The sequence below is a fragment of the Acinetobacter sp. GW821-FHT01C12 genome, from assembly GCF_059422625.1.
Map to the genome: position 1 here is coordinate 57672 of NZ_JBWKXD010000001.1, position 57671 is coordinate 115342.

Genomic DNA, 57671 nt, shown 5'->3' on the forward strand with positions numbered 1-57671 from the left:
TTGATTCTCCCCAGTTTGAGCTTGCTGAGCTTCAAGTTTCTCGAAGTGATATTTACCTGTATGTAAAGAACTTGGTCCTAAGCGTGAGAATTTGATCATTAAATACATTTCGATAATCAATAACACCGTATAGAACGCGGCTAATGCAATGATTGATCCCCATACATCACCAGTGCTTAAACTTGAGGCAGAAAGATGTGTAGGTAAAACTTCACCAATAGTCCACGGTTGACGACCACCTTCTGCTACATACCAACCAGTTTGTGCTGCAATCCAAGGTAATGGTAGTGCAAACAATGCAAATTTAAGTAACCATGGTTTATTTTCTGCATTACGTTTTGCTACAGCAAATGTTGCAAGGATAAACAGGAGTAGCATCAAGAAACCAGAAGCGACCATTGCACGGAAAGAGAAGAACAATGCAGTTACATTTGGAATGGTATCTTTTGTTGCTGCTTGAATATGTGCTTCAGAAGCATCTGTTACATTTTCAGTATATTTTTTAAGAAGTAAGCCATAACCTAAATCTTTTTGGTTTTCTTTGAACGATGCCATCAGTTCAGGCGAACGGTCACCAGCACGAAGTTTTTCGAGTTCGCTATATGCCACCATACCATTACGGATACGTGCCTCATGTTGAACCATCAAATCTTTAAGCCCTGTGACTTCTTTATCGAGTGAACGTGTGGCAATAATACCCATTGCATACGGGATTTTTATGGCATAGTCAGTACGTTGTTCTTCCTGATTTGGAATACCAAATAAAGTAAATGGCGCAGGTGCTGGATGTGTTTCCCACTCAGACTCAATTGCAGCCAACTTGGTTTTTTGAACATCACCAAGCTCATAACCAGATTCATCACCCAATAAGATGACTGAAAGTGTAGACGCTAAACCAAAGATTGCAGCGATGGCGAAAGAGCGACGCGCAAATGGTAAATCACGTTTTTTCAATAAGTAATAACTTGAAATGGCAAGAACAAAGATTGCACCAGTCACATAACCTGCAGACACCGTGTGAACAAATTTCACTTGAGCTACTGGGTTAAAAATCAAAGCACCAAAATCGACAAGTTCCATACGCATGGTTTCAAAATTAAATTCTGAACCGACAGGATTTTGCATCCAACCATTGGCAACTAAAATCCATAATGCGGATAAATTCGAACCCAGCGCAACTAACCATGTCACACTTAAATGTTGAACTTTTGAAAGGCGATCCCAGCCAAAGAAGAATAAACCAATAAAAGTTGATTCTAGAAAGAATGCCATCAATCCTTCAATGGCAAGTGGCGCACCAAAAATATCACCCACATAGTGAGAGTAGTACGCCCAGTTTGTACCGAACTGGAATTCCATGGTCAGACCAGTGGTTACACCTAAAGCAAAGTTAATACCGAAAAGTTTGCCCCAGAATTTGGTCATGTCTTTATAAATTTCTTTACCAGAAATCACATAAGTGGTTTCCATAATGGCAAGAATAAAAGCCAGACCTAGAGTAAGTGGTACAAATATAAAGTGATACATCGCGGTCATTGCAAATTGGAACCGCGAAAGATCGACCACGCTTTCAGAAATCATCAACGTGTCTCCTTGATTTGGGAAGGACTGCCAGCAATACGCTCAGCAACTTGGTTATCAAAATCTTTAGGAATAGTCGGCGCATCAAACCAGATATGTTTGATCGTCATTAAAAGGGCAATCTTAATTATTAATATGACTGCAATTTCTCTGACAAGCCGACGGTTTAAATCGTTAGGTTTTAAGCTCATGCGTTAAGCCTATTATTTAAATATGCTTATATTATTAAACAAAACGCAACAAGAAATAAATAGATAAAACAGTTAAAATAAAAATATATTATTAAACTGATATTAAACAATAGTTTAAAAATTTGTATTGTTAAAAAATATACTAATTTATATTGTTTTTAAAGTTGATTAAAACACTTGTAATTAATAAAAATAAAACCTAGTAAAATGGTATTGTTTAGATTTTATTAAACCAACTAAATTAGTTTGAATTAAGTTTGGTGAAAAATTATTCCGATTAAAATGGTTGGTTTAAATTCTTTTTGAGTTTATTGTTTTAGAAAAAATCCAATTGTGTAACAAATATGGGGGGAACAATAATCGTAATTTATGCTTAAATTTTAGTCATAATTAAAAGTTAAAAGATGTTTCTATTTTGATAGTTGGGTATTTATTTGATTATGTACAACTTCATCTATATTTGGATTTTTGCTGAAGTTCAATGATTTAAATTCTTGTTCATTTTATCTAATAAGTTATAACTGATTGAGCTGAAAGGAAATCACCATGAAATGTTGAGTTGTTATTGCTCACCCTGTAACTGATAGTCTTTGTCAAAGCTTGGCGAAGACCGCAATAGCGACTTTAATTGCCAATGGTCATGAAGTTGTGATTGAAGATCTGTACGCCTATGGTTTTTCACCCGCACTGACAGATGAGGAACGTCAAAGTTATTACAGTCCTACATTTGATCAAACAGCTGTCAAAGAGAATATAGATGATTTACTTTTCGCAGAAGCTTTAATACTGGTCTTTCCGACTCGGTGGTTTGGTTTTCCTGCAATACTGAAAGGCTGGTTTGATCGTTTTTGGGCTCCTGGAGTTGCTTATGATCATGTAAACGATTTGGGTGCAATTCAACCTAAACTCGATAACCTCAAATACACATTGGCGATTACTTCATTGGGTTCAGCTTGGTGGGTAGCTCGTTTGGTACTTTGGCAACCAGTAAAACACATATTGAAAATCGCATTATTGAGTACCTGTGCACCAAAATGCCATTTTCAAATGTTGTCACTGTATAAAGCTGAATCGCTTACTCAAGCTCAAATTGCGTCATTTTGTGCACGGATTGAAGCTAAAATTACACGTTGGCCAAAATGAGGGCAAGTTATGATTAGATTCAGCTGGAGACGTAATAAAGGTATTGGATGTACTAAACCGAGTCAGACTTTTAATACTGATCTGAACTAAATAGATGATTTGAGATCGAAATTTTCTTGGCAATATAATGTGATTTTCTAAAACGTATTAAGATGATTTGCGATTGAAATTCTAATTCACCAAATTCTGGTTCGACTTGGATATAGTGCAGTTGTCCATTTTCATCACGAACCCGTGCTTGAGCTGAAAACCCAGGTCGTGCATTACCACTAGAGACTGTGGCCAATCGTCCAAGCAAGTCAACTTGATTCAACGTAACTTTAGGTTTTATCACCTGATCCAAACAATGAATCATAAATACGGTGAAGAAGATTGCAATCACCAATGCGGGTAAAACTACATAATACCAAGCGGCAAATACTTGTTTGCTTGCAAAGATAGAGAGCTGTAAAAAATAGCCTGCAAAACTAAAATTCAATAATAAAAAAACGAAAATAAGTACTTTGGAAAATTTAACTTGTAACAGGGGCGACTCAATGAGCCAATCTGGTGAAATTTTTTTCAGAAAGGTACTTGGCCGTAAGCCGATATAGTAGCCAAAAGTTTCTGCCATACTCAGCAGAATTAAAGCCAAGACACTGAGGTGAAAGGGCATTAATTCATGTTCAAATAAGAATCCAAGCATGGCAGTTTCCAACCTTATTCGTCCTCGATGTAAATACCACCATCTGAATGGACTGAAATATTTACTTTTTCAAGTTTATCACCCAGACATGGTCCTGAAATACATTCACCTGTTTCAACTTCAAACAAAGCACCATGCGTCGAGCATTGAATATATTCGCCGTCTTGGTCTAAAAACTGATTTTCCAGAAATTCCAGTTCAGTTTGTAGATGAGGGCAGACATTTTGGTAGGCATAAAATGCACCATCACGTTGAGTGATAAAAATGGTATCGCCAGTCATTGTGTCAAACGCACGTGCCTTACGCTCTTCAATTTCATCGGTCATTGCAATTTTTTCAGACATTTATGCACATTCCTTTTTGAACGTTTCGAGTAGATTTGCGTATTCTGCAACGTCTAGGCGTGGTCCAAACTTAGACACTACTTCGCTTGAAATAAGGATAGCAAGTTGTGCCGCGGTTTGTAAATTTTCACCATTGTTTAAAGCATATAAGAAAGCACCTGAGAATGCATCACCAGCACCATTTGCATCGACTGCATTCACTTTACGACCTTGAACATAAAAATGCTGTTTTTGATCTGCGACTAATGCACCTTTTTCACTGAGTGTAATCACCACATCAGTACTTAGTGTTTTTAATTGATTCAGTGCAGCTTCTACAGAGTCAGTTTCTGTATACATCATGGCTTCTTGTTCATTACAGAAAATCAGATCTACACCATCATCGATTAACTCATTTAGACCTTGGCGTGCATATTGCACCATTGCCGGGTCAGATAGGGTTAATGCGATTTTAACCTTGTGATCACGAGCAATTTGACGTGCTTGTTTTACGGCTGCGCGCGCTGAATCACTTGTAGACAAGTAACCTTCGATATATAACCATTGCGCTGTTTTTAAAGGTTCAAAATCCATTTGTAGATCTGAAAGTTCTGCAGTAATGCCAAGATAAGTTTGCATCGTACGTTCTGAGTCTTCACTGACCAGAACCATACATGTACCCGTAACACCTTCACTGATCGATTTTTTCGAAGTTTTGATGCCTGCTTCATTTAAACCATCGAGATAAATTGTGCCTAGATCATCATTTCCAACACGGCATGCATAAAATGCTGAAGAACCTAATGCACTGAATGCCACTGTGGTATTGGCAGCTGAACCGCCAGATGCTTGACCTTTATAATTTTGGCTGGCTTTTAAATTATTATATAGCCGAGTTTGAGATTCACCATCTGCGAGTTGCATGGTGCCTTTTTGCAAATTTTGTTCAGCTAAAAAGAGATCTGATACTTTAAATTCTTGGTCAATGAGCGCGTTACCAATTGCAAAAAGGTCAACTGTAGCCATGTTCTTCATCACATCAATGTTAAAAACATAAAGTTTACACGAATGCTCAGCTTTACAGTAGTTTGTTGAAAAAATTTCAATTACATTTGTTAAATATGGTTTGTTGGAATTTTACAACTTGCTGGTGTGCTGAATAAAACCTGTTTTTGAGATGATTGTTGCGTAGTTTAAGCCATTGTGTTGATCAGTGGGCGTGATTAAATTAGATTGTTTCACGGTTATTGATTGAGATCGCTCGGCTAGGTTTTGTTGAGAAATAAACATAGGCATCAAGCTAAAACTGTCTACAAACCCTAAAACATATTGGAGGTTGAGTGAATATTTTAATTCAACAGGTAGATCAATTGCCTGCGCAAATTCAAGATTTAGCCGTAGTTGCTGAAAAAGAAGGGTTTCATTTTATTCAACGTTTGGTTGATGAGTTTCAGCAAGGCAGCAATAAATTTAATCGACATGGTGAATTTTTATTGGTTGCGTTTGATGGAGATAAACTGGTTGCATGCGGTGGTTTAAATATTCAAATCAGTGAGGATGGTGATACAAAGCAGAACTCAGAAACTCAGCATAAAATTGGTCGGGTACGCCGTTTCTATGTATTGCCTGAATATCGCAAAACGGGATTGGGTAAAAGTTTATTGCTCGAACTTGAAAAAAGAGCAAAATCTAATTTTTCTGCCTTGTGCTTAAGTAGTGAAAAAGATGCAGCGCCATTTTATCAAAAGCAAAATTATGTTTTTGTCTCAAATCACCCAAATTATAATTACTTTAAATATTTAATTTAGTGAATTTGGAAATCCTTTGGTCTATACCTCTAACTCTGAGCAACAGCATCATTTGAAAATGGTGCTGTTGGTTTACAGCTATAGGCTTTAAGATACTTTTTATTTTTGGAAATGAATCCGTGTTGATCTGCAAAAATAGTTTTCGTGGTAAAATACTAAAAATAGCCTAAGCAATTCTTTTCTATAAAAACTTCTCAAGCTCGATAAGACATATATCCGCTTTGGTGAAGTATTGATAAGCGCTAAATACAAATGATGACTCAGTCTTTAACAGGGTAAAGTGACTTTTATCACATTTTTAATTCTATTTTAAGTCGAAGCATAGACTATAGCTTTTAACGCATAATTGCTGAATAAATCAAATGAAGCAAAATGATTTAGATGTACTGATTTCTAAAGTTCCGCAAGTCACATTACTGTTTTGGATCACCAAAATCTTTGCAACCACTTTTGGTGAAACGGCTGGCGATGCTGTTTCAATGTCACTTAATTTAGGGTATTTGGTCGGTACCTTTATCTTTGCTTTTATCTTTATCGCTTTTGTCTATTTTCAAATTCGAGCTAAAGCTTTTCACCCCTATTTATATTGGTTTACCATTATTGCAAGTACGACAGTGGGGACGACACTGGCAGACTTTGTTGATCGTTCACTGGGTATTGGTTATTTAGGTGGAAGTACGTTATTACTCAGTTTGGTATTGTTGACTTTATATGCTTGGTACAAAGTCGAAGGAACAATTTCACCACATATCAATCAGCCTCGTGCAGAACTGTTCTATTGGTTAACCATTACTTTTTCACAAACTTTAGGTACTGCATTGGGGGATTGGTCATCAGATACAGCAGGACTGGGTTATAGCGGTGGGATTGTGCTGTATGTGGTTTTGATTCTCATCGTCATCGCCTTGTATTTATTTACAAAAACTTCAAGGGTTATTTTGTTCTGGAGCGCATTTGTGCTTACTCGACCTTTAGGCGCTGTGGTTGGTGATTTTCTGGATAAACCGATTGATCATGGTGGATTAGCCTTAAGTCGCTTTACAGCCTCGGCTGTATTATTGATTGCAATTTTTATCTGTATTTTTATTGCTCAGCGTTGGGATACAGAAAAACATAGGTATTACTAATTTAAAAATATTGATTAAAAAAGTGAAGTTTTACAGTGATGATCGAATCCTTTGATCATCACTTTTTTTATTTATCGCATTGCGCATTCTTGATATTTCAATAGCAAGTCACGGTTAATCCTGATTGATTTACTAAGAATTAGTGTTAGGAATGAATCGCATTTATTTAAGTTTCGGTTATACTTGAAGGTATAGATAAACATTTAATATTGGAGATCGCATGACTGTAGATGTCACTGAAACCTTATCTCAAACTGTTCATCCTGCGTTTCAGCTGGTACGTCAACACCATGTAGAAGCTTTAGACATTTTAGTGTCTGAATATAAACATAAAGTGACTGGTGCAATGCACTACCATTTAGCAACTGATCACGACGAAAATGTGTTCCTTGTTGCTTTCCGTACTCAACCGATGGATTCCAAAGGTGAGGCACATATTCTTGAACATACAGCATTGTGTGGTTCAGAGAAATTTCCAGTACGTGATCCATTCTTTTTGATGATTCGTCGTTCATTAAATACTTTTATGAATGCGTTTACAGCAGCTGATTGGACTGCTTATCCATTTGCAACCCAAAATAAAAAAGATTTCCAAAACCTTCTGGAAGTCTATTTGGATGCGGCTTTTGCGGCCAATTTAAATCCATTGGATTTTGCTCAAGAAGGTATTCGTATTGAGCTGGAAAATGGTGAGCCTGTTTATAAAGGCGTGGTATTTAATGAAATGAAAGGGGCAATGAGTTCACCTTCAGATCAGCTTTACCATCAGCTTGCGCATCATTTGTTCCCGAAAACGACTTATCATTATAATTCTGGTGGTGATCCGAAGGATATTCCTGACCTAACTTATGATGAGTTAGTGGCGTTCTATAAATCACATTATCATCCAAGTAATGCAGTATTTATGACCTTTGGTGATGAACCAGCTTATAAATTGCAAGAACAATTTGAAAAGTTGGCGCTGTCTAAATTCAGCAAAGGTGAAACGATTTACTCTAAAGAGGAGCAAAGACTAACAGCTCCGATTGAGGTACAAGAAACCTATGCTGTTGATGCAGAAGATTTAACAGACAAGACTTATCATATTTTGTCTTGGTTATTACCAAAAACCAGTGATGTTAAACTTCGTCTGGGTATGCGTTTGGTTGAAGGGATTCTTTTAGAAAACTCTGCTTCGCCGTTGCGCCATTATTTAGAAACATGTGGTTATGCACAGTCTACAGGTCCAATCATGGGCGTAGATGATTCTAACTATGAAATGACGTTCTATTGTGGTGTTCAAGGTTCAAATCCTGAGCATACTGAAGAATTTAAAAATGGTGTGCTCAATATTCTTCAAGACGTTGCTTCAAAGCCTATTGATAAAGACATGGTCGATGCGATTTTGCATCAAATTGAATTACATCAACGTGAAATCAGTGGTGATGGTACGCCGTATGGTTTAACACTGATTCTCAATGGTTTGGGCAATGCAATTCATCATAATGATCCAATCCATGCTTGGGATGTGGATACTGCCATTGCAGAAGTAAAAGAAGAACTCAAAGATCCGATGTGGTTATCCAACTTGATTCAAGTTCATTTATTGGATAATCCGCATCGTGTACAAATGACTTTAGTTCCAGATGCAAATAAATCTGCTCAAGAAGCAGAAGATGAAAAAGCACGTTTAGCGAAAATTGGTGAGGCTTTGTCAGAAGCAGATAAAGCTGAAATTATCGCACAAACTGAAGCTTTAAAAATTCGTCAAGAAACTCCAGATGATTTGAGCTTATTGCCTAAAGTCGGTTTGGAAGACATTCCAGCTGAATTGGCCATTGTTCAAGGTCAATTGCGTGAAGTGATTTGCAACGGGGTAGATACACCATTAAATCTGTACCATGCAGGTACAAATGGAATTTACTACCAACAAGTATTGATTCAAATTCCAGATCAAATTGTAAAATCGCCTTATTTTAACTTACTGTCTGTTCTCATGGGAGAAGTGGGTGCGGGCGAATATGATTATCTTGAACTTCAACAGTTACAGACGGCTGTTAGTGGCGGTTTGGGAATGGGTGCTTCGCTTCGTTCTAAAACCGATGACAAAGGTCAAATCAGTGCATGGTTGACTTTAACAACCAAATCTTTAACGGATAAGTTTGATGCGATTCAGTTGCTTAAACTGGCTTTTGAGCAATTACGTTTTGATGAAAAAGATCGCATTATCGAACTTTTACAACAACGTAAAACACGTTGGGCTTCTCGCTTGTCAGGTTCTGGACATAGTTATGCCATGCAAATTGCCTCACGTCATATGAGTGCGTTGGCAAAACGCGATTATGACAATACAGGTTTAGGCGCATTGAATTGGCTAGGTGATTTGATCGCAAAAATAGAAAAAGATGAAGCTGCATATGATGCGTTTATAGATGAGTTAAAATCAATTCATAAAGGCTTAATGCTTGCACCAAAACAATTTTTATTGGTGTGTGAAGAGCATCACTCAGAGCGTTTAGTTGAAGAAGTGCAAACGGTTTGGGATAAACTTGCAGTTGATCAATCTCCTGTCTATTTAACGCAAGTGGCTATGGATGAGAGCGATGCAGATCAAGCATGGTTAATTCAAGCCAATGTTCAATTTTGTGCTTCTGCTTACCAAGCTGTAGATGTTGCCCATCCAGATGCGGCGCCGTTGATGGTGCTTGCAGGCTATTTACGCAATGGTTTCCTGCATAGTGCTATTCGTGAAAAGGGTGGTGCATATGGTGGGGGCGCAAGTTATGATGGCAATGCTTGCTCGTTCCGATTCTATAGTTATCGTGATCCACGCCTTGCAGAAACTTTCCAAGACTTTGAAGCAAGTTTAGATTGGTTGTTAAACAAAGAGCAGCATGATTATCAGCTTGAAGAAGCCATTCTTGGTCTGGTTTCTAGTATGGATAAACCTGGTTCACCCGCAGGTGAAGCCATTACTGCATGTTATGCATTGCTTCATGGACGTACACCTGCGTTTAGAAAGCAATTACGCGAGCGCTTATTAAACGTTACTATTGACGATCTTAAGCGTGTCACACAAACTTATTTACTTGAGCAAAAGCCTGTAAGAGCTGTAGTCGCTCCAGTTGCCAAAAAAGAAGTGTTGGAACAATTAGGTTTTGAAATTAAGAAAGTAAATTAACCCTATAAATTCTTTCTGGAGAATTCTATGTCGTTCAAAAATTTTGAACGTACACCATTGAATCTGAGCATCTTAATGATGCTCAGTTTTGGTTTGGTGACTATTGCTCATGCAGATGATACTGCACAAGTGAATCCTGCAAGCACGCAAGCCTGTGTTGCGCTCGAATCTAATGCTGACCGTTTGGCTTGTTACGATAAAATATTTAAAACACCTACCGTTGCTCCGCAAGTCTTGGTGTCAGAGCAACGTGCTGCTTTAGATATTCAAAAAGCCAATGTAGAACCTGAAACACTCAAAGATAAAATCACCCAGAAAGCAGAAAATTTATTTGCCATTCATGGTGATAAAATTGATCCAAATACCTCATTACTTGATCGACGTTGGGAGCTTTCTCAAGACAGTAAATTAGGTACATGGAATATTCGCGCGAATCAACCTGTTTATTTGCTTCCTGCATTTTGGACCAGCAAGAAAAATGAATTTCCGCAGAGTCCAAATCCTCAAAACACCGTGGATGAAGATCAAAATTTAAAGTCAATGGAAGCTAAATTTCAGATTTCTTTAAAAACCAAAGCTGCCGAAAATATTTTTGGAAACAATGGTGATGTTTGGGTTGGTTATACCCAATCGTCTCGCTGGCAAGTTTATAACAGTGAAGAGTCTCGTCCATTTCGTGAAACAAATTACGAACCTGAAGCAAGTTTGATTTTTAGAACCAATTATAATTTATTGGGCTTAAATGGTCGCTTGCTGGGTTTGACTTTGAATCATCAGTCAAACGGACGTTCTGATCCGCTATCACGTAGTTGGAATCGGGTTATTTTAAATCTTGGTTTTGAAAAAGATAATTTTGCCTTGATGGTGCGTCCGTGGTATCGCATCGAAGAAGATTTTAAGGATGACAATAACCCTGACATTAAAAATTATATCGGTCGTGGTGATTTGACTGCATTCTATCGCTGGAATGACAATGATTTTTCTTTGATGCTACGTCACTCTTTAAAAGGTGGGGATGATTCGCACGGCGCAATGCAATTTGATTGGGCGTTTCCAATTAAAGGCAAGTTACGTGGGCATTTTCAATTGTTTGATGGTTATGGCGAAAGCTTGATTGATTATAATCACCGTGCGACTTATGTAGGTCTAGGTGTTTCATTAATGAATTGGTATTAATCATTTAAAATAGTGTTGATTGGCTAGATTTAAATAACAAGCTGTCTTTATATAAGACAGCTTTTTTGTTTTTGATTATTGATTTATAAAGAAGAGTTGTTGTTTTATTTGGATAAGTAAGCGGAAAGCTCAAGTGTGCTATTTGCAGTATAAGATGTGGCATAGCCTACGCAAAGTGATTAAAATATTAAAAGTAAATTTTGGCATTGCTAACTTTTTATAATCAAATAATTTTTTACATATAATTGATTTAATTTAAAATATTAATTATGAAAATATATTCTTGAGTCTGAGTTTTTGACTGGTTGACTATATAATAAAAAACCACGCTATTTTTAACGTGGTTTTTTATAATCTGGCTATTTAAACACTTTATTTACGAAGTGCTGACTGTTGAATCTTCATCTTCTGTGGCGGCTTTTGGTTCAGGTTCAACTAAGAAACCACCAGTCTGTCTATGCCATAAATGTGCATAAATACCATTTTGTGCGATCAGTTCCTCGTGAGTACCTTGTTCTGCAATTTGACCTTGATCTAACACAATCAAACGATCCATTTGTGCAATGGTTGAAAGACGATGAGCAATCGCGATCACAGTTTTATTTTGCATTAACTCATCTAAGCTCGATTGAATTGCAGCTTCAACTTCGGAGTCTAAAGCACTGGTTGCTTCATCCAAGATTAAAATAGGCGCATCTTTTAAAAATACACGTGCAATGGCAATACGTTGACGTTGACCACCCGAAAGTTTTACTCCACGCTCTCCGACATAAGCATCATAGCCAGTACGGCCTCTTAAATCTGAAAGTTGCGGAATAAACTCATCTGCTTTGGCTTTTCTTACTGCTTCATACATTTCTTCATCAGTCGCATCAGGGCGGCCATATTTGATATTTTCCGCAACTGTACGATGTAATAAAGAAGTATCTTGGGTCACAAGCGCAATATTTTTTCTTAAGCTGTCTTGAGTGACTTCTTCAATATTTTGACCATCAATGGTAATTTTTCCATTATTGATGGTGTAAAAATGTAAAAGTAATTGAATTAATGTGGATTTTCCAGCGCCTGAACGTCCTACAATACCAATTTTTTCACCTGGTTGAATGTTTAAATTAAAGTGATCAATGACTTTTTTGCTGTTATAAGCAAATGTGACATCGCTAAATTTAATATTACCTTGAGTCACAACAAGTGGTTTGGCATCTTCTTTGTCTTGGATATTGATCTGACGACCTAAAGTTTGCATACCATCTTGAATTGTGCCGACATTTTCAAATAGGGCAGAGGTTTGCCACATCATAAACTCAGCCATACTATTGAGTTTAAGAATCATGGCTGTTGTTGCTGCAATCACACCAATCGCTGCTTGCCCCTGTAACCATAACCAAACGGCAGTACCTAAAACACCAAAGAATAAAACGGCTGTCAGCAAATTGATGCAAAGTTCATATGCAGTGCCTAAACGCATTTGTTTGAACACTGTACGCATAAACTCTTTCATTGACTCTTTTGCATACTGGCTTTCACGGCCTGCATGTGCAAAAAGTTTTACTGTCTGAATGTTGGTATAGGCATCTGTTACACGTCCAGTCATCACCGCACGCGCATCGGCTTGTTCTTTGGAAATTCGTCCTAATCTTGGAATGTAATATAATGCCGCACTGACAAACAACGCCAACCATAATAAAAGTGGAATCAATAGAATAGGAGAAATTGATCCCAATACGATACTGATGGTGATGAAATAGATGACAACATAAGTCACCATGTCGCCCAAAATCACCCAAAACTCACGTACCGCTAGTGCCGTCTGCATGACTTTGGCAGATAAACGTCCAGCAAAGTCATTATGGAAGAAGTCTAAGCCTTGGCGTAGCATTAGATTATGAAATCTCCAACGCAAACGCATTGGAAAACTACTGTATAAAATCTGATGTCTGATAATGGATTGCATACTGGCAAAAAAGATATTTGCCAACAGAATACAGCTTAAAAAGATCAAATTGTCACGATGATTTACTAAAAAGTCTTGAGGTTTTGACTGTGTCAACCAATCGACTAAATGTCCGATTTGTGAAAAAAATAAAGCTTCAAAACTTGCTGTTGCAGCAGTGAATAATATTAAAATCAATAAATAACGCTTAACACCAGTCGCAGCTTGCCAAACAAATGGAAAGAACTTGGTGGGTAATGGTTCGTTTAAACCTTTCGACGGATATGGATCTACTAACTTTTCAAACCATTGCAGCAACATAAAATCCTCGTGGAAATTTTATAGATTGATTAAATTGTAAAATATTGAAATGAAGTTACAACCTGAACAGCTTAAATTATTTTAAGGCAAATTCAGCAGAAATTGGGAGAATAGTGGGGTAATGTAGATTGTATAGTTTTCGCGGAAATTACACCAGTTATTTATATCGAATAAAAACGATTTATACTGTACCTAAAGCTTGTTAAAAAAACTTATCGATTCAATCAGGATTCCCCAATGAATATAGATTAGCCATTGAGCATCCTAAAAAACTGATCAAATTTACTTAGCACAGTGTTAAAACGCTAGATGTCTACTTTTTTATTTTAGGTTTTAAATCATTTACAAAGAGTATCAATCCAAACAGTATTGGGCTACTCAGTATGCATAAGGCCACAAAAGAGATGCTATTGCCATAATTTACACTGAATAAAAATAAAGCCGAGATGATCAACGCAAACGCGATAACTTTTACCAGTTTCACATGTTGCGCTAAAACAGACAATTTACTTTTCTGAGTCTTGGTGATCTGCTTTGAGCTGACCAAATACAAGCTATAACTGGCAATCAGGATCAGGAGAAATGCAAATGCCAATATCATGACACAGACTCCTGCGCTTGTTTTTGTTCCAGCTTTTTCTTGATCTTCGCCACAGCTTTGTTTTGAATCGGTGTGATTCTTTGATGTAAAAAAATTGCTAAAATGGCAAATATCCAGATCATTAAGTCCACACGTAAGAATAACCAATAGTCCTGTAATGAATGAATATATTGATTAGAAATCAGATAATAGACATTTAAAATAGGCAAGGCTAATGTCATGGCAATCAGCAACTTGAGCTGAGTTTTCCAGAGAAATTGTTGTTTTGTGCAGAGCGCAATTATAAAACTGAATAACCATAAAGTGAAAAATGTATAGACTTCATAATTCGGTGTATCTGCTTGAAGTTGCACAAAACGATTGGCATATAAATAACCCAACATCGCAATGGGTAAACCAATAATCATCGTGGTATTGAGTCGGTTTACCAGATAATGCCCAAAGTGAAAATGCTCATTTTTCTTTTGTAATTGTCGTTTTAAACTCCAGAGCAATAAGCCCGAAGCAATCATTGCACAACCTAAGAGGCCAGAGAAAAATAAGCCTAAACGCAATAAAGGTTGGGCAAAATTCGCCATATGCAGCCCGTACATACTGGCATTTAATGTTGCAATTGCACTGTTATTACGGGTATTCCCAATTAAAGTACCAGTAGCGCCATTAAAGCTAAGTTGTGCTTGATTACGTGTAATCGAATGATCTTCTAAGGCAGTAATCGTGAGCTTGGCAAGCTGTGTATTGGGCTGATCAACGGTAATATTATCAATATTCGTTTTTCCCCATTGCTGTTGGGTTTGTTGCAGGAAATGTTGAATAGATAACATATTCTTCGGCTGTGCTTGTTGAGCCTTGTTTGCAGTTGAAACATGACGAATTTCATCAAAATACTGATATGGATTATCTGGATAGGCTTTTTTCATCCCTGCAGGGAAAAGCAGATAGAAAAAGATCGCCAAGCCGGTAAATGTAATGGTTAAGAAAAAGGGCAATGCGATTACCGAACTTACATTATGAAAATCTAAATATGAACGCTGACCTTTAAATGCTCTTAAAGTAAAGAAATCGGTAAATATCTTTTTATGGGTAATAATGCCTGAAATCAAGGCTATAAACATAATTAACGCTGCAAAGGTGACAATCAAACGCCCAATAGAATAAGGCATTCCATAAAGCTGATAATGAAACCCATAGAAGAAATCACCGCCTTGTGTGGCAGAAAGACTCAATTCTTTACCTGTATTGGCATCTAAAGTTTTACTTTCATAACCACCATCGGCTTTTTGCCAATAAACTTTATTTGCAGGGGTATTCTGGTTTGCAACGCCGATATACCAACTTTTTGCATCTGGGGCATTTTTTTGCAAATAAGCATACGCGGACTGTATAGCCGATTCCTGTTTGATTTGCATACTTGCGAACTGTGGTTGCATCCATATACTAATTTCATGGCGATAATATGTTGCAGAACCCGTCAAAAAAATTGCAAATAACAGCCAGCCGAAAGTAAGCCCAATCCAAGAATGTAACCATGCCATAGATTGACGAACAGATTTATGCATGAGTTAACCTATAAACTTGGAAAATAGGAAAAAAGTAGTGACCAACACCAGGCTGATCAGGGTAAGTTTCTTTAAAGAATGAATACAAAAGCTTAGAATCACAAAAATAATGTAAAAAATAAGTGCACTAAATGCCGCCAAATAAATAGATTCAGCTTTGGCAAAATAAGGATAAAACACATCAATTAAAGCTAAGGATACTAAATAACTGCACACATAGCCCATACCAAAAGCCAGTATAAAACGATAGAGCACTGATAAAGGGTAGAGCACAATCTGCATAACGATCACTTTCTTGCAATTGAAAACGCCTTAATCTTAAAAGATTAAGGCGAATTCAGATTAGTATTTAAATTTCACTGCAACATTATAGTTTGTAGATGGGCCATAAAATGCCTGACCATCTGGAAAGCTATATAAATATTTTTTGTCTGTTACATTGTTTGCATTTGCTTGAAGCGAAATATGCTTATTCAAGTCATAGCTGGTCATCAAATTTACTAAAGCATAAGCATCTTGGGTAATTGTACTCTTTACAGTAGAGTCATACAGCTTGGTTGCATCTTGCCATTGTAAGGCTGCGCCAATTTTCAGTTTAGGTATAGCTGGAATGGTATAGGTGGTTAAAAGATTAATGGTTTGGTTGGGGTTGTAAGTACGTGCCTCTCCACCATTTTTTAAATCTTTTAAGCTAAATTGGCTATAGCCAAATGCCAGATTTAAATGATCTGTTAATTGTCCAGCCAGTCCAACTTCTACCCCTTGAGAGCGTAAGTCACTGGTTTCAACTTTTCGATTGAGAATATTTCCATCTGAATTGCGCAAAGGGTAATTACTTTGTTCTGTTCGAAACACCGCCAAAGTTCCAGTGAGTTTGTCATCTAGCCATGAACTTTTAATACCAGCCTCATAGCTTTCACCTTCAACTGGTTTGAGTGCTTTATTATCAGTACCCACTCCAGATTGTGGGCGGAAAATAGAGGTATAGCTTAGATAACCTGTGTATTCAGGGCTAAAGTTATAGGTAATGCCAGCATAAGGAGATACTTTGTTTTCATCATAGGCCATTGATGAACCGTAACTTTCACCTTCACTTTTAGCTTGAACATAATTTAAACCGAGTAAAAGTTTCAAATCATCGTTTAAGTGTAGTCGTGTTGCCGCATATACAGAATTGAGCTTTTGGGTATAGTTTGCCGCATCGCTAAACGCTGACCAAGTGACTGAGTGAGGTGTCCAGCTTGCCCAGTCTGTAGTTTTATTATTATTGATATTGCTATCATTAATTGTGCCTGAGGTCTGTTGATCATACTGTTTATTTTGTAGATAACTATAACCCAGTGTCGCTTCGTGCTCACGGCCAAATAATGAATATGAGCCTTGTAGATTTAAGTCGGCAAAATGACTTTTTAGACTTTCTTTTCCGCCCCAAGCGGTAAGGGCTACACCCGCTCCATTTTGATCAGGATAACCGAAATAATAGAGTAAGTTACTGTTATGGTCAGTTTGGGTGTAGTTATAACTCAGCTTAGCTGTCCACTTGTCATTAATTTTTTGCTTTAATTCAGCAAAAGCATTTTGTGACTTATTATCCCAATATGCCCAATCTGGATTGGGATTATAATTACGCTCATAGGAAAGTTGTTTCCCATCTGCACCGAGAAGTGGTAAGGCACCCCAATTATTTGCATTAGGTTTGTTCTGTTGTTGGCTATAACCGACAGTTAATAACGTGCTATCACTTAAATCCGCATCAATGATGCCAGAAAATCCATTTTTCTCAGATGAATAACGATCTAGATAAGAATCCCCAGTTTGCTCATAACCCATCAAACGTCCGCGGATGCTACCTTCTTTGTTTAATGCACCTGAAACATCTGCTTCATAACGTTGGGTATTCCAAGAGCCATAACTTAGTCCAGCATTGGCTTGAAATTCTTGGGTAGGGCGTTTACGGATATAATCGATTGTTGCGCTTGGATCACCAAAAGCATTGGTTAAAGCATCTGCACCTTTAATTACGTCAATACGATCATAAAAATACGTATCAGGATTGGTATTATTATAATTGTAGCTGCTAGAAGGAAAGCCGACGCCATCAGTTAAAATATTTGAGATTTCAAAACCACGAGCGGTGTAGGTTGAACGTTCGGTTTCCTGATTGCTAACAGTAATACCGGGAGTATTACTTAAAGCCTCACGTGCACTGTTGAGCGCAAAATCATTTAATTGCTGACGTGTCACCACATTCACTGTTTGTGGGGTTTCTTTGACAGGAATATTTAGCTTGGCAGCACTTGCTGATTTTTTAACGATATAAGATTTTGATTGTTCAGAGCTTAATTCAGTTTGATCCGCTGTGGCTTGAACTGAAATTGTGGGTAGATTTTCAATATCTTCAGCAAAACTCTGCTGAGCACTGAGTACCGCTAAACTAAGAATAGAGAACTTAAAGCTGTGTGGGAGAGAATTCAACATTGTTTATCTTAAATGATAATAATTATCGCTTAGTTTATTGTTTGTAAGAAGTGCTTACAAGCGTCGTGCAATTGAAAATATAAATAGAAAATAAAATAACGATAGAAAATTAGATGAATTGTTTTATAAATTCACGTATTTGCCATAGCAGTATCCTGTTTTGAGTATTCACAATTAAATCTGATGAATATGCTATCATGCAGTTATAGTGCTGATCAGGAAGAATATCTTGCAAAATCGAAAGCTTAAAATTGGAATTGTCGTAGGTGAGGTATCAGGGGATACTTTAGGCGCAAAACTTATTCGTCGCTTTCGTGAACAGGGTATTGATGCTGAATTTGAGGGGATTGGTGGTCCTCAAATGATTGCAGAAGGATTTAACAGTTTTTATTCAATGGATATTTTATCTGTGATGGGAATTGTTGAAGTGCTTAAAGATTTAAAAAAATTATTTGCTGTACGTGATGGTCTAGTCGAAAAATGGACTGCCAATCCTGTAGATGTTTTTATCGGTATTGATGCGCCAGACTTTAACTTACGTCTTTCAAAAAGTATAAAACAGAAAAACTTGCCGATTAAAACAGTGCAATATGTCAGTCCATCTGTATGGGCTTGGCGACAAGGACGGGTACATGGTATCAAAGCCAGTATAGATTTAGTGCTTTGTCTATTTCCTTTTGAAAAAGGCTTTTATCAACGATATGATGTACCAGCAGCCTTTGTTGGGCATCCACTGGCAAGTCAATTGCCATTACAAAATCCAATTTTGGATGCAAAGCAAGAGCTTGGTTTAGATATTAGTCAAAAGCATATTGCCTTGTTACCGGGAAGTCGGCGTGGTGAGATTGAACGACTTGGGCCGTTGGTTTTAGATGCTGCAAAAATTCTTCATCAAAAATATCCAGATTATCAGTTCCTGATTCCTGCCATTAATGATTTACGCAAACAGCAAATTCAGGAATTATTAAAGCATTATCCAAGTGACTTGGTCGCAAAAATTCATTTACTGGAAAATACCGATAAAGAATCAAAAATTGGTCGTCAGGTTATGAATGCTGCCAATATTGTGGCTTTGGCATCGGGGACAGCGACACTTGAAGCATTATTGTTACATCGTCCAATGGTGACTTTTTATAAGTTGAATTGGTTAACCTATGTGATTGCGAAATTTTTAGTGAAAATTCCGTATTATTCATTGCCGAATATTATTGCGGGTAAAAAAGTGATTCAAGAGCTCATTCAACAAGATGCCACAGCAGAAAATTTAGCCAATCAAATTGAAAAATTAATGAATATTGAAGCTGCACAAATTCAGGTGATGCAATTAATCACCATGCATAAGCAACTTTTGGCTGGAAATAGTGAAGATCCGGTTCAGGCGATTTTAGCAATTTTAACAGCTTGATTTTTAATGCTAACAACTGATTAAGCAAATATTCGTTTGCTTATCGAGCTGCTGAAAAACTTTGTAATCAGTTTAGAAAACCTTTAACCAATAAAAACTCCTCTAAATCTAAGATAAAGAGGAGTATGTATAAATCAATTTCTGGGTTTGGGTGTGAAAAATTATTCCGCCCGAACTTTAAGTTCATAACCTGTATATTTACGAATATTGATGACACCCGTATCCATAATCAGATATTGACCTTTGATTCCTTGTAGCTTGCCGCGAATGATTGGAGTTTTATCTAAATTGTGCGATTTAACTTTTTCAGGATAAATATCGACAGGGTAGATAAATTCACGGGGTAATTCATTTTCTAACAATTCAACCGTTTCATTGAACTCAAGATTTTGCGCAAACTCATCGCGAATGCTTTGAATCTTTGGGGAAAACTCTTGAACCAATTCATTACGAATTTCAATCAGATCAATCGGTTCAGCTTCACCTTTAAGTAGTTTCCGCCAATCCGTTTTATCCGCAACCTGTGTACCAAACATGACTTCAAGTTGACCTGAAAGACGGCGCGAACCGACTTTTAAAATAGGCAATGCTTGGGTCGCACCTTGGTCTAACCAGCGTGTTGGCATTTGGCCTAGACGGGTAATCCCCACTTTTAAAGCACTTGAATTTGCTAGATAGACAATATGCGGTTGAAAGCAAACCTCATGAGCAAAATCATCTTCACGGCAAGTACCTAAATGATAATGGCAAGTTTCAGGCTTCATGATACACATGTCGCAAGACGCCTTGGTTTTCATGCATTTAAAGCAGTGGCCTTGTGAATAAGACTTCGGTGTTTTTGCGCCACAAGAAACACAATAAATATTTCCTGTCGCTTCAATCTCAATTTCCTGGCCTAAACTAAATGGTAGCTCGGTTTCTGAGCGATCTAATATAAATTTATATTCAACATTTGCCTTATGTGTTTGTTGATCAGTTACACTAAGGTCTTTAAGACCTGCATGCATTTTATGACAAATGCCTTGTAGTTCCATGTTTAATTACTCGCTTCAAAAAAGGTGCAGTTATGGCTGAGCAAAATGTCATCACTTCAATGCTAGACGATTTATCGCAAGAACAGCCAATTCAAACTGCATTGTGTATTGGGCAAAATTTGGCGCAATACCCTACAAATTATTCAATTCAATGGTCCTATTTTAACGTATCTGAGTTTTTAAGTCTGCCTTTTACGCAGCGATATGATTTAGGATTTGTACTTTTAGATACAGATGAAATGTCAGGGATCACCGATTTACAAAAATCGCAGTTATTGGTCAAGTTGCGTGATTTATTGGCAAAACGAATTGTCGTGGCATGTCAGCTAAAAGATGAGCAGTTACTCAGATCGCTAGGTTTTACCCAACTTATTGATAAAACTTTACATCAAAATGATTTTGCACTTTGGCAGTTTAATATTTTGACCTATAAACATGTACCAGATTGGTTTAATTCTAAGTTTTGGGCCAATCCAGAAAACTGGAATAAATTTCGTTGGTAGTGATTTTATTTTGGTTATAAAATCAGTCTTAAGCTATTGCAAAATTTAACAATTCCAATTTTGGTGAATAGGATAAAGCCAAGTATGCTGTACTTGTCTCATAAAACTTAAAAAAGGAAAACTCATGACAGATTTAACCAATATTGTGGAAATTCTGGCAAAACAAGCACTTGGCGGACAACAACAATCACAAGGCGGGCTAGGTGGTGGATTGGGCGGGGTACTTGGTTCAGTACTCGGTGGCTTGGGTGGGCAGCAGCAACAATCACAAGGTGGATTGGGTGGCGTGCTTGGTTCAGTTTTAGGTGGTTTGACAGGTGGACAACAACAACAAGCACCGCAAGCGGGTGGTTTTAATGCCTCTTCTTTATTGATTGCAGTTGTGCCATTGGTCTTGGGTTGGATTCAACAAAATGGTGGTCTACAAGGTGCTTTAGCTAAATTGCAAGGCGCAGGTTTAGGTGGGCAGGTTCAAAGTTGGGTCGATCCGTCACAAGGTAATGGTGCTGTAAATGTAGAGCAAATCCAGAGTTTATTTGGTGGTCAGCAAGTTGAACAAGTTGCTCAACAAGCCAATGTTCCGACTACTGAAGTATATGGTGCAATCTCTACAGTATTACCGCAAATTATTGATTCACTCACACCACAAGGTGATGCAACAGATCACACTGAAGCCAATGGTGATATTCAAAATGTCATGAATTTGGTATCAGGCTTTTTAAAGTAAAATCGAATATAAAAATGATCAAAGCCAGTCAATAGCTGTTGACTGGCTGATTTAAATTAAGGCTGTGGGTCATCGCCAATTGCTTCGCTACTTTTTACGTCGCCATTCTGTTTCTTTTTAACATATTTAATTTGTCCATATCCTTCAGCATACCATTCATCCAATGTTTCATCTCCGATTTGAGAAATGAAATGACATGCATTATCAAACTTTAAGGTATTGTCATCATTGTCAATTAAAGTCAGATCTTCAAATCCTACAAATACTAAGTCAATCGTCTTATTGTTTTCAGACTTATCATTGTTATCCATTTGCGATTCAATGACCGCGTTATACGTCATTTGGAACTTTTGCTGTGGTTTAAGATTGGATGGGAATGTTGGAAGCGGAGCTTGATAAGTGGTTTTTACCAGCACATCATTTGGATTTGATCCCAGTGCAGCAATACCATAATCCAAATTTGCAAGCATGGTACGACCAGTTAAATCGTAGATATAATCTGTACGCACACCTGCGCCTTGTCTAACGATTGCTATCGCATTCTGATTGTTAAAGGTTGTGGGAACAATCTGTATTTGTGTTTCTTCATTATTGTTCAGGGTAAACTGTTTGTTCGGTTCTAACTTAAAACAATCATCTGAATTGGCTGCTTTATATGCTTTTTTAACTGCTGGGGCTTCTGCTTGATGTTCAGAACTGTCATGCGGTTTATTTTTAGAGCAAGCAACACTAAAAATAGAGAGTAAGCTAATTACAACAACAGTTTTCTTCATTTTTACCCTAGACGATAAAGTTTAAATTTCACGAGGCTATTTTTCACTATGGACCAATAAAAAACAACCATATTCTTACGAAATATGGTTGGAGTAAACTTTATATTTATGAGTTGCTTGTTATTCAGCTAATACAGTTTTGTCTTCCTCTTCATCATCTTCAGCAGAATCCATACCTAATTCTTTGAGTTTGCGGGTTAAAGTATTACGCCCCCAACCTAAGAGTTCAGCAGCATGACGTTTACGACCACGGGTTTGTTGAAGTGCTGCGATGATCAAAGTACGTTCAAACATTGGAGTGGCAATGTCTAAAATTTTCATTTCACCATTTTTCAGCTTTTGAATTGCCCATTGCGCTAATAACTCATCCCAATGGTGTAATGCTATACGATCAATACCAGCTTGCGCTTGACCTTGATCATCAGATTTATTGATTGGAATTTGTTTTAATTCTGACGGTAAGTCTTCTGGATAAATTTCACGGCCTGTGATCATCACAGTTAACCAGCGGCAGGTATTTTCTAGTTGACGTACGTTGCCTGGCCAAGGCAGTTTTTGAATATACTCTTGCGTTTCTGGGCGTAAAATTTTTGGACTAACCCCGAGCTCTTTACCCGCGCGTGCCAAGAAGTGTTGTGCCAACATCGGAATATCTTCAGAACGATGAGCAAGTTTAGGAATATGAATACGAATGACATTTAAACGATGATATAAGTCTTCACGGAAACGCCCATCATTGACCAACTTTTCTAAATCTTGATGTGTTGCTGCCACGATACGAACATCAACACGGACTGGAATATGACCACCAACACGATAAAATTCACCATCTGCCAAAACACGGAGTAGACGTGTTTGGGTTTCAAATGGCATATCACCAATTTCATCTAAGAATAAGGTTCCACCATTGGCTTGTTCAAAACGACCTTGGCGTTGAGTATTGGCGCCAGTAAATGCGCCTTTTTCATGACCAAATAATTCAGTTTCAATCAAATCTTTTGGAATAGCGGCCATGTTTAAAGCAATAAATGGTTTACTGCTTCTTGGTGAGTGGCGATGTAAAGCATGCGCAACTAACTCTTTACCTGTTCCAGATTCACCGTTGATCAATACAGTAATATGCGATTGAGATAGACGTCCAATGGCGCGGAAAACTTCCTGCATTGCAGGGGATTCACCAATAATCTCAGTAGATTGAATCGGGGTAACTTTTGCGGATTCTTGTTGTTGCAGTTTGTTGATATGCAAAATCGCACGATTTACCAACGCAAGTGCTTCATCAATATCAAAAGGTTTTGGTAGATATTCAAAAGCACCTGTTTGATAGCTCGATACTGCAGATTCTAAATCTGAATGTGCTGTCATAATAATCACAGGCAGATCAGGATAACTTCCTTTGACTTTTCCTAGGAAGGTTAAACCATCAATGCCGGGCATACGAATATCAGTGAGAATGACATCTGGAGCATTGCTTGGAAGTTGATCTAAAGCAGATTGTGCTTCTTCAAAACTGGTGACATCGAAGCCTTCTTCTTTAAATGTTTTTTCCAAGACCCAACGCATAGCACGGTCGTCATCGATCACCCAAATTTTATTATGCGACATGGTTAGACTCCCAAGGTAGATATAAGCTAAATACTGTTTTTCCAGGAACGGATTGGCATTCAATCATTCCGTTGTGTTGATGCATGATATTTTGTGCGATGCTTAAGCCAAGACCTGTTCCTTTGGCACGACCAGTCACAAGTGGATAAAACACGGATTCTAAAATTTCTTCAGGAACACCGGGGCCATTGTCTTCAATATCAATACGAATGGCTGATTTATTCAGTACGCCATTAATCGTCACCAAACGTTGGATGCGTGTACGCAACATCAGTTCAGGTTGATGATCAATAAAAAACTCACGATTCTCAGTCATCGCCTGTACCGCATTGACACTGATGTTGAGCATCACTTGAATTAGTTGATCGCGATCTGCTTTAACATCAGGCAATGAAAGGTCATAGTCTCGTGTGATTTTAATTTTTTTCTTGGTCTGATTTACAATTAATGAGCGAACACGTTCAAGCGGTTCATGTACGTTGACCAATTCGTAGCTTGGGAGTTGACGTGAACCCAGCATAGTGTCAGCAAGGTTTCTTAAACGATCGACTTCACTGATAATAATATCGGTGAACTCTGCGTACTGTGGATCATTTAAACTACGAGCAAGCAGTTGAGTCGCGCCACGAATTCCACCTAATGGGTTTTTGATTTCATGTGCAACACCTCGAATCAATTGCCGTGCGACTTGGTGTTGTTGAATCAGGTTTTCTTCTTTAGAAATTTTAAGCATCCGATCAATCGGATTTAATTCAATTAATAGTAATGGGTGATAGGGTCTTCCTGTATTTAACTGCGATACGGAATAATCAACATGCATGTCTTTAAAGTTAACATTGATAATCGCTTCACGGCGTGTATAGGCTTGACCTGTTTTTATTGAGTTGTTTAATGCTTCCAAGGTATTAAAGCTATCATTTGGTGCATGTAAAATATTAATCACTGGCTGACCTGCCGCACGAAGCAAGCTAATATCAAACAATGCTTCGCATGATGAATTAAGATAAAAAATATTTAAATTACAATCGACCAAAAGAATTGCAGTGGTTAAATTATCCACAAGCAATCTATAATCAATTGTTGGGTATTGATCCATTAGCAGAGCTTTCCTGTCTTTAAATAGCGCAATGGCATCTGCACCTCGTTTTCTATTTTCCCGAACATGGGTGATTGAATCGGTTAAATCGTCCTGATATAAAGCAAGATGCACGCCAACTTTTATATACTGCGCAGTTTTCTTACATGAATGATAAAAATTGCGCATTTACTGCGCTTTATTCAAGTGTAAAAACAAGCATTCATATTACGCTATCATTATATTGTTCCAAAATGGTGCATTGTAGTAATTTAATTATTTGATTGGATGTATTTTGGTGCATTATACAAAGAGTGCAGTTTCCACCTGTTTTTATCTCTTGAAAAGTCATACAATACGCGGATTATAGTGGAGCGCAGATTCATGAAGTCCCCCAAAGTCGGTTTTGTATCTTTAGGTTGTCCTAAGGCATTGGTAGATTCTGAACGCATTTTAACGCAGTTAAAGACTGAAGGTTATGATGTTGCATCAGATTATGAAGGTGCTGATTTAGTTGTTGTGAACACCTGTGGTTTTATTGAATCTGCAGTACAAGAGTCTTTAGACGCAATTGGTGAAGCCATGAGCGCCAATGGTCGTGTGATCGTCACAGGCTGTTTGGGTAAAGATGAAGATAAAATTCGCCAGATGCATCCAAATGTCTTAAAAGTGACAGGTGCGGCGGCGTATCAAGATGTGATGGAAGCTGTCCATCAGTATGTTCCAGAACCACCAAAACACAATCCTTTTGTAGATCTTGTACCTGAACAAGGTATTCGTTTAACACCTAAACATTATGCTTATTTAAAAATATCAGAAGGCTGTAACCATCGTTGCACATTCTGCATTATTCCAAGCATGCGTGGTGATCTTGTGTCACGTCCTGTTGGCTCTGTATTAAATGAAGCACAGGCGTTAAAGAAAGCGGGTGTAAAAGAAGTCTTGGTGATTTCTCAAGACACTTCCGCTTATGGTGTAGATACCAAATATAAGCTTGATTTCTGGAATGGTCAGCCTGTTAAAACCAAATTCTATGACATGTGCGAAGCGCTCGGTCAGTTAGGGATTTGGGTGCGATTACATTATGTTTATCCATATCCACATGTGGATGCGGTGATTGACTTAATGGCACAGGGTAAAATTCTTCCGTATTTAGACATTCCTTTTCAACACGCCAGTCCGCGCATCTTAAAATTGATGAAGCGACCAGCTCATAGTGAAAACACCTTGGAACGTCTAAAATTATGGCGTGAAAAATGTCCTGAATTGGTTATTCGTTCAACATTTGTGGTGGGTTTCCCTGGTGAAACTGAAGAAGATTTTCAAATGTTATTGGACTGGTTACAAGAGGCGAAACTTGATCGTGTGGGTTGCTTTACCTACTCACCTGTAGAGGGTGCAACAGCCAACGATTTGCCTGATCATGTTCCTGAAGAAATTAAGCAACAACGCTATGAACGTTTTATGGAAGTTCAACAAGCGATTTCTGCTGAAAAACTGCAAAGTCGTATTGGTCAAACCATGACGGTTTTAGTGGATGATCTTGAAGAAGAATTCCCAGTCGCAGTTGCACGCTCTTATGCAGATGCACCTGAGATTGATGGTAATGTTTTTGTTGAAGATATTGATAAGTCAGTGATTAAAGCTGGTGATTTACTTGAAGTCGAAATTACAGATGCAGATGAATACGATTTGTTTGCCAAGTTGATTCGCGTTAAATCAGCTTAAGTGTTGCCGATTTCGATTTGATTAAATACGAATAAAATTGTAGATATAAGTATTGGAGTTTTGTGATGTTAGATTCTAAAAAGCCGCGCTATGAGCGAATTTTGCTGAAACTTTCAGGTGAAGCGCTTGCGGGTAATAAAGACATGGGGATTGATGCCCAAGTCTTAGATCAAATGTCTTTATCTATTGCTCACTTGGTTGGTTTGGGTGTGCAAGTGGGTATTGTAGTTGGTGGTGGTAACTTATACCGTGGTAGTCAATTACAAAAAGATGGTTTGGTTGGCCGTGTAACGGGTGATCAAATGGGTATGCTTGCTACGGTAATGAATGGTTTGGCATTACGTGATGCTTTGGTTCGCCGTAACATCAAAACCCGTTTAATGTCTGCATTGCCAATTGGTGCAGTAGTTGAAGCATATTCAAGCCGTGATGCAATTCGCCACTTAACTCAAGGTGAAGTGTGCGTATTTGTTGCTGGAACAGGTAATCCGTTCTTTACAACGGATACAGCAGCATGCTTACGTGGTATTGAAATTGAAGCAAACCTTATTTTAAAAGCCACTAAAGTTGATGGTGTCTACAATAAAGACCCAAGCAAATATGATGATGCTGTTAAATATGACCATTTAAGCTTTGATGAAGTTTTAGATGAGAAACTTGGTGTCATGGATTTAACTGCAATTTGCTTATGCCGCGATCACAATGTGCCACTTCAAGTATTTGATATGAACAAGTCTGGTGCTTTGCTTTCTGTGGTAATGGGCGAAAAAGAGGGCACTCACGTTACAAACTAATGTACGTGGGTAGTAAAGCTCTTTATACTACTGCAATTTTAGATTAGGGTGTATTGACACTTCGTCTGTTTATGAAATGTCACTAGACCCCATACACATTTAGATAAATAAGTAAGGAAGATCATATGATTAACGATCTTAAAAAAGACGCAGAAGACCGTATGAATAAGTCATTGGAGTCTTTGGAACATGGTTTTGCAAAGGTTCGTACAGGTCGTGCGCATCCATCCATCCTAAATGGAGTTATGGTTCCTTACTATGGTTCTGACGTGCCATTAAATCAAGTGGCTAACGTGGGTGTTGAAGATTCACGTACTTTGTTAGTTCAACCATTTGAACGTTCAATGGTTTCTGCAATTGATAAAGCAATCCGTGAATCAGATTTGGGCTTAAACCCAGTAACTGCTGATGCGATTCGTGTGCCAATGGCAGCTTTGACAGAAGAAACACGTAAAGATATGCAGAAAGTTGCACGTAACGAAGCAGAAAATGCCAAAGTTGCGATTCGTAATATCCGTCGTGATGTTTTAGGCGATATCAAATCATTATTAAAAGATAAAGAAATTTCTGAAGATGATGAGCGTCGTGCAGGCGATGATATCCAAAAAATTACCGATAAATTTGTTGCTGAAGTGGACAAACGTCTTGCTGCGAAAGAAGCTGAATTGATGAAGGTCTAAGATTTAAATGACCACATCTGAAGACAACCATCTTCCAAAACATGTTGCCATCATCATGGATGGCAACAATCGTTTTGCAAAAAAGAAACAACTGCAAAAAGGTGATGGACACCGTGAAGGTAAAAATGTCCTTGATCCAATTGTAGAGCATTGCCGTAAAGTTGGTGTTCAGGCGCTTACTGTGTTTGCTTTCTCAAGTGAAAACTGGAACCGACCGCAGTATGAAGTTGATTTGTTAATGAAATTGTTAGAAGACACAATTCATGAGCAAATTCCACGGATGGAAAAATTCGAAATTTCGTTGAGATTTATTGGTGATCGTAGTCGGCTTTCTCCAGAGCTACGTGAATTAATGTTGCATGCTGAACAAAGGACTGCTAAGTTCAGTAACATGACTTTAACAATTGCGATTAGTTATGGTGGTATGTGGGATATCGCAGATACTGCACGTAAACTTGCGCAACAAGTTAAAGATCAACAAATTGATGTGAATCAAATCAATACTGAGTTATTTGCACAACAAATAAGTTTGGGGGATTTGCCACCCGTGGATTTATTGATTCGTACAGGCGGTGATTACCGACTGTCTAATTTCTTACTGTGGCAGGCTGCATACGCTGAGTTATATTTTACTGAGACATTATGGCCAGAATTTACAGTGCAAGAGTTGGATCATGCGTTCAATATTTTTTCAGGGCGTGAAAGACGTTTCGGAAAAACCTCTGAACAAATTCAACAAGAACATATAGAGAATTTATAATGTTAGAGCGGATTATAACCGCATTGGTATTGGTGGCAGTTGTACTGAGTTGTATGTTTGCAACAAAATCTCAATATCCAATGTTAGTGTTAATGATTATCGCAGCTGGGGCAGCAGGTTATGAGTGGTTTAAACTCATGCCACATGAATCTGACCATGTGAAGAAAATTAAAGCTGCTGGATTCGGTGTATTGACCGCTTTTTTTTCAGGGTTAGCATTATATTTTAATGATTTGGCGCTTATTCTTTGGAGTGCCTCTATTCTCACTTGGTTGTGTAGTCTGTATTGGGTAAAACATTATCCTGAATATGATGGCTGGTACAATATCACTTTAAATATTGTTGGCTTGGTTTTAATCAGTGCCGCAGTTACCGCTATTTTTGAAGTTTGGAAAAGTTCACCTTGGTGGTTGATGTACCTGTTCCTGTTGGTTTGGGGTGCGGACAGTGGTGCATATTTTGTTGGGCGTAAATTTGGTAAGCGTAAACTTGCGCCAGATGTGAGTCCAAACAAATCAATCGAAGGCTTAATTGGTGGGATTGTCACTGTTGCGATTGTGATCATCGTGGTTCAATCGATTTACCTACATTTAACGCTTCCACAACATATTCTTTTCCTAGTTTTGTCTATTGTGACTGTGTTTAGCTCTGTGCTTGGCGACTTGTTTGAATCTATGATCAAACGTCGTGCAGGAATTAAAGACTCAGGTCGTATCCTTCCAGGACATGGTGGGGTGCTTGATCGTATAGATTCATTGCTTGCTGCGGCTCCGTTTTTTGCGGCTGGCATGTATGTTTTAAAACTTATTGGTGTAGATTTATAGATGTCACAATCTGTTTGTATATTAGGTGTTACAGGTTCTATTGGGCGCAGTACTTTAAAAATTTTACAACAGCATTCGGACCAGTATTCAGTTTTTGCAGTGACTGGATTTAGTCGAATCAAAGAACTCAGTGAAATATGCAAACAATATCGACCGAAATGTGTTGTTGTACCATCGGATAAAGTAGATGAGTTACAACAGCTACTTGCTATACATCATATTTTTGATATCGAAATCCTCACAGATGAAGCAGGGCTTATCACCGTATCGGAACATCCTGATGTAGATGTGGTGATGGCTGCAATTGTTGGTGCAGCAGGATTGTTGCCAACTTTAGCCGCAGTGAAAGCAGGTAAGCGCGTTTTACTTGCCAACAAAGAAGCCTTGGTGATGTCTGGCGATATTATGCTTCAAGCAGCTAAAGATCATCATGCTTTGTTACTGCCTGTTGACTCTGAACATAATGCTATTTTTCAATGTCTTCCGCAAAATTATTTACAGATTCAACCCAATGGTGAGCCTCAATTGGGGGTCAAGCAAGTTTTGTTGACTGCTTCAGGCGGCCCATTTTTAAACTTTAGCTTAGAACAATTAAAAACCGTAACACCTGCACAAGCCTGTAAACATCCAAATTGGTCGATGGGACAAAAAATCTCGGTAGATTCTGCAACCCTGATGAATAAAGGTTTAGAATTGATCGAAGCATGTCATTTATTTTCAATTAAAGAACAATTTGTTACAGTTGTTGTTCATCCACAAAGTATCATTCATTCAATGGTTCAATATGTGGATGGTTCAACTTTGGCTCAAATGGGTAATCCTGATATGTGTACGCCGATTGCGCATGCACTTGCGTGGCCTGAGCGGATTCAAACGCATGTCCCGCCTCTGGATTTATTTGTCCATTCACAACTCGATTTTCAAGCACCAGATATTACGCGGTTTCCATCGCTTAAACTGGCTCGACATGCTATGCAGGCGGGCGGATTGGCACCGTCTATTCTCAATGCTGCCAATGAAATTGCTGTGAGTGCTTTTTTACAGCAAAAAATTGCATTTTTAGAAATTTCACAAGTGGTTGAACATACTTTAAATCACGTTCAAAATGGTTTGGCAGATTCGATTGACACGATTTTGCAGACAGATCAACTTGCGCGCCAAGTTGCTTCACAACGCATTACACAATTGGGAAGCTGATCATGAGTGTTTTATTTATCATTGTTGCTGCCATCTTCTTACTTGGTCCGCTGATTGCGATTCATGAATTTGGGCATTATTGGGTTGCACGTAAACTCGGTGTAAAAGTATTGGTCTATTCGATTGGTTTTGGTCCAACTTTGTTGAAGTGGACATCGAAAAAATCAGGCATCCAATATCAACTTTCTGCATTACCACTGGGTGGTTATGTCAAAATGTTGGATGAGCGTGAGGGGAATGTTAGTGCGGAAGATTTGCCGTTAGCATTTAACCGTCAGCCACCATGGAAGCGTATTGCGATTGTTGCTGCAGGCCCATTGATCAATTTGATTTTTGCAATAGTCCTATTTTGGATCCTATTTCTACCTGCACAAGAGCAATTAAATACTCGTGTTGGTGCAATTCTACCGAATACACCTGCTGCAACAGCTCAAATGCAGATTGGCGATAAAATTGTTGCTGTAGATGGAACAGATGTCAGCACTTGGGAAAAACTTAACTATGCCATCGTTGATCGTGTTGGTGAAACAGGTCATATCGATGTTCAGGTTGAGCGCAATGGTCAGCCGCAGAGTTTTGCTTTACCGATCAAGAATTTCTTAAAAGACCAAAGCCAGTCACCATTTGATGTGCTAGGTTTTACCCCATATCGTCCACAGATTCCTGCAACTGTTTATAAGTTAAGTAGTGATGGCGCTGCGATTCGTCAAGGGATGAAGGAAGGTGACCAAATCATTTCAATCAATCAAGTGAAAATGAAAGATTGGTTTGATGTGGTAGATGTGGTACAAAAATCACCTGAAAAGTTACTTAAAGTTGATGTGTTGCGCCAAGGGCAGATTGTACATTTACAGGTAATGCCGCAAGGTAAACGCGACAATATGGGAAATGTAACAGGTATGTTGGGTGTGCAAGCACAGACTGATAAACTGACAATTCCTACTGAATATAAACAAACAATTCAATATAATCCTGCTGAAGCTTTTGTTGTTGCTGTTGAAAAGACTGGGCAACTTTCAGCAATGATTTTGAATTCGATGGTGAAGATGGTGCGTGGTTTAATTGGCTTAGATAATTTGTCGGGTCCAATTACCATTGCAAAAGTCGCCGGTCAAAGTGCTGAAATGGGGTGGCAGACGTTCATTTCATTTATGGCTTTGATGAGTGTGAGTTTGGGGATTTTAAATTTATTGCCTATCCCGATGTTAGATGGCGGTCATTTGGTTTATTACATTATTGAAGCAATTCGTGGTAAGCCTGTTTCTGAACAAATACAATTGGTTGGGTTAAAAATTGGTATGGTACTGCTTGGTAGCATGATGCTTCTTGCAATATTTAATGATTTTATGCGTTTATAACGCAATTGTGGATTAACTTACTGGAAAATAATAGGCATGCAGCACTCACATTTATTTATGCCATTAGCGCTCGTTAGTGCGATGGCAGCTGTACAGCAAGTACAAGCGGCAGATGAGTTCATTGCACGTGATATCCGTGTGGATGGCTTGGTTCGTTTAACGCAACAAAATGTTCTTGCACTTTTACCAATAAATAGTGGTGACCGTGTCAATGATCCTGCAATTGCGGATTCAATTCGTGCTTTGTACGCTTCAAATCTTTTTGATGATATCCAAGCATCTAACCAAGACGGTGTCTTGGTGTTTAAAGTGATTGAACGTCCAGTAATTTCAAAAATTAATTTTAAAGGCAATAAACTAATTCCAAAAGAAGCTTTGGCGGATGGTTTAAAGAAAATGGGCTTGGCCGAAGGCGAAGTGCTTAAAAAATCTGCCTTACAAACCTTAGAAACTGAGTTAGAGCAACAATATGCTCAACAAGGTCGTTATGATGCAGATATTAAAGTTGAACAAGTTGCTCAACCTAATAACCGCGTTGAATTGAATATCAATTTTAATGAAGGTAAGCCTGCAAAAGTCTTTGATATCAATATTATTGGTAATACCGTATTTAAAGAAGACGACATTAAACAGGCGTTTGCGGTAAAAGAGAGTGGCTGGTTATCGGTTATTTCTCGAAATGACCGTTATGCACGTGAAAAAATGTCAGCAAGTCTAGAGTCATTGCGTGCGCTATATCTCAATAAAGGTTATATCAATTTTGATATTAACAGTTCAAATTTAAATCTTAGTGAAGATAAAAAACATATCTTTATTGAAGTTTCAGTGAATGAAGGCGAGCAGTTTAAATTTGGCGAAACTAAATTTTTAGGCGATGCCCTTTATAAAACTGAAGATCTACAAGCGCTACAAATCTATAAAGATGGTACAACTTATTCTCAAGAAAAAGTCAATGCTGTAAAGCAGTTACTGCTACGTAAATACGGTAATGCGGGTTACTACTATGCAGAAGTGAATGTGGTCCCTGAAATCAATAATGAAACCCATATTGTTGATTTAAATTACTATATTAACCCTGGTCAACAAGTGACTGTGCGTCGCATTAACTTTACCGGTAATACCAAAACTGCGGACGAAGTATTACGTCGTGAAATGCGTCAAATGGAAGGTGCTTTAGCAAGTAACGAAAAAATTGACTTGTCTAAAGTCCGTTTAGAACGTACTGGTTTCTTTAGTAAAGTTGATGTTAAACCTGTTCGTGTACCGAACTTGCCAGATCAAATGGACTTGAATATTGATGTTGAAGAACAGCATTCTGGTACCAGTACATTGGCAGTCGGTTACTCTCAGAATGGTGGTATCACATTCCAAGCAGGTTTAAGCCAAACCAACTTTATGGGGACAGGTAATCGTGTTTCTATCGATTTATCTCGTTCAGAAACCCAAGATTATTATAACTTAAGTGTGACTGATCCATACTTTACCATTGATGGTGTTAGCCGTGGTTATAACATGTACTACCGCAAAACCAAGTTAAATGATGATTATAACGTTAACAACTATGTGACGGACAGTATCGGTGGTGGTGTTACATTTGGTTATCCAATTGATGAAAACCAAAATATTAGTGCGGGTCTAAATATTGATCAAACTAAAGTAACAACAGGTGCTTATGTTTCTACTTATGTACGTGACTACTTAAAAGCACATGGCGGTAAAACTATTGGCACAAGTACATATTGTGATGGTGAATGGAAAGCACTTGATAAGGATAAACCAGATGACCTGTCATGTGTTGATACAGCAGGAAATGTTAAAGATTTAACAGCATTTGATTCTGAGTTTGAGGGTAAATTCTTAACTTATAATTTAAATTTGGGTTGGTCATATAATACATTGAACCGTCCAATTTTCCCTACTAACGGCACATCACATCGTGTCAATGCCGAAATTGCATTGCCAGGTAGTGATGTTGAATATCAAAAAGTTACTTACGATGCACAGACTTATTTCCCATTAGGTCGTGATTTCGTATTACGTGGCTATGGTAAGTTAGGTTATGGTAATGATTTACCATTCTATAAAAACTTCTATGCGGGTGGTTTTGGTTCAGTCCGTGGTTATGACAACAGTACATTGGGTCCAAAATACCCAGGCGTAACCTATAACGAAAGAAAAACCAAAGACTATGACCCTGAAGAAGTTGGTGGTAATGCTTTAGTGCAATTCGGTACAGAATTGGCTTTACCTGTTCCATTCAAGGGTGATTGGGCACGTCAGATCCGTCCTGTGATCTTTGCTGAAGGTGCGCAAGTCTTTGATACAGACTGTAGCACAGCGACTGGTGATCTTTATCTAGATGGTTCAAAAACACCAATTAATGCAAAACAGTACTGTAAAGACAATAATGATTTTGACTTTGGTAACATGCGTTATAGTGTTGGTGTAGGTTTTACTTGGATTACCATGATTGGCCCACTTTCGTTGAGTTATGCATTCCCATTGAATGACAAACCGGGTGATGAAACTAAAAATATTCAATTCGAGATTGGTCGTACTTTCTAAGTGCGATCTTTTTACGAGATTTAACTTAATATAAGGAACAATGATGAAAACAATGAAAATGGCCATTATGGGCTTAGGCTTGGGTTTTGCTGGATTGGTTCAAGCGGCTGGTTTTGGTGTAGTTGATCTAGAAAAAGTTGTAGAAAGTAGCACCTACTTAAAGCAACAGAATGCAAGTTTAGAACAATCGGTTAAACCGCAAACAACAAAGCTTGAACAAATCACCAAAGATATTGAAGCGTTGAAACAAAAAGCACAGGCTCAAGGTGCAAATGTTCAGCAAATTAATGCGCAATACCAAGCAAAAGTGAATGAATTCCAAACGATTCAGCAAGGTGTTCAGGCGAAAGTGCAGAGCACAATTCAAAACACCAATGCAACTTTTGAGGCTCGTGTAAAGCAAGCTGCTGAACAATTGCGCCAAGAAGCTGGATTAGACTTTGTTTTGAATAAAAATTCAGCACTTGCTTATGACGCAAAGAGTGATTTAACTGCTAAAATAATCCAAAAGGTTAATGCAATTAAATAATCAATGAAATCAAATCGTTTTCATCTCGATGAATTAGCTCAGCTTGTACAAGGTGAGCTAATTGGTCAAGCCAATTTTGTTTTAGATGGGCTTGCAAGTTTAGAACACGCGCAATCCAATCATATTTCTTTTGTAAATAACGACAAATATTTGAATGAAGCTCAAAACTCTAAAGCTGGCGCTTTGATTGTCACGGCAGAGTTAAAAGAACAGCTTACAAATTGCCAGAATTTTATTGTTGTTGCCAATCCCTATCTTGCTTTTGCGATTTTAACCCATCAATTTGAAGTTAAAGTAACTCAACGGGGTATCGAAAGTACTGCGCAAATCTCTCCCTCAGCAATTATTGCAGATGATGCTTATATTGGTCATTATGTTGTGATTGGTGATGATTGTGTGGTGGGTGCAAATACAGTTATCCAATCGCACAGCAAAATTGATGATGGTGTTGAAATTGGCAAAGACGGTTTTGTCGATTCTCATGTGACCATTACAGGCCAAACAAAAATTGCAGATCGTGTTCGGATTCATTCCAATACTGCAATTGGTGGAGAGGGCTTCGGTTTTGCACCTTATCAAGGAAAGTGGAATCGTATTGCTCAATTGGGTTCTGTACGTATCGGAAATGATGTACGTATAGGTTCAAATTGTAGTATTGATCGTGGTGCTTTGGACGATACAATCATTCATGATGGTGTCATTATTGATAACCTTGTGCAAATCGCCCATAACGTGCAAATTGGCGAGAATACTGCCATTGCAGCCAAGTGTGGTATCGCGGGTAGTACGATTATTGGCAAAAACTGTGTTCTTGCAGGTGCTGTTGGCATCGTTGGGCATATAAAAATCACGGATAATGTCACAATTACTGGAATGTCAATAGTCACAAAAAGTATTTCTGAAGCAGGTTCTTATTCTTCAGGTACTGGACAGTTTGAAACAAATCATTGGAAAAGAACGGTTGTGCGCTTAAGACAATTAGCAGATGTGCCATTGACCAAACTGGTGAAACAAATAGATCATATGCAGGCTCAAATTGAGTCCATTGAATCAACTTTAAAGTCGCGTAAATAATTATGACTGAGTCTAAATCTCTACCTTTTACGGTTCCTGAATTACCAATGCAAACCCAAACGATTCGCGAGTATTTGCCACATCGTTATCCATTTTTGCTTGTCGATCGTGTAACTGAAGTTACAGAGAATGGGATTGTAGGATACAAAAACGTTTCAATTAATGAAGAATTTATGCAGGGTCATTTCCCTGGCTATCCAATTATGCCGGGTGTTTTGATCGTTGAGGCGATGGCACAAGTTTCTGGTGTGCTTGGTTTTATCATGAATAATGAAAAGCCAAGACCAGGTTCTTTGTTCTTATTCGCTGGTGCTGAAAAAATACGATTTAAAAAACAAGTCGTACCAGGTGACCAACTCGTGCTAAAATCTGAATTACTCATGCAAAAACGTGGCATTTACAAGTATTTATGTACTGCCAGTGTTGACGGCGTGGTAGCAGCAACCGCTGAAATTATCATTTCTCATCAGAAATTAGAGCAGGCATGAGCAGTAACGACTTAATCCACCCAACCGCTATTATTGACTCTTCTGCAGTGATAGCACCAGATGTCCAAATAGGGCCATATTGTATTATTGGTCCACAAGTGACGATTGGTGCTGGTACCAAACTTCACTCACATGTTGTGATTGGAGGCTATACACGTATTGGTGAAAATAACGATATTTTCCAATTCGCAAGTGTAGGTGAAATTTGTCAAGATTTAAAATACCAAGGTGAAGAAACTTGGTTAGAAATTGGCGACAACAACAAAATCCGTGAACATTGCAGCTTACATCGTGGCACTGTTCAAGATCGAGGCCTAACCAAAATAGGAAGTAATAACCTATTGATGGTGAATACGCATATTGCACATGATTGTTTGATTGGAAATAACAATATTTTTGCAAATAATGTCGGCATCGCTGGCCATGTTCACATTGGCGATTTCGTCATTGTGGGCGGGAACTCAGGTATCCATCAATTCTGTAAGATTGATTCTTATAGTATGATTGGTGGTGCATCACTGATTCTTAAAGATGTTCCTGCTTATGTCATGGTTTCAGGCAACCCTGCGCATGCCTATGGTATGAACGTTGAAGGGATGCGTCGTAAAGGTTGGTCTAAGAATGTGATTCAAGGCTTAAGAGAGTCGTTTAAATTGATCTATAAAGAGAATTTAACCACTGAACAAGCGATTGAAAAAATTCGTCAAGAGATCCTTCCAGAAGTTGAAGAAGTCCAGTTATTGATTGATTCAGTATTAGAATCTAAGCGCGGTATCGTGCGTTAATTGTTAAAAATATCAATAAAAAATGCCTCTATTGAGGCATTTTTTTGGTCTAAATTGTGAATAAGCGGATTAACCTTTTTTGAAAAAACCTGCTTCTTCTGATTTAGGGTAGGTGCTTAACAGTTTACTTTTATAGACATTTGCAGTTTGTGTATTCTTATTGACATCTTTGGCAATACTATAAAGTTGGTATAAAGCACGCGGTGCTTTAGACGAGTTTGGAAATTTAGCTGCCACGATTTCATAGTTTTTCTTGGCTTCATTATAATTTGGTGGATCAATTGCCAATTGGAACTCTGCTAACCAAAAATAAGCATTTCCAGTATAAATGCTGTTTGGGTAGTTTTTAATAAAGTTTTGCATAGGGGCGATGGCTTGTTTTGCACCGCCTTTTTTATAGGCATCTAAAGCAATGGTATAAGCTGCTTTTTCCAGTGCAACAGGATCACTGGTATTGTTGCTACTGTTAGCTGTTGTTGCTGGATTTTGAGCTGTTGTTGCTGCCGGGCTATTCGTTGTAGCTTTGCTTGCAGTGGTTGTTTGATCGGTTGCGGTTGAACTATCGACAGGTGCATTTTCAGCAGGTGCTTGTTCTGGTTGATTGTTTTCAGGTTCAAGTTTCTGATTGAGCAATTCAAGACGCTGATCTAAATCGGTATAGCGGTTGGTGAGTTCTTTGTTTAGTTGATCAATGGCATGATCTTGTTCTTCAATCTTGCCACGTAATTCACGAATTTGATTTTCTAATTGTTGATTCTTTTGTATTAAATCCCAATTCATATTTCCAGCAATGGGTGCTGGTGAATTCGCTACATCATTTCGAGATGATGCAGTATCACTTAATCCACGAGATTCTATAGGGATTGCATATAAAGATGCTGAACTGAGTAAGGCAATAGAAAACAGGGCATGCTTTTTTAGCATAATTTAAAATCCATCAAAGTCAAAATTTCTCAAATAGACTGATATGGGCTATTTGAAAATCAATAATTGTTATCATTAAAAACGGCTAGGGGCGGAATTGCAAGATGCTTTTACAATCTTCAGCTAATTCTAATGCAATATGAAGCTTTTTTGTATTTTAACGCCTGCAATCTATAAAGTTGCGCTGAGGTAAATTCAGTAAAATATTGACTGATGCTTGATAAGTTTAATGAGCTATTGAAAAGAAAAGTTAGAATTACTGTTAAAAATTAACCATATTGATGATGAAATAAGCAAACGAATGAATAACTTGAGAAAATCACAATGTTAGGCTTGAAAGAAAATTAAAAATCTCTATACTCTGTTCTTGCAATGGTAGCCCTGCTGGTGGTTTCGCAATTGTACTCTGAAAACCCCGCCAGGACCGGAAGGTAGCAACGGTATCAGAAATATGATGTGCCGAGATTTTGCTAGTAGGGCTGCCACCAGATATCTAAATCTACCAATAATAACTCAATATATCCATTCGATTTATATCCTGCATTTTAAAACCATCTCTGCTATTTAATTCCTAAAAAATTTATATTCTCAATCTTTAGACTATCTTATTTAATTCAACCATCATTTTTTAGTCGTGACTAAAGATCTATCACCCTTATTGAGCTTATATTGAAAATACGCGTATAGTTTTATGGATGAATGAAATGATAGTTTGCACAGTGCTAAAAGATATTGGATCTGCTTAGAATTTATAAGAAATCAAAAGTGAGAAGGGAATTCTATCAATAGATTTTCAGCCTACCTTTTTAATGAAAAGTTGATTTTGAATTGTATCGACTGATCATTATCAATCATCACTTGGCTTTTTTGAAATTGCTTTCATAATCGCATCCATTTCAAAACCACGATATTGTAAAAAGCGAATTTGTTTGGCTTTAATTTTTGGATCTTTACTGACCTCTGTACCATATTTTTTAACTTTCAATTGATAGGCTTGTTCATACCAATCAATTTCTGCAATATCCTCTTGTACTAAGGCTCTATCCAGTTGTTTTGCGCGTAAAGCCAGTTTGATTCGATTCGGGCCTTTACCTCTACGGACTTGGCTACGCACAGTCATTTCTGCCACACGTTGGTCACTTTGGTAGTTATTCGCTGACAACTCATCAACTAAAGTTAAAACCTCCTCTCGGCTCTGCGCATAGGTCATCAGCTTTTCAGTTAGATCAGCTTTGGAATATTCTTTTCGAGTCAACACCGCAAAAGCATAAGAACGCAAACGTGTACCGGTTAAGCCCTGCGGTTTGGGTGCAAGATCCTGTTCCGCATTAAAGGCGTGTTCATCATTTACAATGCCAGATTCATGTCCTGCAGGTTGAGATGTAGAATGTTGATACGCTGTTGTTTCCTGTTCACCAAATTGCTGTTTGAGTTTTTGGTAATCTAACAATTTGGGAAATTTTGCTTGGCTCATAACTATTGATAACAATCTATTTATTTCAGAGATAAACACTAGTTTAGCTTTAATTCATTTTTTTAACAGTGCAAATGCTATACGGATGAATTTTCCTCCGCCTAAATAGTAAAGAATCTAAACCAGTATAAGAGGGAAAGATAAACAGATATCAGGATTTAAATTTTTACTTAAAATGCTTCATGTCGAAGCTTAATAACGTCTAAACAGGTTTACCGATACTGTCCGTTTCTATTCGATCAATGATTCGAATTAATTTAGGGCGAAGGTTGCGAGGAGTTTGGCTGCTAATCCATAATTGTAATTCTTCAATATTGAGTACCTGATTGAGAATAATATCTACGGCCAAGCATTGTCCAAGATCAGCATCATCTATAGCATAAGCGCGTGCAAATTTGATTGCGCTATGGGTATATAAAATATTTTCCAAATCAATCGGGTAAACATTTACTCCACCGCAAATTAACATATCATCAGAGCGACCTTTTAAATAATAATAACCTTCAGCATCTTGTACGGCTAAATCACCGCACTGTAGCCATTGATTTGGTGTAATTGACCAAGCACATTTGCTCCATAAAATACCGATATTGCCATTTTCTAAAGGCTGACCTGTAGAATCGGCAATTTTAATTTGTACACCTTGAATTGCTTTTCCAATGCTTTCAGGATTTCGTTTTAAATCAGCTGTTGTTGCCAAGAGGTTAATTCCACTTTCAGAGCTGCCATAGAGATTGAACAGTTGTATCTGAGGATAGTGCTGTAGGGCGTGTTTGACTAAATTCGCACTTAAAGGCGCGCTACCTGTAATGATGTATTGTACTGAGCACAGAGGAGCGTTCAGTTCAATTAAACGGTATAAAATAGTGGGCACTAAGTTTAAACAATCAATTTGATAGTGTTTAATCAGTTGTTTGGCTGATTGCGGATCAAAACGTTTTTGCAAAATCACAGTTTTATGAAAGCTCAGCGCCATCAAACTCGCAGTTAAACCTGCCGCATGGCAGAGCGGTGTCATCACAAAAATTTGCTTAATTTTAAAAAAATTTAGTTTTCTGAGCATGAGGTCTAACAAAGGTAAACTTTGTAGTGGTTTAGATTGCCTTGTCGCAACTTTAGGAATTCCTGTTGAACCAGAAGAACAGACACTTATTTTATTAAAATAAGTCGGTTTTATACGAAATTTCTGCTGGGTACTTGGTGCAGGAATAAGCGTAAAATTTTGGATATTGAGTGGAGTAAATACGTCTAAACTGCCAATAAGATGTAGTTGTCTCTGCTCAATTAAAGCTTGAAGTTTATGCTGTACGAGGCTGGGGTTAACGATAATGATATCTTTACCTAAACGGCTTAGTGCAAACAAGGCCGCCAAGCTATCTAGGTCTTGTTGCATCATTAAACCAATTTGTTGCGGAAGTTGCTTTGGATTATGGGGGTTTTGCCATTCACAAATAAGTTGGTCAGTTCTACATTTTAATTCTAAAAAGCTAATTTGATGAGCATCAATAATAAATGCTGTTTTATCTTTTTGAATACGTGTCTGTGCATCTAAAATACTATATAAATGAATACCATGTTGAATAGTGCTATAACATAAACTTATGCACCATCTTAACCAAAAGATCCATTTCATCTTATAACTTTCGCTTGAGTAAATGTTTATAGAAATAATAAATCGGTGTGATCAACAATATTGAACCAATCTGTGCAAGCCCTAACCACCACGGTTGCCATTGTCGTTTACGATAAATTAGGCATGTAAGAATCGCTTGAGCAGCGTCTTTTGCTTGCATCGCTGGCATTTGCTGATATTGTTTGGTGGGTAAAATCATTCGTGTACGAACTAAGGGCAAGTAGACTAAGCCTGCGTGTACTTCATGAACCACCAATTCTGGTTGAATGGCAAGAATCCACTGTTGCATTGCGGTTTTCGAAGCTTGATAGGTTGACCAAAATGGCGGGGCAAATAGTTTGGCATTGATGGTTGAAACCACAATAATTTGTCCTTGCTTGTGTTTTAAATCAGCTAACAATAAACGGGTAAGTTGGGCTGGGTTGATATAGTTAATCGCAATGGTTCGATTGATATCCTGTGGGCGATCCAAGCTATCCCAAACAGAGCGCTGAATTGATTTTCCTGCATTATGGACCAATACATCAATCTGAATATTGCGTGCTTTTAGGCTTTGAAAAATATCTTCTGCGACATCGGATTGATATAAATCTGCGCAGATGATTTCAATATGGCATGAATAAGATTCTAATTCACTTTTGAGTTGTATAAGTTTATCTGTGCTACGTGCAATCAGCACAAGCGTGCATTGTGTATTAGATAACAGCCTTGCACATGCTTCACCAATCCCAAAACTTGCCCCTGTAATTAAAATGGTTTTATTTTGAAAGTGTCGTTGAATGGTATTGTTATGCAGAGAAGGCGATTGAAAGAATAATTTTTCAGATATTATTTTAAGAATTTGCGACATGAGGTTAAATTTTTAAGTAATTTGCTATGATTTATAACCTAAAAGACAGAAAAATGACAATGTAAGTAATAAACAGTGATTGCAGAATCGTTATGCTGTTGTTAGGATGTTTTTTTAATCGATTTAAAAATAAATAAAAATATACTTTATTTAGAAGTGCTTAGAAAAAATTAATGAGCAAACTTAGACGATATTAAAGGAATATAGCTTGAAAAAACTTTCATTTTGGCATGTGGGTTTAGCTCGCTTAATCACTGGATTTTATTTTTCCAAGATCCATGTGATTGGAGAACATGCTTCAAAGCCGACTTTATATATCGCAAGTCATCGTAATGGTGCAACTGATGGGCAGGTCTATACATGGGCAATTGATAAAACCCCTTCATTAATTTCGATTCAAATGTTACGAAAATGGTTTCTAAGACTCATCTTTGATGGGATTGCTGTGGTGCGTCCACAAGATACACAGCGATATAAAATTTCACATGATTCGGTTGCTTCGCCTATACAAATTGCAATTCAACAGCTAAGTTCAGGTGGTTCACTGTGTATCATGCCAGAGGGCTCGAGTGAGTGGCGAGAAAAACCCGAAGCTTATAAAGAAGGTATGGCGCGTATTGTAAAGCAGCTTAAGCTGAGTCAAATTGATTTTGTTGTGCAATCTATGGGGGTATTTTATACCAAGCCTGATGGATTTCGTAGTCAAGTGAGTATTGTTTTTGGCTCAGCATTTATGCCACAAGAAAGTACAGTTGATGGTATTTTTATGGAAATGTCTGAGCGATTGAATGATGTATCTGTAAACTGTCAAAGCGTTCAACAGTTTAATCAGATTCAGGCAATGGCTTGGAATCGCATTAAACATCTCGGACCATCCATACAGTTAGAATCACAACAACATCAAACACAGGATTATGGGGAATTATTTTTAGCGTTGCAGTCCAAAGCAAAACACAATGATTTATCCGTCAACTCCGCTGTAAACCTTGAAATCAAAAAGTTGCTAAATCCTACAAGAAAAATTCTAAACCCTATGATTAAAATCCTATTTTTTATTGGCTTTTTCCCTACAGTACTCTTTGCACTACTGGCTCAAAAAGGGGCTGATGGTCGTAATAATGTCACTTTTTTTAGATTACTGGGCGGTTTTTATGGTTCAATTTTGACCTGTATTTTATGGATAGTTGGATTATTTACTGTTCCTGTTTATAGCATCATGATCATTTTATTGGGTTGGATAGGTTGGTATTTTTACCCAGAACCAGAACCTATTACATTAACTACGAGATGCTTAAATAAAGATATGATCAATTAAAATTCTATAAATATATTTTAACTACAAGGAAAATAAATGAAAAAAACAATCTCAGCGGCATATTTAATAATTTTATTCATATTAATTTCATTGGCTGCAGTCGGTATGATCCGTTCAGCACAATATCAAAGTTTAGCTTTGTTTTTTATTGTGAGTGTCTTGTGGTTGGTGAGTGTCTATTTATATTTCAAAAAAACCAATTGGCCTTGGTATGGATTATTGCTTTTTTTATTATCATGGGGAGTATTCCCACTCATGACACTGATCTCAAAATTTGTATTGCCATGGTCTGCCGATGCTTTATTGCATAATATCGATCAGCATATTTTTTTCGGAAAAATCCTTGTTGATTATTTTCATTATGAAAGTTATCCATTACTCGCAGATATCATTTCATCTTGCTATTTTTTCTTTTATTTTCTGGTATTGGGGAGTGTCATTTTATATACCGTTAAAAGACAGTCTATAGCAGGTCAGGTATTTTTCAACTCAATCATTTTGCTCTATAGTATTGGTTTTGTTGGTTATATTTTATTTCCTGCGAGCGGGCCAGCATTTACAGTTGCACCGCAAATTGGTGGTGGTGGCCCGATTACACAGATGGTGACTAAAAGTGTAAATCAGGGGGTGACAGGAATGGATGTCTTTCCAAGTCTACATACCGCAATTTCAATTTTTATTGTTGGCTATTTACACCAAACGGGTTTTAAAAGGATCAGTTTGATTCTATCTCCGATTATTCTTGGAACCATCTTTGCAACTATTTTATTACGTTATCACTATGGTATAGATGTCATATTTGGCATTATTTTAGCAGTAATCGTATTGAAGCTTAGTCAAAAATGGCTCAATCATACGGCGTATACAGTATGAATTGCAGTAGCGGAGGGGGATGTGAATTTAAAGTAAATTGAATCGTGATCATTTTTGATTGAATTTAAATTTTTTATATAACCAGAAGATGATGAACAAAAGTTAAAATTTAAAAGGGTGCATTAAAATGAAAAATACCAGAGCGGAATATCAGCGAGAGCAGAAAGCAATATTGCTACCGTTACAACAATTTGAAGATATTGATGTTACCCAAGTTGGAGGCAAAGGCGCAGGATTAATTCGCTGTCAGCAAGCGGGCTTGCCTGTACCAGAGGCTTATATTATTCCAGCATCAGTGTATACAGAATGGTTTAGCCCTTTTAAACAAAATATTCAACACCTCCTCGTTGATACACATACTGCACAGGAAAAAAGTAGCGCTGTACGTGAATTCCTAGCAAAACAAATATTGCCACAAGCTTTAATAGAAAATCTTATTGATTTACAAAGCCGTTTGACGGATACCTTTTTTGCTGTCCGTTCATCAGGCAGTGCAGAAGATTTGCCAGGTGCAGCCTTCGCAGGTTTACACGATACGATTCTAAATGTTCATGGAATTGATCGCTTACAGCAAGCAGTTTTACAATGTTGGTTATCGTTGTGGAATACTGAAGTGATTGTCTATCGTGAGCGTTTGGGAATCGCTGATGACACGATTAGTATGGCTGTAGTTGTACAGAAGATGGTAAATGTTCAGATCAATGATGCAGCAGGTGTGGCATTTTCTATAGACCCTGTAGGTGAAAATATAGAACATGTTTTGATTAATTCTGCTTTTGGTTTAGGTGAAACCGTGGTGGCAGGAGAGTACGAAGTTGATGAGTTTAGAGTGGACCATGAGGGTCAAATCAGTGCTGAATTTATTGCGACGAAGTCACATGCGTTGGTTCGGCAATTAGGCCAATCTACTACAGTTTTATTATCAGCTGAACAACAAAATCAACGTTCTTTAAGTGCTGAACATGCAAAGCGAGTTGCAGCGCTGGCGAGACAAGCAGAGCAATTCTCAACATTTCCACAGGATATTGAGTGGGCTTTTGAAGGTGAAACACTTTATATTCTACAGTCACGACCTGTGACGCGTTTTGCACCTAAATGGACTCGAGATGAGTCTGCAGAACGGTTCCCAAATCCTGTTACTCCTCTGACTTGGCAGTTGTGTGAGACAGGTTTTCATACCTCATTGAATTATTCATTTCGCTTGATGGGGCTACCGCCATTTCATGATAAATGGTTTGTAGTGAAAGATAATTATGTTTATGGAAATCAAAATGCAGTCCGTGTTTATGCAGGACGTATGCCGATCGCAGCATTAAACACACCAGAAAAATTTGCTCAATTTATTGAATCAGGTGGTTTATGGCAATTTACTTGGATCAGTGAGTTACCCACTCGCTGGATGAATGATTTAGATTCTTATCTATTGGCAATAGGGCGTTTTAATCATATCGACTATCAATATAAATCCATAGAAGAGTGTTGGGATTTACTTCAACAAATTAATAGATTAGGGACTGAATACTTCTTACCGAATATTGCAATTTCATTGACTCAAAATTTACTTTATCAGACTTTACGTGCAGTGTTGGTACAGTTTGAAGGTGACAATGCGCAGCATATTTTTGATTTATTGATTTCAAATACTGAAACCAAGACAGGTATAGTTAATCAGGCGATGTGGCAAATTTCACGCCAGTTACGTGAATATGAAGCATTATGTACCACTGCTTTTAATGATGTGCAGAGCTTAGAACTTGCCTTGCAAGATTATCCAAAAATTCAACAGGTATTTAATCAGTTCCTGACACAACACGGACATCGTGAAGTTGATTTTGATGCTTATCAACCAACATGGGTGGAAGTACCGCATATTGTCTTTGCACAAATTCAGATGATGGCAAAACAGGATGAGGATCATCATAAAGCAACCTATTGGCAAAAGCGTGACAGCATGCTTGCAACTGAGTTGGCTTTATTAAAAGCTGTACCTGAAACGTTTAGATTCTTTTTACAAGAGTTGATTCGTTTAGTTCGTACTTATACTGCTTTGGATGATATTGAGCATTATCATACAACACGTTTAACGATTCCTTTCCGTAAAGCAGCCCATGAAATTGGTATTCGTCTTGTAAATTATGGTGCTTTGGATGATGCATGGGATGTGTTCTTTATTCCGCCTGAGAGTTTACAACAAGCAATTGAAGATAAAGATTTTAGCCAAATACGTAGCATTGCTATTGCACAAAAAGCACAGTATCTCGCTGCTCAACAAAAAACAGCTGAATGGGTTTATGGTGAAAATAATGATTTTATGGAACAAGGAGGCAATGTTCGTAAAGGTTTAGGTGGAAGTTCAGGACAAACCGAAGGCGAGGTATATGTCATTACAGACCCAAATCAGTTTATTCATTTTCCACAAAATGCCATATTAGTCGCAAAAACGACTAATCCAGCGTGGACGCCTTTATTTTATCAAGCCAAAGGTGTCATTACTGAAAGTGGGGGGCCACTATCACATGGTGCTGTAACAGCACGAGAATTAGGCATTCCTGCGGTAATGAGTATCCATGGCGCATGTAGTTGGTTGAAAAATGGTGATCGTGTCAAAATTGATGGTCAAACAGGTATGGTGATTTTAGAGGAATAGAATCATCTGGATTTAAAGGGCATTGATTAGGCTATCTTTGATAGGTTCTTTTTAAAATCATAGATCAACATAAAATCCCCCTCATCCTAGCCTTCTCCCGAGGGGAGAAGGGACTTTCAATATCAATATGATTGATTTGAAATGATCATATTTTGGTTTATCGAATAAGATCTATTAGCGTTTATGATGCGATATAAAAACAAAAAGCACCATGAGGTGCTTTTTGTTGAGCTTTAAATATGTAGATTACACATCTAAAAAGTCAGGCTCTTCTTCTTTCTCTTCTGCTGGTGCAGCATTGGCAGTAGTCAAAAGCTTTTCACGAATCATACGATCAAGATCTTGAGCCAATTGAGGGTTTTCCTCTAAATGTCGAATGACATTGTTTTTACCTTGACCGATTTTGTCGCCTTGATATGAGTACCAAGCCCCTGCTTTTTGTACAAGTTCTTGTCCAACTGCAAGATCAACCAATTCACCTAAGTGGTTTACACCTTTTCCATACATAATTTGGAAAAGTGCTTCACGGAAAGGAGGCGCCATTTTGTTTTTTACAACTTTGACTTTGGTTTCAGAACCTACAATTTCATCGCCTTCTTTAACTTGTCCAATACGACGAATATCTAAACGTACAGAAGCATAGAACTTCAATGCGTTACCACCAGTTGTGGTTTCAGGGCTACCAAACATCACCCCAATTTTCATACGAATCTGGTTAATAAAGATAACCATACAGTTTGAACGCTTGGCATTACCTGTGATTTTACGTAAAGCTTGGCTCATCAAACGTGCTTGTAGACCCATGTGAGAGTCACCCATTTCGCCCTCGATTTCGGCTTTAGGGGTTAACGCTGCTACAGAATCGACAACGATCATATCAATTGCACCTGAACGAACCAACATGTCTGCGATTTCAAGTGCTTGCTCACCATTATCTGGCTGTGAAACTAAAAGGTTGTCTATATCTACCCCAAGTTTACGTGCATATTGTGGATCTAAAGCATGTTCCGCATCAATAAAGGCACATGTTCCACCTGCTTTTTGGCATTGTGCAATGGCTTGTAGTGTCATTGTCGTTTTACCAGAAGATTCAGGACCGTAAATTTCAACGATACGACCTTTTGGTAAGCCCCCAATACCCAATGCAATATCAAGTGTTAAAGAGCCTGTAGAAACCGCTTCAACCGCTTGAACAGTGTTATCACCTAAACGCATCACTGTGTTTTTACCAAATTGTTTCTCAATTTGGCTCAGTGCCGCATTCAGTGCCTTGCTTTTGTTATCATCCATCTCGTAAACCTCAAACGATGTAATATCACTAATATCTTAAGTGGATGTCATTAAATTTGATCTTTCGTCCACGGCAGTAATAGTGACAGAAAATAAAAAATGGTTCTATATTAAAAAACATTAGTACGACATAAGATGTCGTACCCAACCTAAACGAATTCAGTCATCATCATAGGACCAAGATTGGTCAAATTGTTGATCATTTTCTTGTTTAAATTTGCTAATTTGTCGTCGATCTTTTTTACTTGGTCGATGATCAGGGCGCGCTAGATTATGCAATTTTCTTTGGGATGAAATCAACTCTCTACGTGCCACACTCACCTCAGTTTCTTCATAAAGTTGTTGGGCAATCGGTGCGCCGCCACGAACAACGGAGAGTGCTTTAATCACTACCGTTTTACGATCAAAACCTTGTTGTATGGTGAGCTCCATTCCAACACGAATCTCTTTTGAGACTTTAACACGCTCATTATTATGATGAACTTTACCACCCTCGATTGCATCTTTGGCAATAGAGCGTGTTTTAAAAAAACGAGCAGCCCAAAGCCATTTGTCTACACGCATTGTTTCAAGTTGTTGTTTCTCAGGCTGTTTTGACATCGACATCCTTATGTTCTAAATCTGTTGACGGTAAATTTGCTAACGCTACGTTTTTCAGTAAAGGTAAAAGCTCAGTTAAATGATTGATTGCAGGGTATTCCAATTCTAATTGATGACGTGAAGCACGACCACTGGAAGGTTGGGTAATCGTGATTAAGTGCGCTATACCAAACTTTTCAGCACCTTTTAATACAGGGATGGTGTCATCCACGAAACATGCATTTTGTGGATCAAATGGATGCTTTTTCTGCAGGATTTGCCAAAACTCAATAAACTCTTTGGAATAGCCAATTTCTTCACTACTGATCATTACTTCAAAATAAGGGCTGAGATCAACATTTTCAAGTTTAAGTTTTAAGCCAGAACAATCTGCATTGGTCAGTAACCAACAACGATAACCTTGTGCTTTTAATTGTTTTAATAATTCAAAACAGCCCATTCTTGGGGTGATTTTATCTTTAAAATCATATTGTAACTGTAAGACATCAACCCCAACTTTTTCAGACCAGTATTTTGAAGAATACCAGCAGAGGGTATGATTATGTTGTTGATAAAATGCATTTAGAATGCTCTGACTGTGCTCTAAACTACATTGATGGGTTTCTGCATGCCGTTCAGGGAGTTTTGTGTTCCAGATCAGATCATCAAAAGCTAAATCAAGGAGTGTGCCGTCCATGTCAAAAAAGATGATCGGTTTTTGCATTCAAGGAACTCCAAAGTTTTTTAAAGTTTAACAAAGACTCTATGATCGTGTAAATTTTAATAAGATAAATGTGAGATGATGAGCTGGAAAACTTGCCATTTGCGGATTTCTTTTATTCATCACTATTCGCTTAACTATGCTCTCAAAATTTGATCCAACTACATATATTATAATTTAAAGCGTTAGATCTAAATGCTATAACACTTAGATCCAAACGATATAGATGAGACTTAAATGAACATATTAGATACGATAAATTCTGAATTACATCAAGCAGCGATGCTATTAGATAATATTTCAGGAAAAATCCAAGAAGCACCAGAATTAGAAAATCGGCAAAATATTTTGCTTATTGGCAAAGCGCTCAGTCATATTTTTGAACTGCAAAAAAATATACATGAACATAGACCCGATTTAAAAAATATTCATAAACAAAACAACGATTCAAATTCAAAGCATCTGAAGTCTGAATTTTAAAGTTGTAATTAATTCTATAAAGACAATTAATGAAAACAATATGTTATTGGTTAATTCATCCATATTAAAAATGGATTTCATTAGATAAAGTTTCAAATAGGTTGAATAGACTTGGACTAAGCTAAATTGAATCAAAATCTATAAGTCTATATAGTGTTCAAAAGCATATTTAATCTCAGGATATTTATTAATTAAAAGCTATTGTTTTCATGCACTCAACATAAAAAAATGGTAGGCTTGTGGACAAAAATCAGACATCCTACAGGTCGGATCAATGTTTATTACCACTCAAGCACCACAAGATGAACAAATTTTAAAATTAGTTCCAGTTTTGGCATCTGCAAGTCAGATCTTGCTCGAGGAATACCAAAATTATTGTGCTGGAAATGCGTTTAATATTGATAAAAAGGATGATCAGTCGCCTGTTACCCAAGCTGATTTAAAAGTGAACGCCTATTTAATTGAGCAATTGGCGAAAATCACTCCTGAAATTCCAGTGTTATCAGAAGAGAGCGATTATTCTCAACGACATACATGGAATATCTGCTGGATGCTGGATCCTTTGGATGGAACCAAAGAATTTATTCATGAACGTGATGAATTTACGATTAATTTAAGTTTAATTCACAATCATCAAACCATATTTTCAATCATTGCTGTACCGACAGAGCAAGTGATGTATTTGGGATATTTAACAGAATTGCCTTATAAATATTGCTTTATTCATCGTACTTGGGAACGTTATTGCAAGTTTAAAGCTGTAGAGGAAGATGCAATTCAAATTGGACTAAGCCATAGCAGTAAAAATCCAAAGTATCAGCAATATATTGATTATATTGAACAAGAATCGCCTGTCATTAGACGCGAGGCGGGCAGTGCCTATAAGTTTTGTATGATGTTTGAAGGCGAAATTGATATTTATCCAAGATTTCATCCAACCTCTGAGTGGGATACCAGTGCAGGACAAGGATTATTGGAAAGTATTGGTGGCGGGTTACTGAGTTTAGCTGCGGTACCATTTACCTATAATCAACGTGATACCGTGTTGAATGATGGATTTATCGCATTTCGGAATGTCGAAAATAAAGAAATTGCTTTAGAAGCATTAAGCAATGTGAGCTTTTAATCTGATATACATATGCATTTTATAGATAATTTAACACTTTGATATTGGGTCTGTTGACAATTCGTCTATGTTTGCGACTACGTGTGTTTTTTAGGCGATACTAGGCACGAAATACGAAATTTAGTCATTCTAAATAAGTAGTTCGTAACGACGTAACGGCAAAAAACACGCTAGTCCCGAAGGGTTGTGGCTAAAATTATCTCAGCCTACGTTATGAAACTCGAAAATAGTCTCGCTATTCTCCTCGTTTCCTGCCTTGCCTGCTCAATTTTAACCTACAACGCAAGCCATTTATGAAATGTTAACAGACCCTAGATTGAGCGCTTGGCTGCATATGTTATAGTAAGCTTGTATAAAAATGAGTTTTAAGTTGATATGGCCTTAGATTTATTGCCGAACAGTATGCTAAAAGCAATAGATTTATTGCCCGATGCGAAAACACCTGTAACCTTATTCACGCGTCATTCAATTCGTGAGGTTGTGAATGGGCAGGGGCTGGCAGGCTATGATCTGCAATTAACTTCCCAAGGTCGTGATTTAGCCCAAGCTTGGGGCTGTTATTTGATTGAAAATACGGATCGAGTGATCCAACATTGTATTTCAAGTCCCATTCAGCGTTGTGTCGATACCGCGGCTTTGATGATTCAAGGCGCTGACGGAATTTCTCCTTACCCGAATACCCATCATATCGAAATTGTAGAAAAGGGCTTATTGGTTGAGCCGGGAAGCTTTGTGCTGGATATTAAACAGGCCGCTCCCTATTTTAGAGCACAAGGTGCTTTAGGTTTTATCAACAGTTTTGTAAATAATGCCTTACCTGGTATGAAGCATCCGATTACGGGTGTGGTGGATGTGCTTGAATTAATCTATGAAACACATCCTACGCTAAACAACGGTATTAGTTTGGCTGTGAGCCACGATACGATTCTTGCTGCAATTATTGCGGTGATTTCAAAACGTACCTATATCAGTCAAAGTGATTGGCCTGAGATGATGGAAGGTCTATTTGTTTGGTTTGAAGGCGAGCGTTTTGCAGATAGTCATTTGAAATGGATTTGGCGAGGCGAACGTGGTGAATTGTCGATACGAGAGTTTCAGCAATAGTTGCTTTTTAAATCCAAAAATAATTATGTTGAGCGAATCATATTGATATTGAAAGTTCCTTCTCTCTTTGTGTAGGCGATGCTTCATCTTGCACTACTAAATCTGTATCCCCTGCATACCCACACACAATGGGCGACACCAGTCGCCACGCGATAGCAATAGCATGTAAAAAGAAAAGTCTTAAGTTAGATGGTATTGCTAACACCATGTTGTAAGCAGACTTGGTGTGATTAAATAACAACCTGAAACTTAATTAATCCATAAGAGTAAAATTTAGAGCAATACGTCCTTTTTATATTTTTAAATAAAAATCACATGATTACAAACAATATGATATATTTAAATAATTGAAATATATAATTATTTTAATTTAATCTCAGAAACTAGGGATAGAGATAAGTCGTTATAAATATGGGGAAGATATGTGATGCAATTACGGTTTAAATATTTAACAATTTGTACGCTTTCAGCAATGCTTATCGCATGTGGGGGCGGTAGTGATAGCCATTCTACAAATGATCAGCCATCGAATATACCGCAAAACCCTGGCGATGGTACAAATGAGTTACCTGGAGATGGTACACCGGAAACCCCAGACAACGGTTCAGGTGGATCAACGGAGACTCCTCCTGAAAGTGGTTCAGGCGGTTCAAATGGTGGTACAACTCAACCTCCTGAGAATGGTTCAGGCGGCTCAAACGGTGGTACAACACAACCTCCTGAGAGTGGTTCGGGCGGTTCAAATGGTGGCACAACACCACCTGTAGTCGAAAAATATCCAGAACCAGTTAAAAATAAAATCTCAAGCAGTGTATTAGGCTTTTATGATTTTAATGCACAGGGTGGAAATCGCTTATTACGCAATGATTTAAATGGTAACTTTGCTGCAATGCTACAGTTTGCCCAAAGCCATGTGGTAAATCCGAAGAATAATGAACAGGATAAAATGCCGCGCTTAACCACGCAAAAAGATGCATTGTTGTTGGTTACACCTTTGGTTTCAATGGGTGATGTTGATAAATTACAAGCGGAAATTTATCAAGGTAACCAACTGATACGTACTGTAAATCTAAAAGAGCCTTCGCGTCTTGCTGCTTCCGATCAATCTAATCAGGATGATCGAGCGCGGGTGATGTACTCTAAACAGGCGTGGTCAGTAGCGTTAAAGTGGGATGAGGTACGTTCAGGATTATCCATCCGTATTATCGATCCTGTAAACAATCGTAGTGGTTCTTTAGCTGCGACAGATATTGATTTTGCTGCACCAGGCGAGTTGGTGGTGCAAAGTATTCGTTTAGGTTTATTGACAGATGCACCTAAATCCAATGGTCACTATATGCTGTTGGAACCTGAAAAAGCAGGAACCGATTATTTCCAAACTATCCCTGCTGCAAAAATGATTGTCAGCAAATACGATGAAATGAAGCTTAATCGGGTCATGGTTGCAAGTGGTGTCATTTACGATTCTGTCAGTGCAACAAATGGTGGTGTCTATGATGGAGATATGCGTGAAAACACCGCTAAATCGACATTTAGTGTTGGAATTAACTTAGCGAATTGGGGTGTCACCAGTTCATCGATGCAAAGCCAAGAGCAACCACAAGTGACTCAAAGTGTGGTGATTCATCATGCCAGAGGTAAATATGCCAATGGTGAGTCCAATCACGGCTTAAGTGGTGGAAATGGTATTTTGACATTGATTGATTCGGTGGGGAATGAATTTAGCCATGAAATCGGGCATCACTATGGTTTAGGGCATTATCCTGGCTCAGTCGAAACTAGTGGAAGTCCCACAAATTATTTCTGGTCTGCACACCATGCGGACAGCGGTTGGGGATACATTGCATTTCGAAATAAAATGCGTGGCAATTTAAATTGGGGCAATACCAATTTAGGTGATGGCAGTAATGGTGTACCAAACTTCCAAAATCTCTATGCCTATGGTTGGGATGCCATGAGTGGTGGATCTAGCGCTAGCTCGATTTCCAAATATACCCACTATACTGGTTATAGTATGTGGTTAAAAATTCAACCTGCTTTTGATAAATACGTGTGGGATCCAAACTCTACGACAGGTTATAAAAAATGGAATGCAGCAACACGTGAAATGGTAGATGCACAACCAAAAACACCAAACTCAGGCAATGTTTGGTATAACAGTGCTGATGGTAACTTTTTAAAACCACGTTTGTTTAGTGTGCCTGTTTATACGATTTTAGGTGGCTATGATCCAGTTAATCAGGTGGGAATCATTTATCCTGCGGCACGAGGTAATTGGGGCAATGTCTTTAATTTACCTCAGGCCAACACGGCTGGCACAGCTGCAAGTTGCTGGTTAAATGTGCAGTATGCCAACAAAGTAGAAAATATTGCACTTGCTCCACAACGGGTAAATTCAGGTAGCAATGCCAATAAGTTCCATATCAACCTTGCACAAAGTGATACGCCTCAAAATGTTGATCTTTACTGCCAAAAAGCAGGCCAGCAAGCAGTGAAATTGTCGAATATCAATATTCCAGTCACGACACAAGCAATGGCACCTTTTGTTTCTATTGGTAAAGAAGCAGAGTATTCGGCCTTAAGAACACTTGAAATGCCACAACTCGAACAAGCTTTGCTGAATAATAAAGGTAAAGAAGTAGTTAGCCTAGATGCGGATTCACGCTTATTATTTGACTCTTATCGTCAATTTAAAACTGAATTGTCAGCGGACGCGCAAACAGAAATGGTCCGTTATACCCAACAGCAAATTAAACTTTATCGTTTAAATCGTTGGATAAATGCATATCGAACTGATCTTGAAAGTGGCAATGTTGAAGCAATTGAGGCATTTAATCAGTTTGTGGCAAAGTTGGAATTAAGCAATGATTTCAATTTAAACCATGTTTCCAGCATTAAAAACGGGACAAATTGTCTAAAAGTTGAAACGCTGTCTAATGGCAAATTGAATGCTTATATCAGTGGTAAGAGCGGCTGCACGGGTGATGACACTGAACAGTGGATCTACGATGCAATGGGTAAAATCCACAGCAAAAAATATATGGATCAGTGTTTAGCCAATCAGGGTGGTGTGATTAATCTAAGCTCATGTAATCATGATGCAGCAAGCCAAGTGTGGGCGATGAATGCCACACTGCAACGTATCGAGCAAGGTTCAAAATGTTTTGATTTGGAATATGGTTATTTAAGCAATAACCGAGCGCGTTTGATTAGTTATAATTGCGGTACTGGTGGGAATCAAAAATGGACAAATCTTACTGCCAATAACAGTTTGATTTTGGCTGCAACCCGTGCTGAAAATTTAGCTTTGATCAAGCAACTATTGATCAAGTAAGCAAATCAAACATTAAGTTATCACAATAAAATAAGCGCCATAAGGCGCTTATTTTTGTTCATGTTGATGATTTTACTTAAATACATCAATGATTGAACTGTTGTTATGCTGGTTTAAGAAAACTGATCCGCATTCATCAAAGAGTGTTGTAAATCTTCAGTGGCTTTACGCCCTTGCAGTTGTAAGGTAACAGCATGTATTAAACCGGTCCAAGTTTCATTGGGTTCCCAAATTTGATGCATCAACTCTTGTGCGGTTGGCATATCGATATCCATATAATATTGGCGATATAAATACATCAAACAACTCACCCGCATATTTTTTGCACAATGTACCCAAACAATTTTTTCCTGTACCAAATGCGCGATCAAATCTAACACAAATAAGCATTGATCATCTGCTGGTGTATCCCAATGGATTGGAATTTGAATGTAGTTGAGCCCAAACTCAGCACAGATTTTATCTTCATGTTCAAGGTGTAAGCTGGCATCTGTAAATGCCAGATTGATGATTGTATCTACGCCGTATTCTTTAATCTGTTTCAGTTGTTCAGCACTCGGCTGACCTGAAGTCAGTAAATGTTCGTGGACAAACTGGAAGTTTGCGATTTGACAGAGTTCTTGTTCAAGTTCGTTCATAGCATTCTTACAGAAAATGTTTAATAACATCATAAACAAAAACGCCATCTATGTAGATGGCGTTTTTATATTAATTAACGATTTGGTAAAATTTCTTTTAAAGCTGCATCCATTTCCAGAAGCGCTTTTTCAGTGGTTTCCCAATCGATACAGCCATCAGTCACCGATTTACCATATTCTAAATCAGCCAGATTTTCAGGAATATCTTGGCGTCCACCTTTGATATGGCTTTCAACCATAATGCCGACAATAGATTTATTGCCATCTAAGATCTGTTCAGTGATATTTTTCAACACAAGCGGTTGTAAATACGGATCTTTATTCGAGTTGGCATGACTGGTATCAATCATGATTTTATTGCTGACTTTGGCTTTTGCTAACGCATTTTCCGCTTCAGCAACAGAGCCCGCATCATAGTTCGGTTTACCATTACCACCACGTAATACAACGTGTGCATAAGGGTTACCGCTGGTACGAATCACTGAAACTTGGCCTTCGTTATTTAAACCCAAGAAACTATGACCATGTTTAACAGACTGCATGGCATTGGTTGCAACGGTTAAACCACCATCTGTACCATTTTTAAAGCCTACAGGTGAAGAAAGACCAGAAGACATTTCACGATGCGTTTGGCTTTCCGTTGTACGTGCACCAATCGCAGACCATGAAATAAGATCTTGGTAATATTGTGGT

The 57671-nt window shown here is 37.9% G+C and carries 50 protein-coding genes and 1 other RNA gene (2 of these 51 cut by a window edge); 28 read left to right on the forward strand and 23 right to left on the reverse strand.

Annotated features, from left to right (window positions below; all coding sequences use genetic code 11):
- Together AC07WY_RS00290 and cydP are read right to left on the reverse strand one after the other, a co-directional pair.
- Window positions 1-1581 carry the 5' portion of a cytochrome ubiquinol oxidase subunit I gene (locus AC07WY_RS00290; protein WP_004719676.1) on the reverse strand. The gene continues 6 nt to the left of window position 1, outside the view, so only the first 1581 of its 1587 coding nucleotides appear in the window; the start codon lies at window positions 1579-1581; its stop codon lies off the left edge, out of view.
- Window positions 1581-1772: a cytochrome oxidase putative small subunit CydP gene (gene cydP / locus AC07WY_RS00295; protein ID WP_004719678.1), complete on the reverse strand. Its 192-nt coding sequence runs from the start codon at window positions 1770-1772 to the stop codon at window positions 1581-1583. The genes AC07WY_RS00290 and cydP overlap by 1 nt, the downstream gene beginning before the upstream one ends.
- A gap of 564 nt (window positions 1773-2336) precedes the next feature.
- Here cydP and AC07WY_RS00300 point away from each other — a divergent pair.
- Entirely contained in the window at window positions 2337-2915 is a 579-nt protein-coding gene (locus AC07WY_RS00300; RefSeq protein ID WP_262087492.1) for an NAD(P)H-dependent oxidoreductase, read from the forward strand.
- A gap of 70 nt (window positions 2916-2985) precedes the next feature.
- Here AC07WY_RS00300 and AC07WY_RS00305 read toward each other — a convergent pair whose 3' ends face one another.
- The 3 genes from AC07WY_RS00305 to AC07WY_RS00315 are packed head-to-tail and all read right to left on the reverse strand — an operon-like array spanning window position 2986 to window position 4949.
- Complete coding sequence (locus AC07WY_RS00305) at window positions 2986-3600, reverse strand: OB-fold-containig protein (protein ID WP_004822174.1); 615 nt, start codon at window positions 3598-3600, stop codon at window positions 2986-2988.
- A gap of 14 nt (window positions 3601-3614) precedes the next feature.
- On the reverse strand, window positions 3615-3926 hold the full coding sequence (locus tag AC07WY_RS00310) for a Rieske (2Fe-2S) protein (protein WP_162242519.1): 312 nt from the start codon (window positions 3924-3926) through the stop codon (window positions 3615-3617).
- An 18-nt stretch (window positions 3927-3944) separates the two neighbouring features.
- Window positions 3945-4949, reverse strand: a complete 1005-nt coding sequence (locus AC07WY_RS00315) for an adenosine kinase (protein ID WP_034613897.1) — start codon at window positions 4947-4949, stop codon at window positions 3945-3947.
- Window positions 4950-5263: 314 nt separating this feature from the next.
- On the opposite strand from AC07WY_RS00315, the gene AC07WY_RS00320 reads away from it, so the two are divergent.
- The 4 genes from AC07WY_RS00320 (at window position 5264) to AC07WY_RS00335 (ending at window position 11194) form a co-directional block, all read left to right on the forward strand.
- Window positions 5264-5731 carry a GNAT family N-acetyltransferase gene (locus AC07WY_RS00320; RefSeq protein WP_239045472.1) on the forward strand — a complete coding sequence of 156 codons (468 nt, stop codon included), beginning with the start codon at window positions 5264-5266 and terminating at the stop codon, window positions 5729-5731.
- Window positions 5732-6093: 362 nt separating this feature from the next.
- On the forward strand, window positions 6094-6858 hold the full coding sequence (locus tag AC07WY_RS00325) for a COG4705 family protein (RefSeq protein WP_262086319.1): 765 nt from the start codon (window positions 6094-6096) through the stop codon (window positions 6856-6858).
- Window positions 6859-7078: 220 nt separating this feature from the next.
- Window positions 7079-10018, forward strand: coding sequence for an insulinase family protein (locus AC07WY_RS00330; RefSeq protein ID WP_004822166.1), 2940 nt, complete (start codon window positions 7079-7081; stop codon window positions 10016-10018).
- 27 nt (window positions 10019-10045) lie between these two features.
- The gene (locus AC07WY_RS00335) at window positions 10046-11194 is read left to right on the forward strand and encodes a phospholipase A (protein ID WP_004822164.1); all 1149 of its coding nucleotides are present in this window, start codon (window positions 10046-10048) and stop codon (window positions 11192-11194) included.
- A 376-nt stretch (window positions 11195-11570) separates the two neighbouring features.
- On the opposite strand, the gene AC07WY_RS00340 is transcribed toward AC07WY_RS00335, so the two are convergent.
- The 5 genes from AC07WY_RS00340 to AC07WY_RS00360 form a co-directional block, all read right to left on the reverse strand.
- Window positions 11571-13445 carry an ABC transporter ATP-binding protein gene (locus tag AC07WY_RS00340; protein ID WP_494735917.1) on the reverse strand — a complete coding sequence of 625 codons (1875 nt, stop codon included), beginning with the start codon at window positions 13443-13445 and terminating at the stop codon, window positions 11571-11573.
- A 316-nt stretch (window positions 13446-13761) separates the two neighbouring features.
- Window positions 13762-14049 (reverse strand): hypothetical protein, encoded by a 288-nt coding sequence (locus tag AC07WY_RS00345; protein ID WP_056511726.1) that lies wholly within the window; start codon window positions 14047-14049, stop codon window positions 13762-13764.
- Window positions 14046-15608: a PepSY-associated TM helix domain-containing protein gene (locus AC07WY_RS00350; protein ID WP_494735467.1), complete on the reverse strand. Its 1563-nt coding sequence runs from the start codon at window positions 15606-15608 to the stop codon at window positions 14046-14048. The genes AC07WY_RS00345 and AC07WY_RS00350 overlap by 4 nt, the downstream gene beginning before the upstream one ends.
- Window positions 15609-15611: 3 nt before the next feature.
- On the reverse strand, window positions 15612-15890 hold the full coding sequence (locus AC07WY_RS00355) for a hypothetical protein (protein WP_262086315.1): 279 nt from the start codon (window positions 15888-15890) through the stop codon (window positions 15612-15614).
- A 60-nt stretch (window positions 15891-15950) separates the two neighbouring features.
- Window positions 15951-18086, reverse strand: coding sequence for a TonB-dependent siderophore receptor (locus tag AC07WY_RS00360; protein WP_494735468.1), 2136 nt, complete (start codon window positions 18084-18086; stop codon window positions 15951-15953).
- A gap of 229 nt (window positions 18087-18315) precedes the next feature.
- Here AC07WY_RS00360 and lpxB point away from each other — a divergent pair, with 229 nt between their 5' ends.
- Entirely contained in the window at window positions 18316-19491 is a 1176-nt protein-coding gene (gene lpxB, locus AC07WY_RS00365) for a lipid-A-disaccharide synthase (RefSeq protein ID WP_262086313.1), read from the forward strand.
- A 161-nt stretch (window positions 19492-19652) separates the two neighbouring features.
- Here lpxB and AC07WY_RS00370 read toward each other — a convergent pair whose 3' ends face one another.
- Window positions 19653-20525 (reverse strand): DUF2797 domain-containing protein, encoded by an 873-nt coding sequence (locus AC07WY_RS00370; RefSeq protein WP_004719710.1) that lies wholly within the window; start codon window positions 20523-20525, stop codon window positions 19653-19655.
- Between the two features lie 32 nt (window positions 20526-20557).
- On the opposite strand from AC07WY_RS00370, the gene AC07WY_RS00375 reads away from it, so the two are divergent.
- Both AC07WY_RS00375 and AC07WY_RS00380 read left to right on the forward strand, forming a co-directional pair.
- Window positions 20558-21028 carry a DUF6231 family protein gene (locus tag AC07WY_RS00375; RefSeq protein ID WP_004822152.1) on the forward strand — a complete coding sequence of 157 codons (471 nt, stop codon included), beginning with the start codon at window positions 20558-20560 and terminating at the stop codon, window positions 21026-21028.
- Window positions 21029-21152: 124 nt separating this feature from the next.
- On the forward strand, window positions 21153-21755 hold the full coding sequence (locus AC07WY_RS00380) for a YidB family protein (protein ID WP_262086312.1): 603 nt from the start codon (window positions 21153-21155) through the stop codon (window positions 21753-21755).
- A gap of 56 nt (window positions 21756-21811) precedes the next feature.
- On the opposite strand, the gene AC07WY_RS00385 is transcribed toward AC07WY_RS00380, so the two are convergent.
- The 3 genes from AC07WY_RS00385 to glnL all read right to left on the reverse strand — a co-directional run bounded on the left by AC07WY_RS00385 (window position 21812) and on the right by glnL (window position 25229).
- Complete coding sequence (locus AC07WY_RS00385; protein WP_419335655.1) at window positions 21812-22528, reverse strand: hypothetical protein; 717 nt, start codon at window positions 22526-22528, stop codon at window positions 21812-21814.
- 120 nt (window positions 22529-22648) lie between these two features.
- Window positions 22649-24133, reverse strand: coding sequence for a nitrogen regulation protein NR(I) (gene glnG / locus AC07WY_RS00390; RefSeq protein ID WP_494735469.1), 1485 nt, complete (start codon window positions 24131-24133; stop codon window positions 22649-22651).
- Window positions 24123-25229 (reverse strand): nitrogen regulation protein NR(II), encoded by a 1107-nt coding sequence (glnL, locus tag AC07WY_RS00395; RefSeq protein WP_034613940.1) that lies wholly within the window; start codon window positions 25227-25229, stop codon window positions 24123-24125. The genes glnG and glnL overlap by 11 nt, the downstream gene beginning before the upstream one ends.
- A gap of 363 nt (window positions 25230-25592) precedes the next feature.
- On the opposite strand from glnL, the gene rimO reads away from it, so the two are divergent.
- The 12 genes from rimO (at window position 25593) to lpxA (ending at window position 37990) form a co-directional block, all read left to right on the forward strand.
- Window positions 25593-26936, forward strand: coding sequence for a 30S ribosomal protein S12 methylthiotransferase RimO (gene rimO, locus AC07WY_RS00400; RefSeq protein WP_004719723.1), 1344 nt, complete (start codon window positions 25593-25595; stop codon window positions 26934-26936).
- 65 nt (window positions 26937-27001) lie between these two features.
- On the forward strand, window positions 27002-27730 hold the full coding sequence (gene pyrH, locus AC07WY_RS00405; RefSeq protein ID WP_004719725.1) for a UMP kinase: 729 nt from the start codon (window positions 27002-27004) through the stop codon (window positions 27728-27730).
- Between the two features lie 125 nt (window positions 27731-27855).
- Window positions 27856-28410 (forward strand): ribosome recycling factor, encoded by a 555-nt coding sequence (gene frr, locus AC07WY_RS00410; protein ID WP_004719727.1) that lies wholly within the window; start codon window positions 27856-27858, stop codon window positions 28408-28410.
- Window positions 28411-28417: 7 nt separating this feature from the next.
- The gene (gene uppS / locus AC07WY_RS00415; RefSeq protein ID WP_004719730.1) at window positions 28418-29170 is read left to right on the forward strand and encodes a polyprenyl diphosphate synthase; all 753 of its coding nucleotides are present in this window, start codon (window positions 28418-28420) and stop codon (window positions 29168-29170) included.
- The gene (locus AC07WY_RS00420; protein WP_004719733.1) at window positions 29170-29994 is read left to right on the forward strand and encodes a phosphatidate cytidylyltransferase; all 825 of its coding nucleotides are present in this window, start codon (window positions 29170-29172) and stop codon (window positions 29992-29994) included. The genes uppS and AC07WY_RS00420 overlap by 1 nt, the downstream gene beginning before the upstream one ends.
- Complete coding sequence (gene ispC, locus AC07WY_RS00425) at window positions 29995-31191, forward strand: 1-deoxy-D-xylulose-5-phosphate reductoisomerase (RefSeq protein WP_096734312.1); 1197 nt, start codon at window positions 29995-29997, stop codon at window positions 31189-31191. It begins immediately after the preceding gene.
- A gap of 2 nt (window positions 31192-31193) precedes the next feature.
- A complete protein-coding gene (rseP, locus tag AC07WY_RS00430) occupies window positions 31194-32549 on the forward strand; it encodes an RIP metalloprotease RseP (RefSeq protein WP_262086308.1) in 1356 nt (451 codons plus the stop codon).
- A gap of 36 nt (window positions 32550-32585) precedes the next feature.
- The gene (gene bamA, locus AC07WY_RS00435) at window positions 32586-35114 is read left to right on the forward strand and encodes an outer membrane protein assembly factor BamA (protein ID WP_419335654.1); all 2529 of its coding nucleotides are present in this window, start codon (window positions 32586-32588) and stop codon (window positions 35112-35114) included.
- Window positions 35115-35157: 43 nt separating this feature from the next.
- A complete protein-coding gene (locus AC07WY_RS00440) occupies window positions 35158-35643 on the forward strand; it encodes an OmpH/Skp family outer membrane protein (protein ID WP_004822135.1) in 486 nt (161 codons plus the stop codon).
- A gap of 3 nt (window positions 35644-35646) precedes the next feature.
- Window positions 35647-36717, forward strand: a complete 1071-nt coding sequence (gene lpxD, locus AC07WY_RS00445; protein ID WP_262086306.1) for a UDP-3-O-(3-hydroxymyristoyl)glucosamine N-acyltransferase — start codon at window positions 35647-35649, stop codon at window positions 36715-36717.
- Between the two features lie 2 nt (window positions 36718-36719).
- The gene (gene fabZ / locus AC07WY_RS00450; RefSeq protein WP_004719745.1) at window positions 36720-37205 is read left to right on the forward strand and encodes a 3-hydroxyacyl-ACP dehydratase FabZ; all 486 of its coding nucleotides are present in this window, start codon (window positions 36720-36722) and stop codon (window positions 37203-37205) included.
- Entirely contained in the window at window positions 37202-37990 is a 789-nt protein-coding gene (lpxA, locus tag AC07WY_RS00455) for an acyl-ACP--UDP-N-acetylglucosamine O-acyltransferase (RefSeq protein WP_004822130.1), read from the forward strand. Before fabZ ends, lpxA begins: the two co-directional genes overlap by 4 nt.
- Before the next feature lie 69 nt (window positions 37991-38059).
- On the opposite strand, the gene AC07WY_RS00460 is transcribed toward lpxA, so the two are convergent.
- Complete coding sequence (locus AC07WY_RS00460) at window positions 38060-38917, reverse strand: YbgF trimerization domain-containing protein (protein ID WP_419335680.1); 858 nt, start codon at window positions 38915-38917, stop codon at window positions 38060-38062.
- Between the two features lie 379 nt (window positions 38918-39296).
- Here AC07WY_RS00460 and ffs point away from each other — a divergent pair.
- Window positions 39297-39393, forward strand: an RNA gene (ffs, locus tag AC07WY_RS00465) — signal recognition particle sRNA small type.
- Between the two features lie 368 nt (window positions 39394-39761).
- Here ffs and AC07WY_RS00470 read toward each other — a convergent pair.
- The 3 genes from AC07WY_RS00470 to AC07WY_RS00480 all read right to left on the reverse strand — a co-directional run bounded on the left by AC07WY_RS00470 (window position 39762) and on the right by AC07WY_RS00480 (window position 42871).
- A complete protein-coding gene (locus AC07WY_RS00470; RefSeq protein WP_494735470.1) occupies window positions 39762-40388 on the reverse strand; it encodes a regulatory protein RecX in 627 nt (208 codons plus the stop codon).
- 202 nt (window positions 40389-40590) lie between these two features.
- Window positions 40591-42021, reverse strand: coding sequence for a class I adenylate-forming enzyme family protein (locus tag AC07WY_RS00475; RefSeq protein ID WP_494735471.1), 1431 nt, complete (start codon window positions 42019-42021; stop codon window positions 40591-40593).
- 1 nt (window position 42022) lies between these two features.
- The gene (locus tag AC07WY_RS00480; protein ID WP_419335650.1) at window positions 42023-42871 is read right to left on the reverse strand and encodes an SDR family NAD(P)-dependent oxidoreductase; all 849 of its coding nucleotides are present in this window, start codon (window positions 42869-42871) and stop codon (window positions 42023-42025) included.
- 208 nt (window positions 42872-43079) lie between these two features.
- On the opposite strand from AC07WY_RS00480, the gene AC07WY_RS00485 reads away from it, so the two are divergent.
- The 3 genes from AC07WY_RS00485 (at window position 43080) to AC07WY_RS00495 (ending at window position 47706) form a co-directional block, all read left to right on the forward strand.
- Entirely contained in the window at window positions 43080-44186 is a 1107-nt protein-coding gene (locus tag AC07WY_RS00485; protein WP_419335649.1) for a lysophospholipid acyltransferase family protein, read from the forward strand.
- A 36-nt stretch (window positions 44187-44222) separates the two neighbouring features.
- Entirely contained in the window at window positions 44223-45059 is an 837-nt protein-coding gene (locus tag AC07WY_RS00490) for a phosphatase PAP2 family protein (RefSeq protein WP_419335648.1), read from the forward strand.
- A 127-nt stretch (window positions 45060-45186) separates the two neighbouring features.
- Window positions 45187-47706 carry a PEP/pyruvate-binding domain-containing protein gene (locus AC07WY_RS00495; RefSeq protein WP_419335647.1) on the forward strand — a complete coding sequence of 840 codons (2520 nt, stop codon included), beginning with the start codon at window positions 45187-45189 and terminating at the stop codon, window positions 47704-47706.
- A 246-nt stretch (window positions 47707-47952) separates the two neighbouring features.
- Here AC07WY_RS00495 and recA read toward each other — a convergent pair whose 3' ends face one another.
- From recA to AC07WY_RS00510, 3 genes are all read right to left on the reverse strand, one after another.
- Window positions 47953-48996, reverse strand: coding sequence for a recombinase RecA (gene recA / locus AC07WY_RS00500; RefSeq protein WP_262086227.1), 1044 nt, complete (start codon window positions 48994-48996; stop codon window positions 47953-47955).
- Between the two features lie 159 nt (window positions 48997-49155).
- Window positions 49156-49596 (reverse strand): RNA-binding S4 domain-containing protein, encoded by a 441-nt coding sequence (locus AC07WY_RS00505; protein WP_004719756.1) that lies wholly within the window; start codon window positions 49594-49596, stop codon window positions 49156-49158.
- Complete coding sequence (locus tag AC07WY_RS00510) at window positions 49580-50299, reverse strand: HAD-IA family hydrolase (RefSeq protein WP_419335646.1); 720 nt, start codon at window positions 50297-50299, stop codon at window positions 49580-49582. The genes AC07WY_RS00505 and AC07WY_RS00510 overlap by 17 nt, the downstream gene beginning before the upstream one ends.
- Window positions 50300-50533: 234 nt before the next feature.
- Here AC07WY_RS00510 and AC07WY_RS00515 point away from each other — a divergent pair, with 234 nt between their 5' ends.
- The 4 genes from AC07WY_RS00515 (at window position 50534) to AC07WY_RS00530 (ending at window position 56340) form a co-directional block, all read left to right on the forward strand.
- Entirely contained in the window at window positions 50534-50776 is a 243-nt protein-coding gene (locus AC07WY_RS00515) for a hypothetical protein (protein WP_419335645.1), read from the forward strand.
- A gap of 274 nt (window positions 50777-51050) precedes the next feature.
- Window positions 51051-51902, forward strand: a complete 852-nt coding sequence (locus AC07WY_RS00520) for a 3'(2'),5'-bisphosphate nucleotidase CysQ family protein (RefSeq protein WP_494735472.1) — start codon at window positions 51051-51053, stop codon at window positions 51900-51902.
- Between the two features lie 375 nt (window positions 51903-52277).
- Window positions 52278-53006, forward strand: coding sequence for a histidine phosphatase family protein (locus AC07WY_RS00525; RefSeq protein ID WP_151802373.1), 729 nt, complete (start codon window positions 52278-52280; stop codon window positions 53004-53006).
- A 427-nt stretch (window positions 53007-53433) separates the two neighbouring features.
- Window positions 53434-56340 carry a M66 family metalloprotease gene (locus AC07WY_RS00530; protein WP_419335644.1) on the forward strand — a complete coding sequence of 969 codons (2907 nt, stop codon included), beginning with the start codon at window positions 53434-53436 and terminating at the stop codon, window positions 56338-56340.
- A gap of 113 nt (window positions 56341-56453) precedes the next feature.
- On the opposite strand, the gene AC07WY_RS00535 is transcribed toward AC07WY_RS00530, so the two are convergent.
- Both AC07WY_RS00535 and AC07WY_RS00540 read right to left on the reverse strand, forming a co-directional pair.
- Window positions 56454-56978 carry a protein tyrosine phosphatase family protein gene (locus AC07WY_RS00535; protein WP_419335643.1) on the reverse strand — a complete coding sequence of 175 codons (525 nt, stop codon included), beginning with the start codon at window positions 56976-56978 and terminating at the stop codon, window positions 56454-56456.
- 74 nt (window positions 56979-57052) lie between these two features.
- Window positions 57053-57671: the 3' portion of a 3-deoxy-7-phosphoheptulonate synthase gene (locus AC07WY_RS00540; RefSeq protein WP_004719768.1), read on the reverse strand. It continues 473 nt past the right edge of the window; 619 of the gene's 1092 nt are visible here — the last part of the coding sequence; the start codon falls outside the window, past its right edge — the gene reads right to left on this strand; it ends in the stop codon at window positions 57053-57055.

Bases quoted from the DNA above. Each gene is read 5' to 3' on its own strand.
- cydP (WP_004719678.1), bottom strand. From the start codon at position 1,772: ATGAGCTTAAAACCTAACGATTTAAACCGTCGGCTTGTCAGAGAAATT.
- AC07WY_RS00305 (WP_004822174.1), bottom strand. From the start codon at position 3,600: ATGCTTGGATTCTTATTTGAACATGAATTAATGCCCTTTCACCTCAGT.
- AC07WY_RS00310 (WP_162242519.1), bottom strand. From the start codon at position 3,926: ATGACCGATGAAATTGAAGAGCGTAAGGCACGTGCGTTTGACACAATG.
- AC07WY_RS00315 (WP_034613897.1), bottom strand. From the start codon at position 4,949: ATGGCTACAGTTGACCTTTTTGCAATTGGTAACGCGCTCATTGACCAA.
- AC07WY_RS00325 (WP_262086319.1), top strand. From the start codon at position 6,094: ATGAAGCAAAATGATTTAGATGTACTGATTTCTAAAGTTCCGCAAGTC.
- AC07WY_RS00330 (WP_004822166.1), top strand. From the start codon at position 7,079: ATGACTGTAGATGTCACTGAAACCTTATCTCAAACTGTTCATCCTGCG.
- AC07WY_RS00335 (WP_004822164.1), top strand. From the start codon at position 10,046: ATGTCGTTCAAAAATTTTGAACGTACACCATTGAATCTGAGCATCTTA.
- AC07WY_RS00345 (WP_056511726.1), bottom strand. From the start codon at position 14,049: ATGATATTGGCATTTGCATTTCTCCTGATCCTGATTGCCAGTTATAGC.
- AC07WY_RS00350 (WP_494735467.1), bottom strand. From the start codon at position 15,608: ATGCATAAATCTGTTCGTCAATCTATGGCATGGTTACATTCTTGGATT.
- AC07WY_RS00355 (WP_262086315.1), bottom strand. From the start codon at position 15,890: ATGCAGATTGTGCTCTACCCTTTATCAGTGCTCTATCGTTTTATACTG.
- AC07WY_RS00360 (WP_494735468.1), bottom strand. From the start codon at position 18,086: ATGTTGAATTCTCTCCCACACAGCTTTAAGTTCTCTATTCTTAGTTTA.
- AC07WY_RS00370 (WP_004719710.1), bottom strand. From the start codon at position 20,525: ATGGAACTACAAGGCATTTGTCATAAAATGCATGCAGGTCTTAAAGAC.
- AC07WY_RS00375 (WP_004822152.1), top strand. From the start codon at position 20,558: ATGGCTGAGCAAAATGTCATCACTTCAATGCTAGACGATTTATCGCAA.
- AC07WY_RS00380 (WP_262086312.1), top strand. From the start codon at position 21,153: ATGACAGATTTAACCAATATTGTGGAAATTCTGGCAAAACAAGCACTT.
- AC07WY_RS00385 (WP_419335655.1), bottom strand. From the start codon at position 22,528: ATGAAGAAAACTGTTGTTGTAATTAGCTTACTCTCTATTTTTAGTGTT.
- glnG (WP_494735469.1), bottom strand. From the start codon at position 24,133: ATGTCGCATAATAAAATTTGGGTGATCGATGACGACCGTGCTATGCGT.
- glnL (WP_034613940.1), bottom strand. From the start codon at position 25,229: ATGGATCAATACCCAACAATTGATTATAGATTGCTTGTGGATAATTTA.
- rimO (WP_004719723.1), top strand. From the start codon at position 25,593: ATGAAGTCCCCCAAAGTCGGTTTTGTATCTTTAGGTTGTCCTAAGGCA.
- pyrH (WP_004719725.1), top strand. From the start codon at position 27,002: ATGTTAGATTCTAAAAAGCCGCGCTATGAGCGAATTTTGCTGAAACTT.
- frr (WP_004719727.1), top strand. From the start codon at position 27,856: ATGATTAACGATCTTAAAAAAGACGCAGAAGACCGTATGAATAAGTCA.
- uppS (WP_004719730.1), top strand. From the start codon at position 28,418: ATGACCACATCTGAAGACAACCATCTTCCAAAACATGTTGCCATCATC.
- AC07WY_RS00420 (WP_004719733.1), top strand. From the start codon at position 29,170: ATGTTAGAGCGGATTATAACCGCATTGGTATTGGTGGCAGTTGTACTG.
- ispC (WP_096734312.1), top strand. From the start codon at position 29,995: ATGTCACAATCTGTTTGTATATTAGGTGTTACAGGTTCTATTGGGCGC.
- rseP (WP_262086308.1), top strand. From the start codon at position 31,194: ATGAGTGTTTTATTTATCATTGTTGCTGCCATCTTCTTACTTGGTCCG.
- bamA (WP_419335654.1), top strand. From the start codon at position 32,586: ATGCAGCACTCACATTTATTTATGCCATTAGCGCTCGTTAGTGCGATG.
- AC07WY_RS00440 (WP_004822135.1), top strand. From the start codon at position 35,158: ATGAAAACAATGAAAATGGCCATTATGGGCTTAGGCTTGGGTTTTGCT.
- lpxD (WP_262086306.1), top strand. From the start codon at position 35,647: ATGAAATCAAATCGTTTTCATCTCGATGAATTAGCTCAGCTTGTACAA.
- fabZ (WP_004719745.1), top strand. From the start codon at position 36,720: ATGACTGAGTCTAAATCTCTACCTTTTACGGTTCCTGAATTACCAATG.
- lpxA (WP_004822130.1), top strand. From the start codon at position 37,202: ATGAGCAGTAACGACTTAATCCACCCAACCGCTATTATTGACTCTTCT.
- AC07WY_RS00470 (WP_494735470.1), bottom strand. From the start codon at position 40,388: ATGAGCCAAGCAAAATTTCCCAAATTGTTAGATTACCAAAAACTCAAA.
- AC07WY_RS00475 (WP_494735471.1), bottom strand. From the start codon at position 42,021: ATGAAATGGATCTTTTGGTTAAGATGGTGCATAAGTTTATGTTATAGC.
- AC07WY_RS00480 (WP_419335650.1), bottom strand. From the start codon at position 42,871: ATGTCGCAAATTCTTAAAATAATATCTGAAAAATTATTCTTTCAATCG.
- AC07WY_RS00490 (WP_419335648.1), top strand. From the start codon at position 44,223: ATGAAAAAAACAATCTCAGCGGCATATTTAATAATTTTATTCATATTA.
- AC07WY_RS00495 (WP_419335647.1), top strand. From the start codon at position 45,187: ATGAAAAATACCAGAGCGGAATATCAGCGAGAGCAGAAAGCAATATTG.
- recA (WP_262086227.1), bottom strand. From the start codon at position 48,996: ATGGATGATAACAAAAGCAAGGCACTGAATGCGGCACTGAGCCAAATT.
- AC07WY_RS00505 (WP_004719756.1), bottom strand. From the start codon at position 49,596: ATGTCAAAACAGCCTGAGAAACAACAACTTGAAACAATGCGTGTAGAC.
- AC07WY_RS00510 (WP_419335646.1), bottom strand. From the start codon at position 50,299: ATGCAAAAACCGATCATCTTTTTTGACATGGACGGCACACTCCTTGAT.
- AC07WY_RS00515 (WP_419335645.1), top strand. From the start codon at position 50,534: ATGAACATATTAGATACGATAAATTCTGAATTACATCAAGCAGCGATG.
- AC07WY_RS00520 (WP_494735472.1), top strand. From the start codon at position 51,051: ATGTTTATTACCACTCAAGCACCACAAGATGAACAAATTTTAAAATTA.
- AC07WY_RS00525 (WP_151802373.1), top strand. From the start codon at position 52,278: ATGGCCTTAGATTTATTGCCGAACAGTATGCTAAAAGCAATAGATTTA.
- AC07WY_RS00530 (WP_419335644.1), top strand. From the start codon at position 53,434: ATGCAATTACGGTTTAAATATTTAACAATTTGTACGCTTTCAGCAATG.
- AC07WY_RS00535 (WP_419335643.1), bottom strand. From the start codon at position 56,978: ATGAACGAACTTGAACAAGAACTCTGTCAAATCGCAAACTTCCAGTTT.